The sequence below is a fragment of the Breoghania sp. genome (genome assembly GCF_963674635.1).
Classification (GTDB): domain Bacteria; phylum Pseudomonadota; class Alphaproteobacteria; order Rhizobiales; family Stappiaceae; genus Breoghania.
This window is the reverse complement of the sequence record NZ_OY771475.1, coordinates 2,979,514-3,037,184: the sequence shown is the minus strand read 5'-3', so window position 1 is coordinate 3,037,184 and position 57,671 is coordinate 2,979,514. Positions and strand designations below refer to the sequence as shown.

General features: G+C 63.6%; 47 protein-coding genes (2 of these 47 only partly in view). 38 read left to right on the top strand and 9 right to left on the bottom strand.

Annotation, left to right across the window (positions count from 1 at the left end):
- From zwf to xylB, 9 genes are all read left to right on the top strand, one after another.
- On the top strand, positions 1-916 hold the 3' portion of the coding sequence (zwf, locus tag ABGM93_RS13225) for a glucose-6-phosphate dehydrogenase (protein WP_319772337.1). Its footprint begins 548 nt before the window's first position; 916 of the gene's 1,464 nt are visible here — the last part of the coding sequence; the start codon falls outside the window, past its left edge; the stop codon is at positions 914-916.
- The gene (pgl, locus tag ABGM93_RS13220) at positions 913-1,596 is read left to right on the top strand and encodes a 6-phosphogluconolactonase (RefSeq protein ID WP_321500132.1); all 684 of its coding nucleotides are present in this window, start codon (positions 913-915) and stop codon (positions 1,594-1,596) included. The genes zwf and pgl overlap by 4 nt, the downstream gene beginning before the upstream one ends.
- A gap of 59 nt (positions 1,597-1,655) precedes the next feature.
- Complete coding sequence (gene edd, locus ABGM93_RS13215) at positions 1,656-3,461, top strand: phosphogluconate dehydratase (protein ID WP_321500130.1); 1,806 nt, start codon at positions 1,656-1,658, stop codon at positions 3,459-3,461.
- Positions 3,462-3,935: 474 nt separating this feature from the next.
- Positions 3,936-5,249, top strand: coding sequence for a sugar ABC transporter substrate-binding protein (locus ABGM93_RS13210; protein WP_321500125.1), 1,314 nt, complete (start codon positions 3,936-3,938; stop codon positions 5,247-5,249).
- A 234-nt stretch (positions 5,250-5,483) separates the two neighbouring features.
- A complete protein-coding gene (locus tag ABGM93_RS13205; RefSeq protein ID WP_321334746.1) occupies positions 5,484-6,356 on the top strand; it encodes a sugar ABC transporter permease in 873 nt (290 codons plus the stop codon).
- Positions 6,357-6,358: 2 nt separating this feature from the next.
- A complete protein-coding gene (locus tag ABGM93_RS13200) occupies positions 6,359-7,189 on the top strand; it encodes a carbohydrate ABC transporter permease (RefSeq protein ID WP_319772342.1) in 831 nt (276 codons plus the stop codon).
- Between the two features lie 12 nt (positions 7,190-7,201).
- Entirely contained in the window at positions 7,202-8,212 is a 1,011-nt protein-coding gene (locus tag ABGM93_RS13195; RefSeq protein ID WP_321500124.1) for an ABC transporter ATP-binding protein, read from the top strand.
- Between the two features lie 86 nt (positions 8,213-8,298).
- On the top strand, positions 8,299-9,774 hold the full coding sequence (locus tag ABGM93_RS13190) for a mannitol dehydrogenase family protein (RefSeq protein ID WP_321500122.1): 1,476 nt from the start codon (positions 8,299-8,301) through the stop codon (positions 9,772-9,774).
- Between the two features lie 37 nt (positions 9,775-9,811).
- Positions 9,812-11,257, top strand: a complete 1,446-nt coding sequence (gene xylB, locus ABGM93_RS13185) for a xylulokinase (RefSeq protein WP_321500120.1) — start codon at positions 9,812-9,814, stop codon at positions 11,255-11,257.
- A 9-nt stretch (positions 11,258-11,266) separates the two neighbouring features.
- On the opposite strand, the gene ABGM93_RS13180 is transcribed toward xylB, so the two are convergent.
- Positions 11,267-11,755, bottom strand: coding sequence for a MarR family transcriptional regulator (locus tag ABGM93_RS13180; protein ID WP_321500118.1), 489 nt, complete (start codon positions 11,753-11,755; stop codon positions 11,267-11,269).
- 188 nt (positions 11,756-11,943) lie between these two features.
- Here ABGM93_RS13180 and hmgA point away from each other — a divergent pair, with 188 nt between their 5' ends.
- The gene (gene hmgA / locus ABGM93_RS13175; RefSeq protein WP_321505887.1) at positions 11,944-13,236 is read left to right on the top strand and encodes a homogentisate 1,2-dioxygenase; all 1,293 of its coding nucleotides are present in this window, start codon (positions 11,944-11,946) and stop codon (positions 13,234-13,236) included.
- A 70-nt stretch (positions 13,237-13,306) separates the two neighbouring features.
- Here the strand turns inward: hmgA and ABGM93_RS13170 are convergent, their stop codons facing one another.
- Positions 13,307-13,762 (bottom strand): hypothetical protein, encoded by a 456-nt coding sequence (locus ABGM93_RS13170; protein ID WP_321500116.1) that lies wholly within the window; start codon positions 13,760-13,762, stop codon positions 13,307-13,309.
- 159 nt (positions 13,763-13,921) lie between these two features.
- Positions 13,922-14,869: a tyrosine recombinase XerC gene (locus ABGM93_RS13165; RefSeq protein WP_321334758.1), complete on the bottom strand. Its 948-nt coding sequence runs from the start codon at positions 14,867-14,869 to the stop codon at positions 13,922-13,924.
- Between the two features lie 451 nt (positions 14,870-15,320).
- Between ABGM93_RS13165 and ABGM93_RS13160 the strand changes: the two genes are divergently transcribed.
- Positions 15,321-15,869 carry a MarR family transcriptional regulator gene (locus ABGM93_RS13160; protein WP_321500114.1) on the top strand — a complete coding sequence of 183 codons (549 nt, stop codon included), beginning with the start codon at positions 15,321-15,323 and terminating at the stop codon, positions 15,867-15,869.
- Between the two features lie 131 nt (positions 15,870-16,000).
- Here the strand turns inward: ABGM93_RS13160 and fsa are convergent, their stop codons facing one another.
- A complete protein-coding gene (gene fsa / locus ABGM93_RS13155; protein ID WP_319772350.1) occupies positions 16,001-16,657 on the bottom strand; it encodes a fructose-6-phosphate aldolase in 657 nt (218 codons plus the stop codon).
- A gap of 109 nt (positions 16,658-16,766) precedes the next feature.
- Between fsa and ABGM93_RS13150 the strand changes: the two genes are divergently transcribed.
- The 7 genes from ABGM93_RS13150 (at position 16,767) to ABGM93_RS13120 (ending at position 30,225) form a co-directional block, all read left to right on the top strand.
- Positions 16,767-18,998, top strand: coding sequence for a primosomal protein N' (locus ABGM93_RS13150; RefSeq protein ID WP_321500111.1), 2,232 nt, complete (start codon positions 16,767-16,769; stop codon positions 18,996-18,998).
- A gap of 262 nt (positions 18,999-19,260) precedes the next feature.
- Positions 19,261-19,821: a F0F1 ATP synthase subunit delta gene (locus ABGM93_RS13145; RefSeq protein WP_321500109.1), complete on the top strand. Its 561-nt coding sequence runs from the start codon at positions 19,261-19,263 to the stop codon at positions 19,819-19,821.
- Positions 19,821-21,353 carry a F0F1 ATP synthase subunit alpha gene (gene atpA / locus ABGM93_RS13140; RefSeq protein ID WP_321500107.1) on the top strand — a complete coding sequence of 511 codons (1,533 nt, stop codon included), beginning with the start codon at positions 19,821-19,823 and terminating at the stop codon, positions 21,351-21,353. The genes ABGM93_RS13145 and atpA overlap by 1 nt, the downstream gene beginning before the upstream one ends.
- Positions 21,354-21,383: 30 nt before the next feature.
- The gene (locus tag ABGM93_RS13135; RefSeq protein ID WP_321500105.1) at positions 21,384-22,271 is read left to right on the top strand and encodes a F0F1 ATP synthase subunit gamma; all 888 of its coding nucleotides are present in this window, start codon (positions 21,384-21,386) and stop codon (positions 22,269-22,271) included.
- 25 nt (positions 22,272-22,296) lie between these two features.
- Positions 22,297-23,721 (top strand): F0F1 ATP synthase subunit beta, encoded by a 1,425-nt coding sequence (gene atpD, locus ABGM93_RS13130; protein ID WP_321500103.1) that lies wholly within the window; start codon positions 22,297-22,299, stop codon positions 23,719-23,721.
- A gap of 77 nt (positions 23,722-23,798) precedes the next feature.
- Positions 23,799-24,206 carry a F0F1 ATP synthase subunit epsilon gene (locus tag ABGM93_RS13125; protein WP_321500101.1) on the top strand — a complete coding sequence of 136 codons (408 nt, stop codon included), beginning with the start codon at positions 23,799-23,801 and terminating at the stop codon, positions 24,204-24,206.
- Positions 24,207-24,813: 607 nt separating this feature from the next.
- Positions 24,814-30,225, top strand: coding sequence for an autotransporter outer membrane beta-barrel domain-containing protein (locus tag ABGM93_RS13120; RefSeq protein WP_321500099.1), 5,412 nt, complete (start codon positions 24,814-24,816; stop codon positions 30,223-30,225).
- A 415-nt stretch (positions 30,226-30,640) separates the two neighbouring features.
- On the opposite strand, the gene ABGM93_RS13115 is transcribed toward ABGM93_RS13120, so the two are convergent.
- From ABGM93_RS13115 to rpsO, 3 genes are all read right to left on the bottom strand, one after another.
- Entirely contained in the window at positions 30,641-31,540 is a 900-nt protein-coding gene (locus ABGM93_RS13115; protein ID WP_321500097.1) for a D-alanyl-D-alanine carboxypeptidase family protein, read from the bottom strand.
- Positions 31,541-31,687: 147 nt separating this feature from the next.
- The gene (gene pnp, locus ABGM93_RS13110; RefSeq protein ID WP_321500095.1) at positions 31,688-33,805 is read right to left on the bottom strand and encodes a polyribonucleotide nucleotidyltransferase; all 2,118 of its coding nucleotides are present in this window, start codon (positions 33,803-33,805) and stop codon (positions 31,688-31,690) included.
- Between the two features lie 445 nt (positions 33,806-34,250).
- The gene (rpsO, locus tag ABGM93_RS13105) at positions 34,251-34,520 is read right to left on the bottom strand and encodes a 30S ribosomal protein S15 (protein WP_321500093.1); all 270 of its coding nucleotides are present in this window, start codon (positions 34,518-34,520) and stop codon (positions 34,251-34,253) included.
- 692 nt (positions 34,521-35,212) lie between these two features.
- Between rpsO and ABGM93_RS13100 the strand changes: the two genes are divergently transcribed.
- The 7 genes from ABGM93_RS13100 to msrA all read left to right on the top strand — a co-directional run bounded on the left by ABGM93_RS13100 (position 35,213) and on the right by msrA (position 41,390).
- Positions 35,213-35,908 carry a sulfate transporter family protein gene (locus ABGM93_RS13100; protein ID WP_321500091.1) on the top strand — a complete coding sequence of 232 codons (696 nt, stop codon included), beginning with the start codon at positions 35,213-35,215 and terminating at the stop codon, positions 35,906-35,908.
- Between the two features lie 238 nt (positions 35,909-36,146).
- Positions 36,147-36,545, top strand: coding sequence for a succinate dehydrogenase, cytochrome b556 subunit (gene sdhC / locus ABGM93_RS13095; RefSeq protein ID WP_321500089.1), 399 nt, complete (start codon positions 36,147-36,149; stop codon positions 36,543-36,545).
- Between the two features lie 18 nt (positions 36,546-36,563).
- Positions 36,564-36,944 carry a succinate dehydrogenase, hydrophobic membrane anchor protein gene (sdhD, locus tag ABGM93_RS13090; RefSeq protein ID WP_321500087.1) on the top strand — a complete coding sequence of 127 codons (381 nt, stop codon included), beginning with the start codon at positions 36,564-36,566 and terminating at the stop codon, positions 36,942-36,944.
- A 3-nt stretch (positions 36,945-36,947) separates the two neighbouring features.
- Entirely contained in the window at positions 36,948-38,807 is a 1,860-nt protein-coding gene (gene sdhA, locus ABGM93_RS13085; protein ID WP_321500086.1) for a succinate dehydrogenase flavoprotein subunit, read from the top strand.
- 16 nt (positions 38,808-38,823) lie between these two features.
- Positions 38,824-39,687: an FkbM family methyltransferase gene (locus ABGM93_RS13080; protein ID WP_321500085.1), complete on the top strand. Its 864-nt coding sequence runs from the start codon at positions 38,824-38,826 to the stop codon at positions 39,685-39,687.
- A 41-nt stretch (positions 39,688-39,728) separates the two neighbouring features.
- Positions 39,729-40,508 (top strand): succinate dehydrogenase iron-sulfur subunit, encoded by a 780-nt coding sequence (locus ABGM93_RS13075; protein ID WP_321500083.1) that lies wholly within the window; start codon positions 39,729-39,731, stop codon positions 40,506-40,508.
- A 204-nt stretch (positions 40,509-40,712) separates the two neighbouring features.
- Entirely contained in the window at positions 40,713-41,390 is a 678-nt protein-coding gene (msrA, locus tag ABGM93_RS13070; RefSeq protein WP_321500081.1) for a peptide-methionine (S)-S-oxide reductase MsrA, read from the top strand.
- A 46-nt stretch (positions 41,391-41,436) separates the two neighbouring features.
- Here msrA and ABGM93_RS13065 read toward each other — a convergent pair whose 3' ends face one another.
- A complete protein-coding gene (locus ABGM93_RS13065) occupies positions 41,437-42,195 on the bottom strand; it encodes a MipA/OmpV family protein (protein ID WP_321500079.1) in 759 nt (252 codons plus the stop codon).
- 277 nt (positions 42,196-42,472) lie between these two features.
- On the bottom strand, positions 42,473-42,904 hold the full coding sequence (locus ABGM93_RS13060) for a low molecular weight phosphatase family protein (protein WP_321500077.1): 432 nt from the start codon (positions 42,902-42,904) through the stop codon (positions 42,473-42,475).
- Between the two features lie 371 nt (positions 42,905-43,275).
- Between ABGM93_RS13060 and ABGM93_RS13055 the strand changes: the two genes are divergently transcribed.
- From ABGM93_RS13055 to lpdA, 13 genes are all read left to right on the top strand, one after another.
- Positions 43,276-43,944: an AprI/Inh family metalloprotease inhibitor gene (locus ABGM93_RS13055; RefSeq protein ID WP_321500075.1), complete on the top strand. Its 669-nt coding sequence runs from the start codon at positions 43,276-43,278 to the stop codon at positions 43,942-43,944.
- Between the two features lie 187 nt (positions 43,945-44,131).
- A complete protein-coding gene (locus ABGM93_RS13050; RefSeq protein WP_321500073.1) occupies positions 44,132-44,917 on the top strand; it encodes a hypothetical protein in 786 nt (261 codons plus the stop codon).
- Positions 44,918-45,264: 347 nt separating this feature from the next.
- Positions 45,265-45,690 (top strand): carboxymuconolactone decarboxylase family protein, encoded by a 426-nt coding sequence (locus ABGM93_RS13045; protein WP_321500071.1) that lies wholly within the window; start codon positions 45,265-45,267, stop codon positions 45,688-45,690.
- 194 nt (positions 45,691-45,884) lie between these two features.
- Positions 45,885-47,036 (top strand): cell division protein ZapE, encoded by a 1,152-nt coding sequence (gene zapE / locus ABGM93_RS13040; RefSeq protein ID WP_319772373.1) that lies wholly within the window; start codon positions 45,885-45,887, stop codon positions 47,034-47,036.
- Positions 47,037-47,215: 179 nt separating this feature from the next.
- Positions 47,216-48,178: a malate dehydrogenase gene (gene mdh / locus ABGM93_RS13035; protein WP_319772374.1), complete on the top strand. Its 963-nt coding sequence runs from the start codon at positions 47,216-47,218 to the stop codon at positions 48,176-48,178.
- A 161-nt stretch (positions 48,179-48,339) separates the two neighbouring features.
- On the top strand, positions 48,340-49,539 hold the full coding sequence (gene sucC / locus ABGM93_RS13030) for an ADP-forming succinate--CoA ligase subunit beta (protein ID WP_321500068.1): 1,200 nt from the start codon (positions 48,340-48,342) through the stop codon (positions 49,537-49,539).
- Positions 49,539-50,447 carry a succinate--CoA ligase subunit alpha gene (gene sucD / locus ABGM93_RS13025; RefSeq protein ID WP_321500067.1) on the top strand — a complete coding sequence of 303 codons (909 nt, stop codon included), beginning with the start codon at positions 49,539-49,541 and terminating at the stop codon, positions 50,445-50,447. Before sucC ends, sucD begins: the two co-directional genes overlap by 1 nt.
- Positions 50,448-50,790: 343 nt before the next feature.
- Entirely contained in the window at positions 50,791-53,778 is a 2,988-nt protein-coding gene (locus tag ABGM93_RS13020) for a 2-oxoglutarate dehydrogenase E1 component (RefSeq protein ID WP_321500065.1), read from the top strand.
- 93 nt (positions 53,779-53,871) lie between these two features.
- The gene (gene odhB / locus ABGM93_RS13015) at positions 53,872-55,095 is read left to right on the top strand and encodes a 2-oxoglutarate dehydrogenase complex dihydrolipoyllysine-residue succinyltransferase (protein ID WP_321500063.1); all 1,224 of its coding nucleotides are present in this window, start codon (positions 53,872-53,874) and stop codon (positions 55,093-55,095) included.
- A gap of 97 nt (positions 55,096-55,192) precedes the next feature.
- Positions 55,193-55,807: a LysE family translocator gene (locus ABGM93_RS13010; RefSeq protein WP_321500061.1), complete on the top strand. Its 615-nt coding sequence runs from the start codon at positions 55,193-55,195 to the stop codon at positions 55,805-55,807.
- Positions 55,808-55,899: 92 nt separating this feature from the next.
- Positions 55,900-56,307: a hypothetical protein gene (locus tag ABGM93_RS13005; RefSeq protein WP_321500059.1), complete on the top strand. Its 408-nt coding sequence runs from the start codon at positions 55,900-55,902 to the stop codon at positions 56,305-56,307.
- A gap of 92 nt (positions 56,308-56,399) precedes the next feature.
- The gene (locus tag ABGM93_RS13000) at positions 56,400-57,155 is read left to right on the top strand and encodes an SDR family oxidoreductase (RefSeq protein WP_319772382.1); all 756 of its coding nucleotides are present in this window, start codon (positions 56,400-56,402) and stop codon (positions 57,153-57,155) included.
- Between the two features lie 55 nt (positions 57,156-57,210).
- Positions 57,211-57,671 carry the 5' end (the start) of a dihydrolipoyl dehydrogenase gene (lpdA, locus tag ABGM93_RS12995; protein ID WP_321500056.1) on the top strand. 943 nt of this gene lie beyond the right edge of the window, so the window shows 461 of its 1,404 coding nt (coding positions 1-461); the start codon lies at positions 57,211-57,213; the stop codon falls past the right edge of the window.

The window sequence follows — 57,671 nt, the reverse complement described above, 5'->3', positions numbered from 1 at the left end:
CAAGGAGACGGTCCAGAATCTGATGGCGCTGCGTTTCGCCAATGCCTTTTTCGAGCCGCTGTGGAATGCGCGCCATATCGATCATGTCCAGATCACCGTGGCGGAAAAGGTCGGCGTGGAAGGGCGTGGGCCTTACTACGATGGCATGGGCGCCATGCGCGACATGGTGCAGAACCATCTCCTCCAGTTGCTCTGTCTGGTGGCGATGGAGCCGCCTTCGCATTTCGAACCCGATGCGGTGCGCGATGAAAAGCTGAAGGTTCTGCGCGCGCTCGCCCCGCTCACCAACCCGGATGCGCTGGTTCGCGGCCAGTATGGAAACAGCCCCGGATGTCCGTCCTATCTGGAGGATGCGGAGCGCGCGTCCAGCAACACTGAGACCTTCATCGCGCTCAAGGCGGAAGTGGCGAACTGGCGCTGGTCGGGGGTGCCGTTCTATCTGCGCACGGGCAAGCGCATGAAGGCGCGGGTGTCCGAGGTCGCGGTGGTGTTCAAATGTGCGCCGCATTCGATCTTTCCCGCCGCAAGCGGCCGCGCGGCCCAGAACGTGTTGACGCTTCGTCTCCAGCCCGATGAGGCGATCAAGCTTGGCATGACCATCAAGGAACCGGGCCCCGGCGGCATGCGCCTGGCGCCCGCCATCCTCGACATGACCTTCGCCGACAAGCTGGCGGGCTCCAACATGCGGATGCCGGATGCCTATGAGCGGCTGGTGATGGACGTGATCCGGGGTGACCAGACACTCTTCATGCGCGGCGATGAGGTGGAGGCGGCCTGGGCCTGGGTCGATGCGATCACCTCCCGCGTCGACGATGAACCGCCCGCGCTCTATGAGCCGGGTTCCGCGGGCCCGGACGATGCGCTAATGCTGATGCACCGCGACGGTCGCCGCTGGAGGGAGCTTGTGCAGCAATGACCCCGAAAGTCCTCCACTATGTCTCGCGCGATGCGCTTGCCGAAGGGCTCGCCAGCCAGTTGGCCGCCCGGTTGCGGGTGCTGGTGGATGAGCGCGGCGGCGCCCGGATCGCCGTGCCCGGCGGGTCGACCCCCGGCCCGATGCTGGAACGCCTCGGCGCGTCCCGGCTGCCGTGGGAAAAGGTCGTCGTCACGCTGAGCGACGAACGGTGGGTCCCCGACGACAATCCGCGGTCCAACGCAAGGCTGTTGCAGGAAACGCTCCTGAGCGGCGCGGCGGCGCAGGCGCGCTTCGTAACGCTCTATGGCGGACCCGGCGAACCGGAAGAGCGGCTTGGCGCGGTCGGCGAGCGGCTGCTCGCCTCCGCCCTGCCGCTCGATATCGCGGTGCTCGGCATGGGCGTGGATATGCACACGGCCTCGCTCTTTCCCGGCGCAACGGGCCTTGAAGCCGCCCTTGCCGCCGATGCGCCGCCGATCCTTGCAATCCGCACCAAGGAGCAGCCGGAAGCGCGTGTCACGCTGTCGGCCCGCGTTCTGCGCGGGGCGGGCGAGCGTCACATCCTCATCACGGGGGCGGAAAAGATGTCCGCTTACCAAGAGGCGCTGGCAAGTGGCGATCCGCTTGTCGCCCCGGTCTGCGCGGTGCTTGAGGGCGCGACCATCCACTACGCCGAATAGGCCTTGCTGCCGGCAAGGCCGGACCAGACATATCAACCCGACAAACGGGAAGAGATCCGATGGATTCCACGATTTCCACCGTCACGAAGCGCATTCGCGACCGCTCGAAGCAGGCCCGCGCCGCCTATCTGGAACGCTGCCGCCGCGCCGCCGATGCGGGGCCTGCGCGCGCGCATCTGACCTGCGGAAACCTCGCCCATGTCACCGCCGCCTCCGGACCGGACAAGCAGGCGATTGCAGAGGGCTCAAGCGGCAATATCGGGATCATCACCGCCTATAACGACATGCTGTCGGCCCATCAGCCCTTCGCGCGGTTTCCCGATCTCATCAAGCAAGCGGCACGTGCGGAAGGCGGCACGGCGCAGGTCGCAGGCGGGGTGCCCGCCATGTGCGATGGCGTCACGCAAGGGCAGCCCGGCATGGAATTGTCGCTTTTCTCGCGTGACGTGATCGCGCTTGCGGCCGGTGTGGCGCTTTCGCACAATTGCTTCGACGCGGCGATCTATCTGGGTGTCTGCGACAAGATCGTGCCGGGCCTGGTCATGGCGGCGGCGACCTTCGGCCATATCCCGGCAATCTTCGCGCCCGCCGGGCCGATGACCAGCGGCCTGCCCAATGACGAGAAGGCGAAGGTTCGCCAACGGTATGCGGCGGGCGAAATTGGGCGCGACGAATTGCTGAAGGCGGAGATGGCGAGCTATCACGGGCCCGGCACCTGCACCTTCTACGGCACGGCCAATTCCAACCAGATGCTGATGGAATTCATGGGGCTGCACCTGCCGGGGGCAAGCTTCGTCAATCCCGATACGCCCCTGCGTGATGCGCTGACGGCCGCAGCCGCTCGCCGTGCGCTGGCGATCACCGGGCGCGGCAACGCCTTCACGCCCGTTTGCGACGTGTTGGACGAACGCGCTTTCGTCAACGGCCTCGTCGGGCTCAACGCCACCGGCGGCTCCACCAATCTGGTGCTGCATCTTGTGGCCATGGCGCGGGCGGCGGGCATTCATCTGGACTGGCAGGACATGGCGGACATCTCCTCCGTCACCCCGCTCATGGCGCGCGTCTATCCCAACGGACTGGCGGATGTGAACCATTTCAACGCCGCAGGCGGGCTCGGTTACATGATCGGCGAATTGCTGGAGGCAGGGCTGCTGCACGAGGATGTGCGCACCGTGGCGGGCGACGGGCTGTCTCTCTACACGCGCGAGCCGAAATTGCGCGATGGCGAGATCGTGTGGGACGAAGGGGCCTCGGCAAGCGGCAACGCTGCGATCCTGCGGCCCGTCTCCGATCCTTTCCAACCCAATGGCGGCCTGCGCCAGCTGTCCGGAAATCTCGGTCGCGCGGTTATCAAGACATCTGCCGTGAAGCCGGAAAACCACGTGGTGGAGGCGCCGGTGCGGATCTTCCACGATCAGGAAGAGGTCAAGGCCGCTTTCAAGGCGGGCGAATTCGACCGCGACATGGTGGTGGTGGTGCGCTTTCAGGGGCCCAAGGCCAATGGCATGCCGGAGCTTCATTCCCTGACGCCCGCTCTCGGGGTCACGCTCGACCGGGGTCACAAGGTGGCGCTGGTGACCGACGGGCGCATGTCGGGCGCGTCCGGAAAGGTGCCCGCGGCCATTCACGTGAGCCCGGAAGCCGCCGACGGCGGGCCCCTCGCGCGGTTGAAGGACGGCGATGTGGTTCGTCTCGATGCTCAGGCGGGCACGCTTGAGGTACTGGTCGATGCCGCGCAATTCGCAGCCCGCGAACCGGCGCGGCCGGATCTCTCCGCCAATGCGCATGGCATCGGGCGGGAACTGTTTGCGGCCTTCCGCGAGGCGGTCGGCCCGGCGGAAAGCGGAGCGGCGGTCGTCGTCTGACGGCGACTTCCCCCGGCCGCACTCAAGGCTCAGGCAACGCGTTTGTGAAAGGCACGGCGCGCGCAATCCGTGACAGGCCTTCCGGCCCGGCCGCTCTGCGGTCGCGCGGGAAAGGGCGGCTCTTGGAATATGTGCCGTTTCCCTCGCAGCGAGACCGGGTGTGCGTCTAATAGAAAATCAATGTGATTTAATTATAGACAAGCCCATTTCCCTTCTTCATAGTTCCCCTACGTAAGATTGCTTGCGATGGAGGATCGCGAGCGTCGACCGGTCGTGAGGCCTCAGATCCGGGCCCGGCTGTCTGGCCGCCCGGCGGGCCGCATTGCCAGAGACAGGTTTGGGGCACCGGGCCGCGGGTTCGTTGCAACGCCGAAGAAACAAACTGGCCGCAGGGCCGGAAACAGAGGGTCGAAACAATCGGTTTGACGATTGAACCGGCCAAGCGGCGCCCAAGCCGCGGAATGGGAGGAAAACATGACCTGCAAGCCTTGGCTCCTCGGGGCCGTCAGCGCCTGTGCGTTCGCCTTTGCCGCGCATGGCGAAACGATCACGGTCGCCACCGTGAACAATGGCGACATGATCCGCATGCAAAAGCTCGCCGACGCTTTCACCTCGGCGCATCCCGGTATCGAGCTGGAATGGGTGACGCTTGAGGAAAACGTCCTGCGCCAGCGCGTGACCACCGACATCGCCACCGATGGCGGGCAGTACGATGTGCTGACCATCGGCAATTACGAGGTGCCGATCTGGGGCAAGCAGGGTTGGCTTCTGGCGCTGGACAACATGCCCGACGGCTATGACGCGGGCGATCTCCTGCCCGCCATCGCAGGCGGACTGACGGTCGACGGCAAGCTCTATGCCGCCCCCTTCTACGGCGAATCGGCGATGGTGATGTATCGCACCGATCTGGCGGAAAAGGCCGGGATCACCATGCCCGCCCAGCCCACATGGGCCGACATCATGGGCGCGGCGAAAGCGATGACCGACCGCGACAAGGAGATTTACGGCATCTGTCTGCGCGGCAAGGCGGGCTGGGGTGAAAACATGGCGTTTCTCACCGCCATGGCCAATTCCTATGGCGCACGCTGGTTCGACATGGACTGGAAGCCGCAGCTTGACAGCCCCGAATGGAAGGCGGCGCTGGGCGATTATCTCGACATGATGAGCAATTACGGCCCGCCGGGTGCGTCCTCCAATGGTTTCAACGAAAATCTCGCGCTCTTTCAGCAGGGCAAGTGCGGCATGTGGATCGACGCCACCGTCGCCGCTTCCTTCGTGACCAACAAGACCGATTCGGAGGTCGCCGACAGCGTCGGCTTCGCCCAGTTCCCCAACAAGGCGGGCGTGGACAATCACGGCAACTGGCTGTGGTCCTGGAACCTCGCCATTCCGGCCTCCTCCAAGAAAGCGGACGCGGCCAAGGCCTTTGTCGCCTGGGCAACCTCCAAGGCCTATACGGACCTCGTGGCCAAGGAAGAGGGCTGGGCCGCCGCCCCTCCGGGCACGCGCACCTCGCTCTATGAGAACCCCGCGTACCAGGAGGCCGCGCCCTTCGCGAAGATGACGCTCGACACGATCAATTCCGTCGATACGACCCACCCGTCCGTGCAGGAGGTTCCCTATACCGGCGGGCAATTCGTCTCCATTCCGGAATTCCAGGGCATCGGCACGGCGGTGGGGCAGCTTTTCTCAGCCGCTCTTGCCGGGAACATGGACGCCGGTCAGGCGGTTCAGGCGGCGACCGCGCTGGTCGAGCGCGAAATGACCAAGGCCGGCTACATCAAATAGCCGCCCGAGCTGAAGGGCGTCGCCTCGGGCGGAGCTGGCCGGCAGTTGTCGTTGTGGCTACGTCGTGACCGGACATGCCTGCCCTGAGCGGCGCCCGCCTTTCAAGCGCCCTCAGGTCCAGCCCGGCGACACCCTTGCGCGCCCCCGACGATCCTGTTGCGCCCCGAAATGTTCTGTTGCGCCCCGAAATTTCTGGAGCGCCCCAAGGTTTCTGTAGCGATGGAGCAACCGACCATGGCGACAACCCATTCCCGCGCCGCCGCCCGGCTGATGATCTCTCCGGCCGTTCTCCTGCTGCTGGGCTGGATGATCGTGCCGTTGTCGATGACGGTCTATTTCTCCTTCCTGCACTACAACCTGCTCATTCCGGGCGCCCATGATTTCATCGGGCTGGCCAACTACACCTACTTCCTGAGCGATCCCGCCTTCTTCGCCGCGCTCATCAACACGCTTCTGCTGGTGGGCGGGGTGCTGGCGATCACCATCGTGGGTGGGGTTCTTCTGGCGATCCTGCTCGATCAGCCCATGTGGGGGCAGGGCATCGTGCGCATTCTGGTGATCGCGCCCTTCTTCGTCATGCCGACCGTCAGCGCGCTGGTGTGGAAGAATATGTTCATGAACCCGGTCAACGGGCTCTTCGCCAACCTCGCCAAGGGGCTGGGGCTTCAGCCCTTCGATTTTCTGGGTCAGGCCCCGCTCGCCTCCATCATCGCCATGGTGGCTTGGCAGTGGCTGCCCTTTGCGACCCTCATCCTGCTGACGGCGCTCCAGTCGCTTGATCGCGAACAGCTTGAGGCCGCGGAGATGGACGGCGCGGGGCCCTTTGCGACCTTCTTCCACATCACCCTGCCGCATCTGGCGCGCGCCATTACCGTGGTGGTGCTGATCCAGACGATCTTCCTGCTGTCGGTCTTTGCCGAGATCCTCGTCACCACCAATGGCGGGCCGGGCTATGCGACCACCAACATCACCTATCTCGTCTACGCCCAGTCGCTCTTGCAGTTCGATGTGGGCGGCGGCTCCGCAGGCGGCATCGTGGCCGTCATCCTCGCCAACATCGTCGCGATCTTCCTGATGCGGATGATCGGGCGGAACCTGGACATCTGACCATGGCCCGCGCGACCCCGAAACGCCGCAAGGCGATCATGACCCTGCTGGCTTGGGCGGTGGGGTTCCTGATCTTCTTCCCGATCCTGTGGACGGTGCTGACCAGCTTCAAGACCGAAGCCGAGGCCATCGCCTCCCCGCCCTCCTTCATCGGGTTTCACTGGACGCTCGAAAATTACACGGAAGTGCAGGCGCGCTCGAACTACTTCCGCCACTTCATCAATTCGGTGGCGATCTCGCTGGGCTCCACGCTTCTGGGCCTCGCGATCGCGGTGCCCGCCGCCTGGTCCATGGCATTCGTTCCCGGCAAACGCACCAAGGACGTGCTGATGTGGATGCTGTCGACCAAGATGCTGCCGCCGGTCGGCGTTCTGATCCCGATCTACCTGATCTTTCGCAATCTGGGCCTGCTGGACACGCTCCCCGGCCTCATCGTGGTGCTGATGCTGATCAACCTGCCGATCATCATCTGGATGCTCTTCACCTATTTCCGCGAGATACCCGGCGAAATCCTGGAAGCAGCGCGCATGGACGGGGCGGGCCTCAAGGCCGAGATTCTCTATGTCCTGACACCCATGGCGGTGCCGGGCATCGCCTCCACGCTGCTGCTCAACATCATTCTGGCGTGGAACGAGGCGTTCTGGACACTGAACCTGACAGCGGCCAAGGCGGCGCCGCTGACGGCCTTCATCGCCAGCTATTCCAGCCCGGAGGGCCTGTTCTACGCCAAGCTCTCCGCCGCCTCGACCATGGCGATTGCGCCCATTCTGATCATGGGCTGGTTCAGCCAGAAGCAACTGGTGCGCGGGCTGACTTTCGGCGCCGTGAAATAGGGGGAGAGGCAAGTGGGCAAGATCGTTCTCGACCGGGTCACCAAGTCATTCGGCCATGTGGAGGTCATACCGCCGCTGGACCTGCAGATCGATGATGGCGAGTTCGTCGTCTTTGTCGGCCCGTCAGGCTGCGGAAAATCCACCTTGCTGCGCCTGATCGCGGGGCTTGAGGACGTGACCTCGGGCGAAATCCGCATTGATGGCAAGGATGCGACGGAAACCCCGCCCGCCGCGCGCGGGCTCGCCATGGTGTTCCAGTCCTATGCGCTCTATCCGCACATGTCGGTCAGGAAGAACATCGCCTTTCCGCTCAAGATGGCGGGCATGGCGAAGGACCGGATCGACGAGAAGGTGATGAATGCGGCGAAGGTCCTGAATCTCTCCGACTATCTCGACCGGCGTCCGGGCCAGCTGTCCGGTGGCCAGCGCCAGCGAGTCGCCATCGGGCGCGCCATCGTGCGCGAACCGGCGGCCTTTCTGTTCGACGAGCCGCTTTCCAATCTCGATGCGGCGCTGCGCGTGAACATGCGGCTGGAGATTTCCGAGCTGCACAACACGCTCGCCACCACGATGATCTATGTGACCCACGACCAGGTAGAAGCCATGACCATGGCCGACAAGATCGTGGTGCTGAACCAGGGGCGGGTGGAGCAGGTGGGATCGCCGCTCGACCTCTACACCGCGCCACGCAATCTCTTCGTCGCGGGCTTCATCGGGTCGCCGCGCATGAATTTCATCGAAGGCCCGGCGGCCGCGGCCCACAAGGCGAGCACCATCGGCATCCGCCCCGAACACCTCACCGTCTCGCAGGAGAGCGGCCAGTGGGAAGGGCGGGTAAGCGTTGCGGAGCATCTGGGTTCCGACACCTTTCTTCACGTGCAGACGGTGGATCAGGGCACGCTGACGGCGCGCGTGGACGGCGAGTTTCCGGTGCGCCATGGGGCCCGCGTCTGGCTGAGCCCGCAGGAGACCAAACTGCACCGCTTCGACGGGAACGGCCTCGCCATGCGCGAGAACGGGTGACGGTTCGCGTTTTGGGACGCTTCGACCTTGTCCGTCAGCCTACATGCCTCAGGCAAGCCGACCTCGCACGATCAGGACACGCAATCATGACCATCAGGCTTTCCGCCGCCACGCTTCCCTCCCTATCCGAAACGGTCCCCGTGCCGCGCTACACGCGCGGCGATCTCAGCGCAGGCATCCTGCATTTCGGTGTCGGAAACTTCCACCGCGCCCATCAGGCGGTCTATCTCGATGCGCTCTTCTCGACGGGCCGCGATCACGATTGGGCGATTGTCGGCGCGGGCGTGATGGCGGGCGATATCGGCATGCGCGAGGCGCTCGCCTCGCAGGACTGGCTGACCACCGTGGTGGATCAATCCGCCGAGGTCAGCCACGCCCATGTCACCGGCGCGATGATCGACATGCTGCCGATCGCGGACACGAAGGCCATCATCGAAAGGCTGGCGGATCCGGCGATCCGCATCGTCTCGCTGACGGTGACCGAGGGCGGCTATTTCGTCGATGCGCGCGGCCATTTCGATCCCGCCCATCCGGCGATTGCGGCGGATGGCAGGAGCCCGAGCGCGCCGAACACGGTTTTCGGGCTCATCGCCGCCGGACTGCAACGGCGCAAGGCGGCGGGGCTGGAACCCTTCACGGTCATGTCCTGCGACAACATTCCCCATAACGGCGTTGTGGCGCGTGAGGCGGTTTCCGGCGTGGCGGGGCTGTGGGATGCGGAATTCGGCGCCTGGATCGCGCAAAACGTCGCCTTTCCCAATGGCATGGTCGACCGCATCACCCCGGCAACGGGTGAACGCGAGCGCGCGCTCCTGAAACGCGATTTCGGCATCGAGGATGCGTGGCCGGTCTTCTGCGAGGATTTCTGTCAGTGGGTGCTGGAGGACACGTTCCCCGCAGGCCGTCCCGCACTTGAGGCGGTCGGTGTCCAGTTCGTGAGGGATGTGACGCCGTTTGAAATCATGAAGATCCGCATCCTCAATGGTGGCCATGCCGTCATCGCCTATCCGGCGGGTCTGCTCGATATCCATTTCGTCCACGAGGCGATGGCGCATCCGCTGATCGCCGCCTTTCTGGACAAGATCGAGCGCGAGGAGATCATCCCCGTGGTCCCGCCCGTGCCCGAGACGGATCTCAACTGGTATTTCGGCGAGATCAAGCGCCGCTTCGCCAACCCCAAGATCGGCGACACGGTGCGGCGTCTCTGTCTCGACGGGTCCAACCGGCAGCCGAAATTCATCGTCACGACGATTGCCGATCGGCTGAAAGCGGGCGCGGACGTGACCGGTCTTGCGCTGGAATCAGCGCTTTGGTGCCGCTATTGCGCAGGCACCACGGAAAGCGGCAAGGTGATCGAGCCCAACGACCCGAACTGGGACCGGCTCGTGCCGATTGCGCTGAAGGCGCAGGACGAGCCCGGCGTCTGGCTGGAGCAGGACGCGGTCTATGGCGAGGTGGCGAGAAGCGAGGCTTTCCGTGCCCGCTTCGCCCATGCGCTGAAGGCGCTTTGGGCCGACGGCACGGAAGCTGTCCTGACACGCTATCTGGCGGGCACGCTCTAGGTTCAGGCGCGTTTGGCTCAAGACAGGAACACGGCCCATGTATCTCGGCATCGATCTCGGCACCTCCGGCGTCAAGGCGCTGCTGATCGATGGCGCGGGCGAGGTGGTGGGCACAGCCACGGCGCCGCTCACCCTTTCAAGGCCGCATCCCGGCTGGTCGGAACAGGATCCTGCCGACTGGGTGGTTGCGGCCTATGCCGCGCTCGATGCCCTGAAACAGGATCATGCACGAGACCTCGCCACGGTGAAGGGCATCGGTCTTTCCGGCCAGATGCACGGCGCGACGCTGATCGACGAGGCTGACGAGCCGTTGCGCCCGGCGATCCTGTGGAATGACACCCGCGCGCATGCGGAAGCGGCAAGGCTTGATGCCGATCCGCGCTTTCGAGAGATATCCGGCAATATCGTCTTTCCCGGTTTCACCGCGCCGAAGCTCCTGTGGGTGCGGGCCAGCGAGCGCGAGATTTTCGACCACACCGTGAAAGTTCTGCTGCCCAAGGACTATCTCCGTCTCTGGCTGACGGGCGAGCATGTGTCTGACATGTCGGATGCCTCGGGAACGAGCTGGTTTGATGTGGGCGCGCGGGGCTGGTCGCCCGATCTGCTGGACGCGTGCCATATGCGGCTCGACCAGATGCCGGCCCTGGTGGAGGGGAACGCGGTCTCGGGCGAGCTACGCGCCGAGCTGGCCGCGCGCTGGGGCATGACGGGACCTGTCGTGGTGGCGGGCGGTGGCGGCGACAACGCGGCCTCCGCCATCGGAACGGGCACGATCTCCGCAGGCGCGGCCTTCGTTTCGCTCGGCACCTCCGGTGTGCTCTTTGCGGCGAATGAGAGCTATCTTCCGAACCCGGAAAGCGCGGTTCACACCTTCTGTCACGCCTTGCCGGATCGCTGGCATCAGATGGGGGTGATCCTGTCTGCGGCCTCCGCGCTGACCTGGTACGCCACCATCGCCGAGAGCACACCCGCGGCCCTCATGGAGGAACTGGGCGATTCCCTGGAGCCTCCCGGCCCGGTGACCTTCCTGCCCTATCTTTCCGGAGAGCGCACGCCGCACAACGACGCCGATATCCGCGCCGCCTTTATCGGGCTTTCCCATGAGACGGATCGGGCCAGCCTGACGCGCGCGGTCATTGACGGCGTGGCCTTCGCGCTGCGCGATTGTCAGGAGGCGCTGGGGGCGGCGGGAACCGCGCTTTCTTCCGTCATGGCCGTTGGCGGCGGTTCGCGCGCGCACCTGTGGCTTGAGGCCATCGCCACGGCCCTCGGCCTGCCGGTGGAGGTCCCGGGGCAGGGGGAGACGGGGGCTGCGCTCGGGGCGGCCCGTCTGGGACTTCTGGCGGCAACGGGCGCGGACCCTGTCGAGATCTGCCGTCCGCCAAAGGTTGAGCGGGTCGTGGAGCCGGTCGCCAATCTGCGCGCCGCCTACGAGGATGCCTATGGTCGCTATGGTGCGCTCTACCGGGCGCTCAAGGGCTGAGCCTGGTTCTCAAAACCCTGCAAGCCGGCCCAGGCAGCGGCGCAGCACGGCCTGCTCCTGCGTCGTGAACTGCCCCATCAGGTCCGCATCATGGGCCTGCGCATGGGCAGACAGATCGGCATAGGCGCGCCGTCCGGCGGCCGACAGCTCCAGCCGTTCCAGACGGCGGTCGTTTTCAAGCTGCGTGCGGGTGAGAAAGCGCCGCGCCTCAAGGGCGGAGACCGCGCGGGAGATCTTGGTCTTGTGCATGCGGGTGCGCATGCCGATGGCCTTGGCCGTCATCGGCCCATAGCGGCCCAGATGGAACAGAACCCGCCATTCCGTGCGCAGCATTCCATACCGCGCCTTGTAAATGCGCTGGAAGGAAAGCCCCGCCTGTTCCGCGGCCTGATTGAGCAGGTAGGGCAGAAAATCCTTCAGATCGAAATCCGTCGCCTCGTCCGCGCGATCCTCGTCGAGTTCGCGAAGGGATGCGCGACGCGCCGTGCGTGGCTGCATGGAGGGTCCCGTCTTGTTAGTTACATTTACAACCAATACATCATCACGTAACGGAAATTGCAGGTGTTGCCAAGCACGCCGATCGTATGAATGCGGATGGAACGAGCCCGAGGGGAAAGGTCATGAACGAGCTTTTGACGGCAGCCACGGCCAAGGCGCAGCAAGGCGCGACGACCAAGGCGTCCTACATGCCGGGCTTCGGCAATGATTTCGAGACCGAGGCTCTGCCCGGCGCCCTGCCGCAGGGCCAGAACAGCCCGCAGAAATGCAATTACGGGCTATATGCCGAACAGCTTTCCGGCACCGCCTTCACCGCGCCGCGCGGGCAGAACGAGCGCACATGGTGCTATCGCATCCGTCCGTCCGTGAAGCATACGGGGCGGTTCATGAAGCGCGACGTGCCCTACTGGAAAAGCGCGCCCAATGTCGATCCGGACATCATCAGTCTGGGCCAGTATCGCTGGGATCCGGTGCCGATCACCGATGAGGCCACCACCTGGATCACCGGCATGCGCACCATGACGACGGCCGGTGACGTCAACACGCAGGTCGGCATGGCCGCCCACATCTATCTCGTCACCCGCTCCATGGAGGACGAGTATTTCTTTTCCGCCGATTCAGAACTGCTCGTCGTGCCCCAGCAGGGCCGCCTGCGCTTTGCCACCGAACTCGGCGTGATCGATCTCGCCCCGCAGGAAATCGCCATCCTGCCGCGCGGGCTGGTCTACCGGGTGGAGGTGCTGGAAGGCCCCGCGCGCGGGTTCGTCTGCGAGAATTACGGCCAGAAATTCGATCTGCCGGGCCGTGGCCCCATCGGGGCCAACTGCATGGCCAACCCGCGTGACTTCAAGACGCCTGTCGCCGCGTTCGAGGACCGCGAGGTGCCGTCGCGCGTGGTGGTGAAATGGTGCGGGGCCTTTCATGAAACCGAGATCCCGCACTCGCCGCTCGATGTGGTCGCCTGGCATGGCAACTACGCGCCCTGCAAATACGATCTCACGACCTACTCGCCCGTCGGCGCGATCCTCTTCGATCACCCCGACCCCTCCATCTTCACGGTGCTGACCGCCCCATCCGGCGTGCCGGGCACGGCCAATATCGATTTCGTGCTGTTCAGGGAACGCTGGATGGTGGCCGAACATTCCTTCCGCCCGCCCTGGTATCACAAGAACATCATGAGCGAGCTGATGGGCAACATCTACGGCGTCTATGACGCCAAGCCGCACGGCTTCGTGCCGGGCGGCATGTCGCTCCACAACATGATGCTGCCGCACGGGCCGGACCGCGACGCCTTCGAAGGCGCGTCCAACGGGGACCTGAAGCCGATGAAGCTCGACCACACAATGAGCTTCATGTTCGAGACGCGCTTTCCCCAGCACCTCACGGCTTTCGCCGCCAACGAAGCGCCACTTCAGGACAATTACATCGAGTGCTGGGACAGTCTGGAAAAGAAATTCGACGGCACACCCGGCGAAAAGTGATCGCCGGGCCGGATCTTTCAGAAGAGCCAGATCGCTTGGAAAGTCTGGCCGATTTGGCTTTGCGGGCCGCTCAGTCCTCGCGTCTCAGACGGAAGCTGGCATTCTCGTCCTGCCTGCGGGCGTTGTGATAATCGTTGCTGACATAGATGATGGCGTTGTCGCCAGCCACCTGCATCTCGACGACCCGATGGGCGGAAAAGGTGGAGAAGTAAGCAACGAAGCGGCTCCCTTCCACACGGCCTCTCGTCCAGCCCCACGTGCAGTCGCGCGGGGAGCATTTCGTCTTGACCCGGACACGGTGGAGAAGCTGGCCGTCTTCGCAATGCGACTGGATCTCCACCCGACTGACATCGCCGGGGCGCGCCTTGCGATTGACCCAGTTGCCGGTGGCTTCGATGAAACACGCGATGGTTTCCGCCCGTGCCGCGACCGGCAACAGGCTCTGGCTGACAGCCAACATGCCGATGCCTGCCATCACGCAGGCCATGAGCACATGAACCGACCGCGTTACCGGAGTCCCTTTCATGGTGTCCTCCTTCGTGGCGCGTCGCCAGGATGGCAACGATTCACATTAGGATAAACTGTCGAGGTTTACGCAAACGTTACGATTGGGAATGAGCGCCATTCTGGCTGTCCCGATGCGGTTCCGTGCCTCCTGTTCCGGCTTGGCGCGCCATTTTTAGCCTCAAGCGCGCGGGTGCGCCTTGCGATAGGTCGTGAGCAGTCGCTCCATGTCGACACCGGTATAGACCTGTGTCGTCGACAGGCTGGCATGGCCCAAGAGTTCCTGGATCGTTCTAAGGTCTCCGCCCCCCGCCAGCAGATGCGTGGCGAAGGAATGGCGCAGCGCATGCGGTGTCGCGGTATCCGGCAAGCCGAGCGCGCCGCGCAGGCGCTGCATGGCGAGCTGGATGATGCGTGCCTTCAACGGCCCCCCGCGCGCACCGCGAAACAGTGCCATCTCTTCGTCGATGACAAAGGGACACAGCGCCAGATAGTCCGCGATGGCTTCGCCGACGACCGGCAGAACCGGCACGACCCGTTCCTTGCCGCCCTTGCCCATGATGCGCATGGCGCGGGTCTCAGCCGTCGGCGCCTCGCCCCGTGTCAGGCCCAACGCCTCCGAAATGCGAAGTCCACACCCATAAAGCAACGTGAGGACGGCGGCGTCGCGGGCCGCGATCCAGGGCTCCTGCGAAACGGACTCTTCCGCATCAACCACGCGGGCCGCATCCACTGTGGTCAGTGGCTTGGGCAGGGTGCGCGGTTGGCGCGGCGCGCGCACCGCCCTCACGGCCGCGGCATTGGCAAGCCCTTTCCGTTCCAGATAGCCCAGAAAGGAACGCAGGCCCGCAAGTCCGCGCGCCAGGGTGCGTGTGCCCGCGCCCTCACGCCGCCTGCGTGCAAAGAAGGCGCGGATATCGGCCGGGCTCAATGCGCTGATGGCCTCCGGCCCTGGCGCACCGCCCAGATGCAGCGTCAGGAAAGAGAGAAACTGGCTGACATCGCGTTCATAGGCGGTCAGCGTCTTGTCGGCGAGCCGCCGCTCCCCGCCCAGATGATCGAGCCAGTCCGTCACCAGCCGCATCAGCGCCGGTTCGGCGATCACAAGAGGGGCATCGGTCTGGCTCATGGGCGAAAGCTCTGGAAAGCGGCGAGGTCAGGACGACTCACATCTGCAGGAAGGCTCGCAAAGCCGGGGCGGCTGTGCAAGCGGTGAACACGCAAGACACCCGATCTCGCAATATTTCCGGAGGGATCGGAAGAGGATCTTGCCGTGTTGGTCGAGGCGACTTTTCGGGGATCTTGCGGCAACCATTGGCTTTTATACAGATGGTCATGTCAGCGGGGGCAAACCGGCGAGATCGACAGGGTGTCGCATAGTATTCGTCGGGTCCAGTATCTAGGCTTTCATCGACACCCTTGTGGCAAGTGGTCGGACGGACAGGCTTGCATGGGGACGCATCGGTTCAGGACGGACCGTCTGTCGGCGGAAATGCGTTAGTTGCGCTCTTCATTTTGACAGAGATCACCTCACGGTTCGCCGCGGCGACGTAACTGGTTCGGCAAAAAGGGTATGAAATATGACTGACCAGATCGTCCCCGAGCCCGAACCTGGCCGCAGCTCTCGCGAGGCGGGCTATTGTGAAGCGATTGTCAGGATCGAGCCGGAGATTGCCTTTCTGGTGCGCATGCTTGATGTCGTCTACCGCCGCCGCGGCTATCCCATGCAGCGGGCCCACTACCTGCTCATGTTGCGGCTTCTGGAAGGCCCGCGCACCAGCGGCGAGCTTGCGATGGAACTGGTGCTCGACCATTCCACCGTCACCCGCCAGATTTCGGCCGTGGAGAAATGCGGCTTTGTCAGGCGGCGTGTGAACCCCGATGACGGCCGCAGCGCGCTTTTCGAGGCGACGGACCTCGGTGTCGCCCAATGCGCCCTCATGCGCCGCCTGCGGCTTGAACGGCTCACCATCATGCTTGGTGACTGGGAGCCGGAAGAGCGTCGTCGTTTTGCCGATTACGTCTCCCGTTTGAACAAGGCACTGCTGGCGATGGACAATGCCGGTGCATTCAGCATGGAAAACTATGGCGAACCGTGCGGGCAGTATAGCGACCCTTGCGGGTACTAATGGGCCCCAAAAGAAAAGGCCGGCCGGCCCTTGAGGACCGACCGGCCTGTTTCACGATCCATGGCAGCAAGAGCGCCGATGTGTCAGCGCGCTGCATCTTGCCGAAAACCGGATGCCTGGAGACTGGGTGGCTAGAGAATGGTGTCGCCGGTCTTCGCCCAGTCGGCGAGGAACTGCTCAAGCCCCTTGTCAGTCAGCATGTGCTTGGCCAGTCCCTTGAGAACGGCAGGCGGGATGGTGGCGACATCGGCGCCAATGAGGGCAGCCTGCTTCACGTGATCGGCGCTGCGGATGGAGGCGGCGAGAATCTCGGTGTCGAGATTTTCGTAATTGTCGTAGATGGCGCGGATCTCGCGGATCAGTTCCATGCCGTCGACGCCCAGGTCGTCGAGACGGCCGATGAAGGGCGAGACGAAGGTTGCCCCGGCCTTGGCGGCCAGCAGAGCCTGATTGGCGGAGAAGCACAGCGTGACATTGACCATGTGGCCTTCGCCGGTCAGCACCCGGCAGGCCTTCAGGCCGTCGAGCGTCAGCGGCAGCTTGATCGCGACATTGTCGGCAATCTTGGCCAGCAGGCGGCCTTCCTCGATCATCTTGTCGGCTTCGGTGGCCGTCACCTCGGCGGAGACCGGGCCGTCCACCATTTCACAGATTTCCGCGATCACTTCCTTGAAGGGGCGACCGGCCTTCATGATAAGGGAGGGGTTGGTGGTCACGCCGTCAAGCAGGCCGATCTCGGCAAGTTCGCGGATTTCAGCAACATCGGCTGTGTCGACAAAGAATTTCATGGGTGCGCGGGCTCCTGTTAGGCTAACGGGATATGGACCGGATCCTGTTGGCGGTCCTTGGCGGCCCACCTGGCGGTCATTCGCGCTTCATTTAACGTAGTCGGATGCAATGCGCATCCCGAATCGGCCATTCCCAGAGCCCGGACCGTTGAAAACAGTGCTTTTCGAACCAGACCGTATCGTTCCCGTCCTTGTTCCCGTCGCCGTGGAGGGCCCCTGGTCCTACCGCGTACCCGACGGCATGGACGTGCGTCCGGGCACGGTGGTGGAAGTGCCGGTCGGGCCGCGCAAGCTCATCGGCGCGGTGTGGGACGGCGAGCCGGATACCGAAATCGATCCCAAGCGCCTGCGCAACATTCACCGCACCTTCGATGTGCCGCCGATATCGGATGACATGCGCCGCTTCGTCGACTGGGTCGCGAACTGGACGCTCGCCGCCCCCGGCATGGTTCTGCGCATGGTGTTGAGGGTGCGCGATGCGTTGGAGCCGGAAGCGCCGGTGCGTGGCGTGGCGCGCACGGGCGCGCCGCCCGCCCGCATGACGCCTGCGCGGCAAAAGGTTCTGGCGGCGCTGGAGCGCGTGCCGCTGGGCTGGACCAAGCCGTCACTGGCGGAGGAAGCGGGGGTCAGCACCGGCGTGATCGATGGCCTGGTGGAGGCGGGCACGCTGGCTGTCGTCGATCTGCCGCGCCCGCCGCGCCCGCGTCTCGACGTGGAGCGCCCCGGCCCCGATTTCACCGCCGCGCAGGCCGAGGCCGCGCGTGAATTGCGCAAGGCGGCGGAAGGCGGGTATTCGGTCACCCTCATTGACGGCGTGACCGGCTCCGGCAAGACGGAAGTCTATTTCGAGGCGGTGGCGGAGGTGTTGCGGCGCGGGCACCAGGCGCTGGTCTTGCTGCCGGAAATCGCGCTCACCAACCAGTTTCTCGACCGCTTCGAGGCCCGCTTTGGCGGACGTCCGGTGGAATGGCATTCCGAACTCACCCCGCGCATGCGGGCCCGCACATGGCGCGATGTGGCGTCCGGCGAGGCCCGTGTGGTGGTCGGCGCACGTTCCGCACTCTTCCTTCCCTTTCGCGATCTTGGCCTGATCGTGGTCGACGAGGAACATGATTCGGCCTTCAAGCAGGACGACCGCGTCCCCTATTCGGCGCGCGACATGTCCGTGGTGCGCGGCAATATCGCGGGCTTCCCCGTTCTTCTGTCCTCAGCCACCCCCTCGGTGGAAAGCCGGGTCAATGCGGAAGCCGGACGCTATCGCCGGGTTGTGCTGGAGGAACGCGCGACGGGCGCGGAAATGCCGGTTCTCACCGCCATCGACATGCGCAATGAGGGACCGGAACGCGGAAAATGGCTGGCTCCCAAGCTCGTTTCCGCCATTCGCGATGCGCTGGTCGACAAGGCGCAAAGCCTGCTGTTTCTCAACCGCCGCGGCTATGCGCCGCTCACGCTGTGTCGCCATTGCGGCCACAGGTTCCAGTGCCCGGACTGTTCCGCCTGGCTGGTGGAGCACCGTTTCCGTGGCCGCCTCGTCTGCCATCATTGCGGACATCAGGAGAGAAAGCCCGAGGCGTGCCCTTCCTGTGGCACGGCCGATTCGCTGGTCGCCTGCGGGCCCGGTGTCGAGCGTATCGCGGAGGAAATCGGCGAGATTTTTCCCGAAGCGCGCAGGCTGATCCTGTCTTCCGACAGTTTTTCCTCCGCCGAGACCATGCGCCGCGAACTGAAGCTGGTGGAAGACGGCGAGGTCGACATCGTTGTTGGCACCCAGCTTGTCGCCAAGGGGCACAACTTCCCGTTGATGCGGCTCGTCGGTGTGGTCGATGCGGATCTCGGGCTTGCCAATGGCGATCCGCGCGCAGCCGAGAAAACCTTCCAGCTTCTGGCTCAGGTCACGGGCCGCGCGGGCCGTATCGGTGGGGGCGGTCGCGGCTTCCTGCAGACATATGCGCCGGAGAACCCGGTGCTCCAGGCGTTGCTGTCGGGCGGGCAGGACCGGTTCTATCGCGAGGAAATCGAAGCGCGCAGAAACGCCGGACTTCCGCCCTTTGGCAGGCTTGCCGCGATCATTGTCTCCTCGCCGCACAGGAGCGATGCGGAAGGCTATGCCCGCGCGCTCGTGCGCGCCGCGCCGCTGCAATCCGCACCGATGGTGAATGTGCTCGGGCCGGCGGACGCGCCTCTGGCGCTGGTGCGCGGACGCCACCGTCAGCGGATTCTGGTGCGCGCACCGCGCGGCTTCGACCTGCAATCCTGGCTGCGCGCGTGGCTGAGCGCCGCGCCGCGTGCCACGGGTTCCTTGCGCGTCCAGGTTGACGTCGATCCTCAGAGCTTTCTGTAACGCGTGCTGCGATCCGTCAGGATCCGCGCGGCGCGCGGACACATTTATACGTCTTTGGTCGTGAATCCGCCCGGAACCGGCCTTTGCAACCCACTCGTAATGTTGCGCACCCGGCATCACTATGCTAGGTGAAGCCCGACTTTGACGTTGTCGGTTTCATCTGGATCGGCACTGTCAAAATTAACCCATTAAAATCAGGTTCTTATCCAAGGGGATTTGGCTTGGATAAGCACTTGACGCGCGTCAGCAGAGCACGGACACGGTGACAGACAACCAATCACACGTCTCAGGTGTTGCAAGGCGGTACGCATCTGCCCTTTTTGATCTGGCCAAGGATCAGAAGGCGGTGGAGGCGACGGAAGCCGAGATTGTTGCCCTGGAAACGCTTCTAAGCGACAGCGAAGACCTGATGCGGTTGGTGAAGAGCCCCGCATTTTCCGCCGAGGAGCAAATCCGCGCCATGGGCGCGGTTCTGGAGAAGGCGAAGATTGGGGGGCTGACCGCCAATTTCGTCAAGCTGGTGGCGCATAATCGTCGCCTCTTCGCCCTCCCGGACATGCTTCGCGGCTTTCATGAGCTTGCAGCCGCCGCGCGGGGCGAGGTGACGGCCGATGTCGTCTCCGCCGCCGAGCTTGGCGATGCCAGCGTCGATGCCCTCAAGGCCGCTTTGAAGAAGGCCATGGGCAAGGACGTCAAGATCAATGCAACCGTCGATCCTGCGCTGATCGGCGGACTTATCGTCAAGGTCGGTAGCCGGATGATCGATACGTCCCTGCGGACCCGCTTGAATTCTCTCAAAATCGCGATGAAAGAGGTCGGCTGATGGATATTCGGGCCGCGGAAATCTCCGCCATCCTCAAGGACCAGATCAAGAATTTCGGTCAGGAAGCCGAAGTCTCCGAGGTCGGCCAGGTGCTGTCCGTCGGTGACGGCATTGCCCGAGTCTACGGTCTGGACAACGTGCAGGCCGGCGAGATGGTCGAATTCCCGGGTGGTATCCGGGGAATGGCACTGAACCTTGAGACGGACAATGTGGGTGTCGTTATTTTCGGCGATGACCGCTCGATCAAGGAAGGCGACACGGTCAAGCGGACCGGCGCCATCGTGGACGTGCCGGTCGGCAAGGGCCTTCTCGGCCGCGTCGTCGATGGTCTCGGCAACCCGATCGACGGCAAGGGCCCGATCGAGGCGACCGAGCGCCGCCGCGTCGACGTCAAGGCGCCGGGCATTCTGCCGCGCAAGTCGGTGCATGAGCCGATGTCGACGGGCCTGAAGGCCGTCGATGCGCTCATCCCGGTCGGCCGTGGCCAGCGTGAGCTGATCATCGGTGACCGTCAGACCGGCAAGACCGCCATCCTTCTGGATACCTTCCTCAACCAGAAGCCTCTGAACCAGTCCGATGACGAGCAGACCAAGCTGTACTGCATCTATGTTGCGGTCGGCCAGAAGCGCTCCACCGTCGCGCAGTTCGTGAAGGTGCTGGAAGACCAGGGTGCCCTGGAATATTCGATCGTCATCGCGGCCACCGCGTCCGATCCCGCCCCGATGCAGTACCTGGCTCCGTTTGCCGGCTGCGCCATGGGCGAGTTCTTCCGCGACAACGGCATGCATGCCGTGATCGGATACGACGATCTTTCCAAGCAGGCCGTGGCCTATCGCCAGATGTCCCTGCTGCTCCGTCGTCCGCCGGGACGTGAAGCTTTCCCGGGCGACGTCTTTTACCTGCACTCCCGTCTTCTGGAGCGCTCCGCCAAGCTCAACGAGGATCACGGTTCGGGTTCGCTGACCGCGCTTCCGATCATCGAGACGCAGGCCAACGACGTGTCGGCCTACATCCCGACGAACGTGATCTCGATCACCGACGGCCAGATCTTCCTTGAGACGGATCTGTTCTTCCAGGGTATCCGCCCGGCGGTGAACGTTGGTCTGTCGGTTTCGCGCGTGGGCTCTGCGGCTCAGATCAAGGCGATGAAACAGGTTGCCGGCCCGATCAAGGGCGAGCTTGCGCAGTACCGCGAAATGGCGGCCTTTGCGCAGTTCGGTTCCGACCTCGACGCCACGACCCAGCGCCTGCTGAACCGCGGTGCACGTCTGACCGAGCTGCTGAAGCAGCCGCAGTTCTCGCCGCTCAAGACCGAAGAGCAGGTCGCGGTGATCTACGCGGGTGTGAACGGCTATCTCGACAAGATCGACGTCAGCCAGGTTGGTGCATTCGAGCAGGGGCTTCTCACGTACCTGCGCGCCGATCAGAAGGCGCTCCTGGATGAAATCTGGGAGAAGAAGGCGCTGAACGACGAGCTGACCGCCAAGCTGAAGGCAGCCATCGACCACTTCGCGAAGAACTTCGCAGCATAGTAACCGCACGGACCGGGAGCAGGAACGCCTATGGCGTCACTCAAGGACCTCAGAAACCGTATCGCCTCCGTCAAGGCGACGCAGAAGATCACCAAGGCCATGCAGATGGTGGCCGCGGCGAAGCTGCGTCGTGCCCAGGAGGCGGCGGAAGCCGCGCGGCCCTATGCAGAGCGCATGGACGCCGTGCTTGCCAATCTGGCCGCCGCATTCAGCGGCAGTCAGGATGCGCCGAAGCTGATGACCGGCTCGGGCAAGGACGACGTTCATCTCCTGGTGGTCGCCACGGCGGACCGCGGACTTTGCGGCGGCTTCAACAACTCGATTGTGAAGCTCGCCAAGGAGCACGTGCTGCGCCTTCAGGCCAAGGGCAAGAAGGTCAAGATCCTCTGCGTCGGCAAGAAGGGATTTGACATCCTGCGTCGCGACTACGGGGAACTGGTGATCGACACGATCGAGTTGCGCGACGTCAAGAATATCGGGTTCAACCACGCGGCCGAAATCGGCGAACGTCTGATGAAGATGTTCGAAGATGGCGAGATCGACGTCTGCACCCTGTTCTATGCCGAGTTCCAGTCGGTGATCGCACAGATCCCGACCGCCCAGCAGATCATTCCGGTCTCCGTGCCGGAAGAGAGCGAAGCGGATCAGGGCGGTGTGAGCGCCGAGCTCTACGAGTACGAACCGGGTGAAGCGGAGCTTCTTGAGGCGCTTCTTCCGCGCAACGTTTCCGTGCAGGTCTTCCGGGCTCTGCTGGAAAACGCTGCCTCCGAACAAGGCGCGCGCATGTCCGCCATGGACAATGCGACGCGCAATGCCGGTGAAATGATCGACAAGCTGACGCTCAAGTACAACCGCCAGCGTCAGGCCCAGATCACCACCGAGCTGATTGAAATCATTGCGGGCGCGGAAGCGCTCTGACCGGATTTGAGACGAGGAACTCGTGATGGCTGACAAAAAGGTCGGAAAAGTCACCCAGGTCATCGGCGCCGTCGTCGATGTCCGATTCGACGACCAGCTGCCGGAAATCCTGAACGCCCTGGAAACGGATAACCAGGGCGTGCGACTGGTGCTCGAAGTTGCCCAGCATCTTGGTGAGAACACCGTGCGCACGATCGCCATGGACTCCACCGAGGGCCTGGTGCGTGGCCAGGAAGTCACCGACACCGGCGGGTCGATCGCGATCCCGGTTGGCGACGGAACGCTTGGCCGCATCATGAACGTCATCGGCGAGCCGGTGGACGAGGCAGGCGAAATCAAGGCCGATACCAAGCGCGGTATTCACCAGCCGGCTCCGGAATACGTGGAACAGTCCACCGAAGCCGAGATCCTGGTCACCGGCATCAAGGTCGTGGACCTGCTGGCGCCTTACGCCAAGGGCGGCAAGATCGGCCTGTTCGGCGGCGCCGGCGTGGGCAAGACCGTTCTGATCATGGAACTGATCAACAACGTCGCCAAGGCGCACGGCGGTTATTCGGTGTTCGCCGGTGTTGGCGAGCGGACCCGTGAAGGCAACGACCTTTACTGGGAAATGATCGAGTCCGGCGTGAACAAGGAAGGCGGCGGGGAAGGCTCCAAGGCCGCTCTCGTCTACGGCCAGATGAACGAGCCCCCGGGAGCGCGCGCCCGCGTTGCCCTGTCGGGTCTGACGGTGGCCGAACACTTCCGCGATCAGGGGCAGGACGTGTTGTTCTTCGTGGACAACATCTTCCGCTTCACCCAGGCCGGTTCCGAAGTGTCGGCGCTTCTGGGTCGTATCCCTTCGGCGGTGGGCTATCAGCCGACGCTGGCCACCGACATGGGCGCGATGCAGGAACGCATCACCACCACCAACAAGGGGTCGATCACCTCCGTGCAGGCCGTCTACGTGCCCGCCGATGACTTGACCGACCCGGCTCCGGCCTCCACCTTCGCCCACTTGGACGCGACGACGGTTCTCAACCGCGCCATCGCCGAAAAGGGCATCTACCCGGCCGTGGACCCGCTGGACTCCACCTCGCGCATGCTCGACCCGCGCATCATCGGCGACGACCACTACGCGGTCGCCCGTCAGGTGCAGGAGATCCTCCAGCGCTACAAGGCGCTGCAGGACATCATCGCGATCCTGGGCATGGACGAACTGTCGGAAGACGACAAGCTGACGGTTGCCCGCGCCCGCAAGATCGAGCGCTTCCTGTCGCAGCCCTTCTTCGTGGCCGAGGTCTTCACCGGTTCGCCGGGCAAGCTCGTCGCGCTCGAAGACACCATCAAGGGCTTCAAGGGCCTTTGCGCCGGTGACTACGACCACCTTCCCGAGGCCGCCTTCTATATGGTCGGCTCCATCGAGGAAGCGATGGAAAAGGCGCAGAAGCTGGCCGCCGAGGCTGCCTGATCATCTGATCGGCACCGATTTGAGCGCCGGAGCGGCTTCACGCTCCGGCGGAATTTCAGGAACGAACGAGGCAGCCAATGGCGGAACCGTTTCAGTTCGAGCTCGTCTCGCCGGAACGCCTGCTTATTTCAGAACCGGTGAATGAGGTGATCGTGCCGGGCAGCGAAGGCGACTTCGGTGTCCTGAAGGATCATGCGCCATTCATGTCGACGATCCGCCCGGGCTTCATCATCGTGAAGCACGCGGACGGCAATGTCAGCAAGCTCTATGTCGTCGGCGGCTTTGCCGACGTCAACGCCAAGGGCCTCACGGTGCTGGCGGAAGCTGCGACCCCGATCGCGGATATCAGCGCTGAGGACGTCGCCAGCAAGATCCGCGACGCCGAAGAGGATTACGCGGACGCGACGGATCCGGTAAAGCGCCAGGCCGCAGCCGACAGGCTGAACGATCTGAAAAATCTGCAGGATGCGCTCGCGGCCCTGTAGCCGCGGCAGACGGACGGCACCGGTCGACCGGTGCCGCGACGCTGGAAATCAGGAGCCCTGTCGGTCCGCCGACAGGGCTCTTTTTGTCTGCGCCCTCGAAGAGCCCCACACAATCTCCGCCGCCCCGTGCGGCCTGAAGGAGGAGGCCCTGCCTGTCCGGCGCCTGATGGTCGAAAGGGGCGCGGTTGTTCTGGGGTGGCGGCAGTCGCCAACTTGTTCGGGCGGGGGAACTTCTTGGCCTGCATGTTTTACTAGTCGTGTAATATAAGTATTTAAAATACAATAGCCGGAATATTTGGCCCGAATTTCAGTCAAAACCCGACGAAAATGTGGCAGAAGCGCAACTCTACTCGGAATAGTCGCGGCGCGGTCAGCAGCTCGCTTGACGCTGTGGCTCACCCTACGGGACATTGCGGTAATCCGTGCGCACGCCCGTGAGTCTCGATTGGTATTGGCGATCGGTAGCTGAGTGTGTGATGCGCATGACTGCACGCGTCAAGGCGACGGCACTTCACTCTGGCAATTTTCGCCAACCCTTGGGCGGCGGCTCACCGACCGCCGGAACGTGTTGACGCCCGCTTTGTGACCTGTACCGGAAGGACTGTGAATGATCGGGGCCAAACGCATCCTTGCTGCTCTTGTCTTGGTGATGGGAGCTATGGTTGCAACCGCACATACGGCGACCGCGCAGCCGACCTTTTCGGCATCATTCTCGCCTTCGGCCGTTGCGGAAAACGGCCAATCGACGCTGATCTTCACGATCACGAACGGCAGCGGTACGCCCGTCACCGCAATGACCTTTTCGAACACGCTGCCAGCGGGGCTGACGCTGGCGGCCGACCCGCAGGAAAGCACCACCTGTACCAACGCGACGATCAACGTCACCGGCCCCGACAGTTTCACCTTCGAGGGGGATGGCTCCGGCGGAGGCGCGAGTGTTGCGGCTTCATCGTCTTGCACGGTTTCGGTTGTGGTCCAGGCGGGAACCCCCGGTAGCTACAACAATACATCCGGTAATCTGACCACATCGGCTGGCGCATCGGGCACAGCCGCCGCGACCTTGACCGTGGATGCCGTGCGCCTCCAGCTCGCAATGGCGTTTTCTCCAGCCACCACCACTGTCGGCGGGACGTCGCGCCTGATTTATACGATCACGAATCCCACCGCCGACGTTGTCACAGGCATTTCCTTATCCAACACCCTGCCAAACGGGCTAGAGGTCGCTACACCTTCAGGCGTCACGACGACCTGCGGCGGGTCTGGCCCGACCGCGGCGGAGGGCGGCTCATCCGTAAGCCTGGCGGGTAGTTTCTTCGCCGGTGCCGGCTCCTGTACCGTTGAGGTGACTGTAAAGGCAACAAATGCCGGCAGCTTCTACAATTCCGCGACCCTGACCTCTTCTCAGGGCTCCTCCGGCTCGGCCGCCGCCGTCCTGAGCGTTCCCGCTCCCACGGGCGCGCTGACCATGGTCAAGCAGTTCAACCGCGCGAGCGTCGCCCCGGGCGCCGAGCTCGAAGTCACCTACCGGATCAACAACACCGACGGATCATCCGCCGCGACGGGGATTGCCTTCACCGATGATTTCGACGCCGCCCTCAGCGGTCTGGCCGCGACATCGCTGCCCGCCTCGGATGTCTGCGGACCGGGGTCTCAGCTCACCGGAAGCTCCACGCTCTCCTTGTCCGGCGGCAATCTGGGCGCACGCAGCTTTTGCGAATTCACAGTGACCGTCGCCGTACCCGCCGGGGCGCCGGATGGGACCGTCACCAGCACGACGAGCAGCCTATCCGGCACTGTCGCAGGCTCTGGTGTAACAGGGGACCCGGCCTCCGCCTCCGTTTCGGTCATCACAACCACGCCGGTCATGACCAAGTCGTTCACCGATGATCCTGTTTCGGGGGGCGGCACGGTCACGCTCCAATACGAAATCGCCAACCCGAGCTCCACAACGGCACTGGCGAACATCGGATTTACCGACAGTCTCGGCGACATGGCGAATGCGAGCGTTTCGGCAGGGACCGGAACGGATCTGTGCGGCGCGGGATCGTTGCTCTATATGCAGTCAATCTCCGGTGTTGACACTCTTATCCTCTCGGGCGGGAATATCCCGGCATCCGGCTCCTGTACCCTCACCTTGACGTTGGCGATACCGGAAAACACCGCTTCCGGCGACTACCTCTCGACCTCCAGCCAGGTGACCAGTGACAGCGGAACAGGCGCACCTGCGTCCGATACCTTGACGATTTCCCCCCCGGCGCTGGACGTTTCGCTGGTCAAGACCTTCCTCGACGACCCCGTCCTGCCCGGCGCCACGGTGACGCTGGAGTTCACGCTCACCAATAACGACGAGGCGAACGGGCTGACGAGCCTTTCCTTCTCCGACGATCTTGACGCGATGCTGAGTGGCGCCGTGGCCACCGGACTGCCTGTGAGCAACGTTTGTGGCACGGGTTCAACCCTCACGGGCACGAGCGTGATCAGCCTGTCGGGCGGTGTTCTTGCCGCCGATGCGGAATGTACGTTCCAGATCGACGTTCAAGTGCCCGGTGGCGCCACGGATGGCACCTATCCCAACACCACATCCGACGTCAGCGGAGATTCCGGGGCGGGTGTCGTGTCGGTACCCGGCTCGGCCGCGTCCGACAATCTCGTCGTCAGCAGCGCCATCGCGGTGACCGGTGTTCAGAGCTTTACCGACGATCCGGTCTTCCCCGGCGCGGATGTGACGCTGCAATACACGCTGACCAATCCCAACCCGTCCAATGACGCAACCGGGATCGCCTTTTCCGCGAACATGAATTCTCTGGGATTGCCCAGCCCCGGGCTCGCCCTGTCCGGCTCCCTGCCCAGCGATCCGTGCGGCACGGGATCCGCGCTATCCCTGTCGGGCGGCACAACGGGCAATCTGATCCTGACCGGTGGCAACATCCTCGCGGCGCAATCCTGCACCTTTTCCATAGCCTTCACGGTCCCGGCAAGCGCGGGGGCCGGCACCTACAACAGCAATTCGTCCTTTATCACGTCCACCGTCGGCGGTGTCGGGCAGACCTCGAATTCGGTCATGAGCGACACGCTCACCGTGGCGTCCCCCTTCGACAACATCGCCTTCTCCACGAGCTTCACCGATGATCCGGTGGAGTCGGGCGGCACGGTTACGCTTCAGTTCGTGCTCGACAACACCGTCAATACGGTCGCCATAGACAGCGCGAGCTTCACCGATGATTTGAGCCAGCTGGGCTTCGCCGCCACTGCGACAGCGGATTCGGGAAGCTGCGCCGGAGGCGGAACATGGTCGGTGTCGGGCACGACCAACCTCTCCGCAACCGTCTCCAATCTGCCCGCGGGCCAGTCCTGTACGTTTTCCGTCGCGGTCGCGATCCCGGGCGGCGCGAATCCGGGTATCCAGACCAACACCACCAGCAACGTTGCCGTGACCATCGGTGCTGCGTCCGGCTCCGTCCCCGCCGCCAGTGACACGCTGACCGTCACGCCGACCACAGTGACCCTGCAAAAGAGCTTTTCCGGCGATCCGGTCGCCCCCGGCGGCACCTTTCAGGTGACCTACACCATTCTGAGTCCTTCCGGCGGCGGTGCGCTGAGCGATATCCGCTTCACCGATGACTACGACGCTGCCCTTGCAGGCCTCGCCACGACCGGTACCCTGCCCAGCGATCCGTGCGGCACGGGATCGGCCCTGAGCGGCACCTCCGTGCTCCAGCTGACCGGCGGCGCGCTCGCCCCGGCCGCCACCTGCCAGTTCACGGTCACTCTCGCGGTGCCCGCCAACGCGCCGCCGCAGACCTACAGCAGCACGAGCAGCGACCTCTTCGAGACCAGCGCGGTGATCGCCCCCGCCGTGACCGATACGTTCCAGGTCAGCAACCCGGCGGAAAACGTGAACTTCACCCTGCAGTTCACCGATGATCCCATTCCCGCTGGCGGCATCGTGACCGCGCGTTACGCGATCACCAATCCGGATGCGAGCGCCTCGGTTACCGGGATCACCTTCGAGCACAACCTCGCAGCGGTCATTTCCGGCGCGACCTATACGCTCCAAAGCAACAGTTGTTCCGGATCAATCTCCGCGCCCACAGCCGGCACGATCCGGCTGAACAACGCCACGTTGACACCGGGTGCCACTTGCGCGGTCGTGGCGGAAGTCAGTGTGCCGCTCGCCACGACTGCGGCGTCATACACGATGACCACCGGCACGATGACCGCCGCGGTCAACGGTGTTTCGACCAATGTCGGCACCGCGTCCGATACGCTGACCGTCGGCAACCAGCCGCAGTTCACCGTGACGAGCGGCGACTTCAACACCAGCGGTGCGGTCGGCGGGCCTTTCACCGGCACGATGGACTATGTCGTGACGAACACCGGCGCCTTCCCGCTCAGCTACACGGTTGCCGCAAGCCAGACCTTCATCGGCCTGTCCGCGACCTCGGGCACCATCGCTGCCGGTTCGACGGCAACGGTGACGGTTTCCATCACCAGCGTGGCGAACGGGTTCACGGCGAGTGCGACGCCTTATAGCGGCACGGTCACTTTCACCAATGTCAGTGCCTCCGGACCTCCGACCGAGGTGCGCAACGTCAATCTGACAGTCCAGAATCAAGGCTCGGTCACCGTTTCGGTGAACACCGCCGGCGGGGATGGCACCTTCGCCTTCACTTCCTCCGATTCAAACCTCAATGGACTGTCGATCACCACCACCAACGGGGCGGGCACAGCGGCAGCCGTTGCGGTGATTGTCGGGTCCCACACCCTGACCCTGCCCACCAGCGGCATGCCGGATGGCTTCGGGCTGGCGAGCATCTCGTGCACCGAGACCGGCGGCACGACGAACACGTCGGTGAATGTCGGATCGGGCACGGTCAGTCTTCAGGTGGAGGCGAGCGAGACCATCTCTTGCGTCTTTTCCACGGCCAATTCCCGCGGGCGCACGACGGAAGTGATCAACCGCTTCCTGCACAAGCGCGTGGACATGATCCTGTCCAATGAGCCCGGCCAGAACCGCCGGATCGACCGTCTGAAGAACCGCTTCGGTGGCGGGGCCAGCGGCACGGGCACGCCTTTCGATGTGACGGCGGCACAAAGCGCGGGCGGTGGTGTCGCCATGGCCTTCGAAAGCTCCGTCTCGCAGATCCGGGCGGCTTACGCGGCCGAGGATGCCGCCAAGCGCGCCATGATCGCCACCTCCGGCGTTTTCGCCAACAACCCCTCCGGCCTGCCGCCCGAGCAGACCCTGTGGGATGTCTGGTTCCGCGGCTCCTTCACATGGTTTGAGGACAATAGCGGCGGCACAGACAGCGACGGCGTTTTCGCGATCTTCCATGCCGGTGCCGACTATCTGGTGACGGATCGCGTTCTCGTCGGCGCACTGTTCCAGCTCGATTATCTCGATCAGGATTTCACCGAGCTGGGGGCGAGCGCCAATGGTGTCGGCTGGATGGCCGGTCCCTATGCGACGCTGCGCCTGACCGACAACCTGTATTTCGACACCCGCGCTGCCTGGGGCACGTCGGCGAACGAAATCAGCCCGTTCAACACCTATACCGACGACTTCACCACCACCCGTTGGCTGGTGCGTGCCGGGCTGATCGGTGACTGGAGCTTCGGGGCCTGGAACGTCCGTCCCTCCGCCAATGTCGCCTATATGCAGGAAACGCAGGAAGGCTATACCGACAGTCTGAGTGTCTATATCCCCGAGCAGACCGTCGGCGTCGGCCAGTTCGATTTCGGACCGGAAGTCTCCTACACCTATCAGACGCCGAACGGCTTCTTCGTGGCGCCGCGCGCCAAGCTCACCGGCATCTGGAACTTCAAGCGCGACACCTATGGCTCCACCGCGACGACCTCGGCAGCGGGCGTGGAAATGCGCGCCAAGGCCGAACTCGGCGTTAATGTGCGCATGCCCTCTGGTGTGCGTCTGGAAGCCAATGGCAGCTATGACGGCATCGGTGCTGAGGACTACAACGCCATGACCGGCGAGCTGAAGCTCACTGTTCCGCTGAACTGAGGGGGCGGGGGCAACGCCTTCGGGCCGTTGTCCGGCCCAGCGTTTTTGCGCTGCAGCCGGATATGCGACGTTGAAACTGAAGCTGGAACTGAAACTGAAGCTGAAAATGAAAAGGGGCGTCCGGCCATATGCAGGGCGCCCCTTTTTCATGCGCACAGCGCTTTATCCAGGGGGGGGGCGCCGGCGGCTTCGCGGAAAGCCGCCGATCCTTCGAGACGTGGTCTTGCGACCGCTCCTCAGGAGAACGGTGTGCTTGCGGTGGGCATCCCGGGGAGCCATCGACACGGGAACTTCATCCTGAGGAGCCCGCCTTGGTGGGTGTCTCGAAGGATGGGCTCCACGGTGTGGCTCCATGCTCGGTTGGCCCCGGCAAACCTCTCCGTTCAAATCGACAGCTGACGACAACCGCTGCGCTCTAGCGTCGGGTGCCCTCGCCCCTGTGAGGCTGCGGGCGGGGGAGCGGAACATGTCCCTTGATGTCGCGCAGGCGCAGGTCCGGCGGGGTGCCGGGCGCGGGCGCGGGCAGGTGCGCCTCGATCATCGCGGCCATGGTCTTGTCGCGCTCCTCGGCACTGTCCGCCCCGATGATGACCCCGATAAGCCGCGTGTTGCCGCGCTTGGCGGAGGTCACCACGCTGTAACCGGAAGCGCTGGTATAGCCGGTCTTCATTCCATCGACGGCGGGCACCCGGTTCATGACGAAGTTGTGCCCGCGCAGCTTCATGCCGCGAAAGACGATGTATTTCTGCGAAAACAAGGGGAACTGGTCGGGAAAGTCGCGCATCAGCGCCAGTGCCAGCGTCGCCATGTCCCGCGCGGTCGTCAGGTGTTTCGGATCGGTCAGGCCTGTCGGATTGAGGAAAGTCGTGCTGGTCATGCCCAGACGTCGCGCAGTCGCGGTCATTGTCCTGGCAAAGGTCTGAACATCCCCGCCCAGATGCTCGGCCATCGCCACCGCGGCATCATTGGCGGAGATCACGATCATCCCATTCACCGCTTCGCGCACGGTGATGGTCTTGCCAGCCCCGATGGCGAATTTGTAGGGCGGCATGCTTTCCGCATTGGCCGACAAGGTGATGCGGTCGTTCCAGTGCAGCCGCCCGTCGCGCAGCGCCTCGAAGGTGAGGTAGAGCGTCATCAGCTTGGTGAGGGAGGCGGGCTGGCGCAGCGTATCGACGCTGTCCGCCGTGATCAGCTTGTTCCGGCCGACATCGAAGAGCAGGCGGGCGGGGGCAGCGAGAACGGGCGAGGCGAGAAGCACAAGGGCGAGCGCAACACTCAAGGCTCGACCGACAAGAACGGTTGGGCGCATCATTTATCCATCACAGACGCGGGCGGAAGAAAGGGGCGGGGCGGTATCAGAATCGCAACCGTGACCCTGGAGCCGAAAAGGTTCAAGAAAAAGGCCGGAGCATCGCTGCCCCGGCCTTGTCGTCATTCAAGCAATGGGAAAGGCCACGGCCTAGGCGTCCTGCTTGATTTCCTCGCCGGTCTCCTGGTCGACGACCTTCATGGAGAGGCGAACCTTGCCGCGGTCGTCGAAGCCCATGAGCTTGACCTTGACCTTGTCGCCTTCCTTGACGACGTCGGTCGTCTTGGCGACCTTGTGCGGGGCGAGCTGGGAAATGTGGACCAGGCCGTCCTTGGCACCGAAGAAGTTGACGAAGGCGCCGAAATCGACCGTCTTCACAACCGTGCCGTCATAGATCATGCCCACTTCCGGCTCGGCCGCGATGGAGTTGATCCAGTTGATGGCGGCCTGAATGGCCTTGCCGTCGGAGGAGGCGACCTTGATGGTGCCGTCGTCGGCAATGTCGATCTTCGCGCCGGTCTTTTCCACGATCTCGCGGATGACCTTGCCGCCCGAGCCGATCACTTCACGGATCTTGTCGACCGCGATCTTGATCACCTCGATGCGCGGGGCGAATTCGCCGAGCTCGGTGCGGGCTTCACCCAGCGCCTTGCCCATCTCGTTGAGGATGTGCAGGCGGCCTTCCTGGGCTTGGCCCAGCGCAACCTTCATGATCTCCTCGGTGATACCGGCGATCTTGATGTCCATCTGGAGCGCGGTAACGCCCTCAGAGGTACCCGCCACCTTGAAGTCCATGTCGCCGAGGTGATCCTCGTCGCCGAGAATGTCGGAGAGCACTGCAAACTTCTCGCCTTCGAGCACGAGGCCCATGGCGATGCCGGCCACCGGACGGGTCAGCGGAACGCCCGCATCCATCAGCGACAGCGAGGTGCCGCAGACGGTCGCCATGGAGGACGAACCGTTGGATTCGGTGATTTCGGACACCACGCGCAGCGTGTAGGGGAAGTCGTGATGGGCCGGAAGCATCGGACGCACCGCGCGCCATGCCAGCTTGCCGTGGCCGATCTCGCGGCGTCCCGGGGAGCCCATGCGGCCCGTCTCGCCCACGGAGTAGGGCGGGAAGTTGTAGTGCAGCATGAAGCGTTCTTTGTAGGTGCCGGTCAGGGCATCGACGAACTGCTCATCGTCACCGGTGCCGAGCGTCGCCACCACGAGACCCTGGGTCTCGCCGCGGGTGAAGAGCGCGGAACCGTGGGCGCGCGGCAGGATGCCGACCTCGGACTCGATCGCACGAACCGTGTTCAGCGAACGCCCGTCGATACGGGCCCCTTCGTTGAGGATGCGGCCGCGAACGATGGAGGCCTCAAGCTTCTTGAACAGGTCGGACACGACATTCTTGTCCGGCGCGTTCTCGTCGCCTTCCACGATCAGGCCGGCCATGACCTTGTCCTTGGACGCAGCGACCGCGTTCTGACGCTCGACCTTGTCGGCGATCAGGAAGGCGGTGGACAGATCGGCTTCAGCGATTTCCTTGACCTTGGCGTAGAGCTCGTCATGGGACGGCGCGATATGCTCGCGCGGCTCCTTGGCGGCCTTTTCGGCCAGGCGGATGATCGCGTCGATGACCGGCTGGAATTCGCGGTGACCGAACATGACCGCGCCGAGCATGACTTCTTCGCTCAGCTCCTGGGCTTCCGATTCCACCATCAGAACGGCATCGGCCGTACCGGCGACCACGAGGTCGAGCTTGCTCTCCGGCAGGTCGTCGATCATCGGGTTGAGGACGTACTCGCCGTCAATGTAGCCGACGCGCGCGCCGCCGATCGGGCCCATGAAGGGCACGCCGGAAAGCGTCAGCGCAGCCGAGGCCGCGACCATCGCGAGAATGTCCGGGTTGTTCTCCAGGTCGTGGCTCAGCACGGTGATGATGACCTGGGTGTCGTTCTTGTAGCCTTCCGCAAAGAGCGGGCGGATCGGGCGGTCGATCAGGCGGGAGACGAGGGTTTCGTTCTCCGAGGGGCGGCCTTCACGTTTGAAGAAGCCACCGGGGATCTTGCCGGCGGCGAACGCCTTTTCCTGATAGTTCACGGTCAGCGGGAAGAAATCGAAACCCGGCTTCGGCTGGCGGGCGGAGACAACGGTGGCCAGCACCTTGCTCTCGCCATACGTCGCCATGACGGCGCCGTCGGCCTGACGGGCAACCTTGCCCGTCTCCAGGATGAGCGGGCGTCCGCCCCACTCGATTTCTTCGCGTTGGATATCAAACATATGGTTTGTCCTTTCCAGGGTCCCGGTCGGGAACGGTTCCCGAGGGCGGCCCTGTCATCGTCCGGTGCTGCGCGGTGCATTCCGCGCGGCCTGCCGGTCGTTTTCCTCTCGTATCCGGTCCGGCATGCCATAGGGCATCTGTCCGGGCCGGGATGTCGCTGAGAGCCATGGGCAAGACGGCAAGAAGCTTTTCTCGCGCAACAGGCGGGTGAAAAGCATCCGGCGATCTCGCCCCATGGCTCGTAGTCGGGAGCCCGGGTTAGGGGAGCCTCCCGGTGCGGGGCTTGCCTGTTGGGCTGCCGCGCGAAAGAAGGAGCCCCCGATCCGGGAACTCCGTTTGCTGGGGGCCAAAAGCCGGGGCGGCGAAAGATGCGCGCCGCGCCAAAGTCAGGCCCCTAAACGACCGCAGCGGACCCGCGGGCCCGCTGCCTGTTGCCGTGCAGCCTTAGCGGCGCAGGCCGAGACGCTGGATGAGGCTCTGATAGCGCTCCACATCCTTGCCCTTGACGTAGTCAAGCAGGTGACGACGCTGGCTGACCATCTTCAGCAGACCACGACGGGAGTGATTGTCCTTCGCGTGGGTCTTGAAGTGCTCGGTCAGGTTGGTGATGCGCTCGGAAAGGACCGCGACCTGCACTTCGGCAGAACCGGTATCGCCTTCCTTGGTCGCATATTCCTTGATCAGTTCCTGCTTGCGCTCAGGGGTGATCGACATCGTGTGTCCTTTTTCAATCGTTGCGAAACGCGCGCCCGGTTTTCTTGTCCGTGCCCAGACGTTTCAGGTTTTGCTCGCACGCCGTACGACGGGGTGTTCGCCCCAGACGCCCTGACGTGTTGTGCGGTTCGGCCTCAGGCCTGTGCCGGGATGTCGTCCAGCACGGTCTGAAAGCTTGGTCTGACGTCATGGCAAGGGTTGAAGCCATGGTCAGGGCAAGGAAGATGCACGAAAAGCCCCGAAAAGGTGAACCTTCACGGGACAAGCAACCTTCCGGCCTGCCGCTTTTTCTCCGTCGCCGGGTTTGCAAGGCCCGCCGCGATTGCGGCAAGCCGGATGCACGTCGGCGCCCGGTTTTCGCATCGAGACTGCTCCAGTCCCGAATGCGCGCGGAATATGACCGACAAGCGCGCAGATTTCCAGCGTTTTATTCAATGATCTTTGCCTGCCTGTCCCTACGGGCAAATCGCAAGGCGCGGCGGGCGGTGTGCTGGCGCCAATCGTCGGGTCTTGCGAGGCGATCGCGAAGCTGGCGCGCGAAATCTCCCGCACCTGTGCGCGAATGCGGCCGCACGAAAGCCGCGGGGCGCGCCGATATGGCCTGCGAGCGGCCATGGCTTGTGTCGCGTCGCCTTGCTCCCTATGTGAGCGGTCCACACCCCGAACCGTTCCGCAGATCAACAAGGCCCGCGATGCTATCTCTTGCCATACGCAGCTTTGCGCAAGTCCTCTCGCCTCCTTTCCGCGTCATCCTGTGGAAGTCGCTCGGCATCACCGTGGCGCTGCTTGCCGTGGTGTGGTTCGCCATCGAATGGGCCATTGGCCACTTTGTCGATCTGTCCGCCTATCCGTGGGCGCAGACCACGCTGAGCATCGTGACGGGGCTGGGCGCGTTCATAGGTCTGGGCTTCCTGATCGCCCCGGTCGCGGCGGTTTTCATCGCGCTGTTCCAAGACGAGATCGCCGAAAAGGTGGAGGCTGCCGACTATCCCGAAGACCGACCGGGAACGGCCATGCCGCTCGTGCCCTCTCTCATCCTGTCGCTCAAGTTCCTGGGCGTCGTCCTTCTGGGCAATCTTTTCGCTTTGCTGCTGCTATTGGTGCCCGGCATCAACATTGTCGCCTTCTTCCTGGTGAACGGCTACCTGATCGGACGTGAGTATTTCGAGTTCGCCGCGATGAGATTCGCCCCGCCGCCCGACGCCCGGCTTCTTCGCAAGGCGCATGGCGGGCAGGTGTTTCTCGCAGGCCTGGTGATTGCGGGTGTCCTGGCGATTCCCATCGTGAACCTTCTGGCCCCGATTTTCGGCACCGTTTTCATGGTTCATCTGCACAAGAGGGCAGCTGGCAGGATTGCCAGGCGGTCCGCGAACGCCCTGCGCCGGTGATCGCGGCGGCGGCTTTTGCACATGGGCGGTAGCTGGCTGCGCCGCCGCGCCAGCCCCCGGGATCCGGCGTCTTGACAACGCGACGGCACTTTGTGGAATGGCGAAAACGCGGCTTCCGTTTGGCAAAATTTTGCCACAGCGAAACGCAGCCTTTGACGTAGGCGAATGATAAGGCTAGAACGACCAGCGAAATAATCCTGTGTTTGCTTACCATTACGTAAGCGGAAAGGATCGTTGTATGTCGCAGTCCGACGTCAAGGCCGCCCGGCCGCTTTCGCCACATCTCCAAGTCTACAAGCTCATCTTGACGATGTTTGTGTCAGGATTGCATCGAATCACCGGTGTATGTCTCTATCTCGGCATGTTCTTCGTCGCATGGTGGCTGGTCGCCGTGGCCTCCGGCCCGGCCTATTACGACTTTGCCATGGGCATTTTCGGCTCGATCATCGGGTATCTGGCCCTGATCGGGTTCACCTGGTCGCTGATCCTGCACACCCTCGGCGGCCTTCGCCACTTCCTGTGGGATACCGGTCGTGGCCTGGGCCCGGGAACTCGCGACAAGCTCGCGCTTGCCAGCCTTGTCGGCTCGATCGTCCTCACCCTTCTGGTGTGGATCATCGTTTTCGCCGTCGCCTGACAATCAAGGACCCAGCTCATGAGAATGCGTACCCCCCTCAGCACGGTCCGCGGGCTCGGTTCCGCCCGCGAAGGCACCCGTCATTTCTGGCTTTCCCGCGTGACCGGCGTTGCCGCCGTGCCGCTCAGCATCTTCTTTGTCGTTTTGCTGATCGTGATGCGCGGCGCCGACTATGAAACCGCGGTTGCGATCCTCGGCTCGCCGCTGGTCGCCATCCTCATGGTGCTCACCATCTTCACGGTGATCTATCACATGATGATTGGTGTTCAGGTCATCATCGAGGATTACGTTCCCGGCCAGATGGCAAAGGTCATCTGGCTGATGGGCAACATCTTCTTCTGCTCGTTCATCGGCGTTGCGTCGGTGTTCGCGCTCCTCAAGATCAGTATCGGGGGCTGAGCCATGTCCGCTAGCACTTCCAGCGCGCCGGCCGCCGGTGGCCGCGCCTATAATTTTGTTGATCACCACCATGACGTCGTGGTGGTCGGCGCGGGCGGCGCGGGTCTTCGTGCGACCCTTGGCATGGCCGAACAGGGCCTGAGGACGGCCTGTATCTCCAAGGTCTTCCCGACCCGCTCGCACACGGTTGCGGCCCAGGGCGGCATCGCCGCCTCCCTCGTCAACATGACGCCGGACAACTGGCACTGGCACATGTATGACACGGTGAAGGGCTCCGACTGGCTCGGTGACACCGATGCCATGGAATATCTCGCCCGCGAGGCCCCGGCTGCGATCTACGAGCTGGAGCATTACGGCGTGCCCTTCTCGCGCAACGAGGAAGGCAAGATCTACCAGCGCCCCTTTGGCGGCCACATGCAGAATTTCGGTGACGGCCCCCCGGTGCAGCGCACCTGCGCGGTGGCCGACCGTACCGGCCACGCCATCCTGCACACGCTCTACGGCCAGTCGCTGAAGAACAACGCGGAATTCTACATCGAGTATTTCGCCCTCGACCTGATCATGTCCGATGACGGCGTGTGTCAGGGCGTCGTGGCCTGGGATCTCGACACCGGCACCATGCACCGCTTCAACGCGAAGATGGTGGTTCTGGCGACCGGCGGTTACGGCCGCTCCTACTTCTCCTGCACCTCCGCCCACACCTGCACCGGCGACGGTGGCGGCATGGTCGCGCGTGCGGGCCTGCCGCTTCAGGACATGGAATTCGTGCAGTTCCATCCCACTGGCATCTATGGCGCGGGCTGCCTGATCACCGAAGGCGCGCGCGGCGAGGGTGGCTATCTGACCAATTCCGAGGGCGAGCGCTTCATGGAGCGCTATGCGCCGTCGGCCAAGGATCTGGCCTCGCGCGATGTCGTTTCGCGCTGCATGACCATCGAGATCCGAGAAGGTCGCGGTGTCGGTCCGAAGAAGGACCACATCTATCTCCACCTCGACCACCTCGATCCCGCCCTGCTGCATGAGCGGCTCCCGGGTATCTCCGAATCGGCCAAGATTTTCGCCGGTGTGGACCTCACCAAGGAGCCGATCCCGGTTCTGCCGACGGTCCACTACAACATGGGCGGCATTCCGACCAACTATTGGGGCGAAGTGCAGCGTGGCGAGGGGATCGGTCCCGACAATGTCCAGCCGGGCCTGATGGCCGTCGGCGAAGCGGCTTGCGCCAGCGTTCACGGTGCGAACCGTCTTGGCTCCAATTCGCTGACCGACCTTGTGGTCTTCGGCCGCGCGGCCGCGATCCGTGCCGGTCAGGTCATCGATCCCAGGGAGCCGGTGCCCACGGCCAATGCGGCGTCGGTCGAAAAGATCATGGATCGGTTCGACCGTCTGCGTCACGCCAGCGGCTCCCAGCCCACGGCGGTGCTGCGCGAGAAGATGCAGCGCATCATGCAGGAAGACGCCGCGGTGTTCCGCACCCAGGAAAGCCTGGAGCAGGGCTGCCAGCGCATGTCCGCCCTGTGGAAGGAAATGCCGGACGTGAAGGTCACCGACAAGTCGCTGATCTGGAACTCCGACCTGGTGGAGACGCTGGAATACGAAAACCTGATGGCCAATGCCATCACCACCGTCTATTCCGCCGAGGCCCGCAAGGAATCGCGCGGCGCGCATGCCCGCGAAGATTACAAGGACGGTCCGTTCGACGGTCGCGACGACGAGAACTGGCGCAAGCACTCCATCGCTTGGGTGAATGAGGCCGGTGACGTCAAGCTCGGCTATCGTCCGGTCGTCACCGAACCGCTGACCAAGCCGGAAGACGGCGGCATCGACCCGAAGAAGATCGCACCCAAGGCGCGTGTCTACTGAGGGAATTGCCTGCGAAATGCCAAAAGGTCGCTCGATCGACACCGTGTCGCCCTACGGATCCCATCCGGCGGGCGGCCTCGTAAGAGCGGCCTGGAGGCTGATCGACGGCGGTGGGTTCCATGCCACGTTGCGCCGCAAGGCGGGCGGGGCCATAGCGTGGCTCTTTTCGGGGCCCTATGATGTGGAAGCGGGAGGTCTGAAGTTCCGCCTCTATCCGGGCGAGAACTATGACGACCGCAAGATTGTGGCGCGTGCGCGCCTGCCTGAGCAGGCCGAGCACGCGCTGATCGGCAAGTGGCTGCGCCCCGGCGTGGAATTTGTCGATATCGGCGCCAATGTCGGCACCTATTCCCTCTTCGCCGCAAGCCGGGGGGCACGGGTGTTGGCGATCGAGGCGTCCGCGGCCACGGCAGCGAAGCTTGCCTTCAACATTGCCGCCAACGAGACCCTGGAAGGGTTCGGCGGGGTTAAGGTGATGCTGACGGCGGTGGGCGAGGAAGAAGGCCGACTGACCTTGTGGACGTCGGCGCGAAATTGGGGCTTCGCCACGCTCGCGGGCGATGTCGCCGAAGGCGAAGCGGGCAAATGGCAGACGCAGGACGTGCCCGTCCGGCTTCTTGCCGACGTTCTGGGCGAGGCCGGGATCGGCCGCGCCGACGTGATGAAAATCGATGTGGAGGGCTTCGAGGACCGGGTGCTGATGCCCTATCTCGAAGCGAGCCCGCGCGGCGTCTGGCCGCGCGTGGTGCTGATGGAAACGAATTGCAGTGCGGCCTGGAAACGGGACCCGCGCGAAACCCTGACGGCACATGGCTATGTGGTCGAAGGCGAGACGGAGGACAATGTCCTTCTCGTGGACCGCACCGACCATGCAACCTGAGACGGCGGGCCCTGGCGCCCGGATCAAGCGGAGCAAATAACGTGGTTCAGTTTACGCTTCCCCGCAACTCGACGGTCAAGACCGGCAAGGTTTGGGAAAAGCCCGCCGGTGCAACCAATTTGCGCGAGTACAAGATCTACCGCTGGAGCCCGGATGACGACAACAATCCGTCGCTCGACACCTATTTCGTCGATATGGACGATTGCGGTCCGATGGTGCTCGACGGTCTGATCTATATCAAGAACAAGATCGACCCGACGCTGACCTTCCGCCGCTCCTGCCGCGAAGGCGTTTGCGGGTCCTGCGCGATGAACATCGACGGGACCAACACGCTGGCCTGCACCAAGGGCATGGACGAGGTGAAGGGCGCGATCAAGATCTATCCGCTGCCGCACATGCCGGTGGTGAAGGATCTCGTCCCGGACATGAACCTGTTCTATTCGCAGCATCGGTTCATCGAACCCTGGCTCAAGACGGTATCGCCGACGCCGCAGACCGAATGGCTGCAGAGTGTGGAAGACCGCTCCAAGCTCGACGGCCTCTACGAGTGCATCCTGTGCGCCTGCTGCTCCACCTCCTGCCCGAGCTACTGGTGGAATGGCGACCGTTACCTCGGCCCGGCCATCCTGCTGCAGGCCTATCGCTGGCTGATCGACAGCCGCGACGAGGCGACCGGCGAGCGCCTGGATCAGCTGGAAGACCCTTTCCGCCTCTATCGCTGCCACACCATCCTGAACTGCTCGCAGGCCTGCCCGAAGGGACTGAACCCGGCGCAGGCCATTGCCGAGATCAAGAAGATGATGCTGGAACGCGTATTCTAGCCGCCGGATATCGGTGTGCGAATGACAGGAAGGGCTGCCCCGTGGGGCGGCCCTTTTTCTTTGTCCGGGGGCGTTGTCGTCCGGCCCGAGGCCGCCGCGCCCGCCTCACGCGCCTTCACCTTCGCGCGAATGACGCGAGCGTGACTTAACGAAGGCGGCCCTTCGCCCTATGTCGGGGGAAAGTCCCGATCGGAGGAGATCCACATGCGCTTTCAGGCCCGTCCCTTGCGCAGCACGTTGGTTGCCGCAGCTCTCACCTTGACATTCTGTGCCGCTCTCGCCCTCACGGCTGCCCCCGTCAAAGCCGACACCGCGCTTTTCGCCGGTGGCTGCTTCTGGTGCGTGGAATCCGACATGGACCAGGTGGAGGGGGTCACCGCCACCGTTTCCGGCTATGCGGGCGGTACGAGCGAAAACCCGACCTATGGCGATTACAGCAAGAGCGGGCATCGCGAGGTCGTCGAGATCACCTACGATCCGGCGAAGGTCTCCTATGCGGAGCTGGTCGACATCTTCCTGCATTCGGTCGATGTGACCGACGCAGGCGGCCAGTTCTGCGACCGGGGGCGCTCCTATTCCACCGCGATCTATGCCTTGAACGAAGAGCAGGCGCGTGACGCCGCGGCAGTCAAGGCGAAGGCGGAAAAGGCACTGGGGTCAACCATCGTCACGCCCGTTGAAGGGGCTGCGAAATTCTGGCCCGCGGAGGACTACCACCAGGACTACTATCTCTCAGACAAGCGCACCCTCACGCGCTTCGGCTACATCACCCGCGCCGATGCCTACAAGAATTATCGCAAGGCCTGTGGGCGCGATGCCACGGTGCGCGCCGTGTGGGGCAAGAGCGCATACAAGGGCATTGCCGGTCATGAAGGTTCATGACCGGTCGTCTTATTGTCGAGATGAGGTTGATTGAAAGCGGGGCGGCCTACTTGCCGTCGACGTTGAACGAGAAGCGGTAGGTCACGCCGATCCCGGCGGTGAACTGGTTCGCGCTGCCGGACCGCTTCACGATGGGGCTGTCGGCGGCGTCGCCCAAAAGGCGGCGATAGCCCGCATCGGCATAGAGCATGACGTCCTGCGTGGCCTCATATTCCAGCTGCAGCTGCACCCCGACGTCCTGAATGCCGCTTTCGGCCTTGAAGGCGGAGAACTTGCCGCCCGAGGCGACGGCTTCGGAGGGGGTGACGCCGAAATAGGTCGACATGTATTCGGAATCGGCGAAAGTGAGCCGCGGGCCGAACTTGACCAGCAACCTGTCGGAGGGTCGCGCCAGCGCATCCACGCCAACCTCGCCGACGACCCCGTGATGCCCGTTGAAGCCACGGCGCACTTCCGCGAAGGCTTCCACCCAGTCGCCCTTGTAGCGCACGCCGCCGCCAAGCTCGATGGCCCAGTCCACCTTTTTGAGGCCGGTCAGCTCCGCCTCGTCGCGTTCCCCGACGAATTTCGCGGTCGGATAGATCGCAAGGCCAGCGTCCTCACGGTAATCGGAAACCTTGCCAAGCACCGGCAGCACCAGAAAGCGCAGTTTGACGATGGGGGTGGGGGAGAGCATGTAGCTGTCCGCGCCGGGATATTGCGGGGCCATACGTCCGCCCACGCCAAGCTCGAAGATGATATCCGTGCCGGGTTCCGGCCCGGTGGGCTCGGCCAGAGCCGGCACCGTCACAAACGATGCCGCCATTGCGGCTGCGAGGCCAAATCCGAGATATCCGCGAGAAAGAGCATTCCCCATTGCGCCGTTCATCCTGAGCATGTTGGGACCATCAAACTGCCCGCACAATAGGTCAGCCCGGTTAACAAGCAAAACCGGATTCAACCGATCCGGCGCTTTGCAACCGGGTAACATGCTGCCGCGCGCGTGTTTTCGGCTTCGGGTTGCGCAAAGGTCACAGCCGGAACCCTTGCGCGAAGGGTCGCGCTGCAAACCGGCGGCATATCGAAGGCGCCGCGAGGCGCCATCAGGCGCACAAGGGGCGGCTGTCGGGGGCTTCCGCCGCAAGAAACTGGGAGACGGCAGTGCGAATCGCCTCGTAGAGGGCCGGCACCGAAAGGGCATGGGCGCGATCGCGACAGGCGAGCCGCCAGTGGCGGCGCTCGGCCCCATTGCACCAGTCGGGCGCATTTTGGGGAAATGCGACCCCGAGCGCGATGATCATGTCGGGCACCGGCGCATGGGGCATGGCGAAGAGCTGCCAGGATTTCGGTTGCAGCAGAGCGGTCGCATGCCCGCGCCCGCGCAGATGACGCTCCACGCCGGGATGGATCTGTCCCGCCGGGGTTTCGGATGCGGAGAAGGCGCGAAATGTCCCGCGGGCCTCGCGGTTCAGACAGACTTCCGCCATCGGACCAAGTATGGCGTTATCAGGACACAGAAAAAGCACGTTGCTCACGGGGGGACCTCCGGGTCGGGGGGATCGGTGTCGTCCTCTGCGTGAGCCCAATAGCGGTGCTTTCCAACATCCGTGTGACGGCACACGCAGAGAGCGAAGAAACGCACAAATCGCGAAAAAGATGCAGGCGCTGTTGCGCGGGACGGGCCGGGTCTGGCATCTGAAAAAACGAACCGGTTTGGCAGCGGGAGCGGTGTTGGTCTGCCCTGGCCTGCGCGGTCACCACATTTCCCCCGTATTGCGGTGCAAGGAGGACGGTGCGTTGCCTGTGCTCGCAACAGGCGAGCGTTGCACCGATGCCGCGGTTTCACGGTTCACGGGTGGGCATCGGGCGGGTAGATTGATCAAAACGGATCAAGGAACGAATCGGTATGAAGAAGGCGGCATCCATCGCTGCAATGCTGTGTCTGGGAGCCCTGGCGGCTGGTTGTACGCGTTTTGATTACGGGCGTTCTCCGTCGCCGGCCGTAAGCGCTCCGCGCCAGCCCGTCTCCGAAGGCGGGGGGCTGCAGCCGCTGGTGGTTGCCCCCGATCAGGGCCAGCCCTCCTATGGACAGCCCGGTTACGGGCAGCCGGGCTATGGAAATGGCGGCTATGCGAATGGCGGCTATGGCAACGGAACCTATCCGCAAGGCACCGTCATCGGCCCTGACGGTCAGCCGGTCAGCCAGCCGGGCGCGCAGGGCACGGACGTGGCCGCTGCCACGCCGCAGGGCGGAGCGACGTCCAACCAGTCGGCACCGCCTGCCGGAGCGCCGCAGATCGGCCGGACCGAGCTTCTCGGCGGCTGGACAATCTCGGCGGGCGGAAATTCCTGCAAGCTCTTCATGAACCTCACGAAGTGGAGCGGTGGCTACCGCGCCAACACGCAAGGTTGCGGTGGTCCTCCGCTTGGCGCGATCGCTGCGTGGGATCTGAACGGCGCGCAGGTCATCTTGAAGGATAGCAACGGCGTCCAGCTCGCCACGCTCTACAAGAGCGGCAACGAACGCTATGACGGGCGCACCGGCGCGGGCTATCCGATCTCGGTCTCTCGCTAAACATCTCCTATCCGAATTTTGGGCCCGGGGCTCCTTATTGGAGCTCCGGGTTTATTATTATCTTGCCTGATGTAATATACTCTGACGTCATTGCCCTTTAGTCGATCTGGCTATTCTCATTTTAAAACTGTCTGGACCCGTCCGTAAGGAAATGTAACCATACGGCATTTGGGGGAAAATATTTAACATGGCGAAATATGATCCATTGAAGTTGCACCTTGCCCAGTTGCCGGATTTCGAATGGACGGCGGGCTTCGATGAAATCGAGCGGATCCTCGGAGGCGCTCTGCCGGCCAGTGCCACGGCCCATCGCACCTGGTGGGCGAATTCCGGCGGCCTGCTGGTGCATCAGGAAGCGTGGTTGACCGCCGGGTGGCGCGTTCGGCAGGTTGATATTTCCCGCCGTCAGGTGACGTTCCAGCGCGCGCGTCTGGGCGCCGCGCTTGCGCGAAGTGGCGAGCGTTCGGGCAAGGACAAACAGCCGACGCCGGCGCGCGCCAATGGCGGCTTGCCAGCCTCGTTGCGCAAGGCGCTGGAAACCAGCCGGAAGCCGCTGAACCTGTCGGCCCGCATCGACTGGTCGGAAATCGGGTCGGCCCGCCGCAACGGTTCGGGCTGGCATTTGCCGGAAGCAGGACATGTGCCCGCATTGTGCCGGTTCCACATTTTCAATGGTGACGATCATCGGGTTCTGGTGGTCATCACCCGTGATCTGGATGCCTTCCTGCGGGCCGCGGAGGCCGGCGGAAAGGCTGCTGCCAAGGTTGAACAGGCGAGCGAAGTGGCGGAGGCCATGGCGTCCGCCGATCATGTGGTGGTGGATGCCGCCACGCCGGGGCAGGCATGGATCCTCGTTGACGGGCGCGGCCACAAGGCCGATCTCGGTGATGACGGCGAGCGCTGGTTCGTGGCCTGGGCGGCAGCCGTCGGCAATCGGCAGACAGGGCTCGAAGCGGAACTGATCGCAAGCTGAAGCCTGGCCGATGCCTGGACCGGGCATCGGCGCGTCCCCCACCTTCCTTCCGCTCTCCATGCGCGCTCCCAACCGGGGCTTGCGCCTTTTTCCCCGCGCGCAGCGATGCGACCGCTGGCCTGACCTGGCTGGCCGCCGCCCCGGACCTTCATCGGCTTGCTGGTGTTCTCCGGGGCACGGCGACGCGGTGGCCTTGTCGGATTTCCCGTGATCGGAAAGGCTGGATGAGCGGTCCGCATGTGTGCTGGTCACGGGCGCGCGCAGGGTTGTACGCTCTGGTGAGGTTTTCGGGATGTAACCCGGGTCAAACGGCCAGCCCGAAGATCGCTCAAAAGGGAGGTAGCCGGATGAGCCTTGTTCCTGTGCTCGATGACGACGAGATGTGCGCTGAAGCCCGTGCTGTCATCGATGATATCCGCGCCACGCGCCAGACCGATTTCATCAACAATTTCTGGCGTGTGCTTGCCAATGATCCGGTCGCTCTCCGGCGGACATGGGAAAGTCTGCGCGAGGTGATGGGCCCTGGCACGATCGATCCGCTGACCAAGGAGATGATCTATGTGGCCGTCTCCATCGCCAACAACTGCGAGTACTGCATCCGCTCGCACACGGCGGCGGCCCGCAAGCGCGGCATGAGCGATGCGCAACTGATGGAGCTTCAGTCCGTCGTTGCCATGGCCAGCGAAACAAATCGTCTGGCGGTGGGGCTTCAGGTGCCGGTTGACGCGGCATTCCTGGGTGCCCGCTCTGCCCCTGCGTCGTCAGACGATTAGCGGGCAAAGGGGCTCTCTTGGCCCAAAAAAGATGGAAAGCCCATGAAACCTCTCGCCTTTCGCGCGCTTGTCAATAAGCGGCGCAAGGTTTATCGCTGCATTAGACTGCGACCTTTCGTCCGCCGGTAATGTCTCTTTCGGCGGGCGCCAGGGCGCCCTCCGCCCTCCGTGCTTCAAGTCTGGAAGCTATGCCAATGTCTGCTCCCGAAACGCCGACGCCCAGCGTCCGCGAACGTTACGAGGCGATGGTCTCTGCCGGGGAGTTGTCCCCCGATCCCGCCCAGCGCGAGATTGTCAGCCGCCTCGACGCCCTCAATGAAAGCCTGTCCCGCCGTCCGGAGACGAAGCTGTCCCCGCTGGGCTGGCTCTTCGGCAAGAAACAACCTGCCGAGACCCTGAAGGGGCTCTATGTCTGGGGATCTGTCGGGCGCGGCAAGACCATGCTGATGGATCTCTTCTTCGAACGTGCCAATGTCAAACGCAAACGGCGGGCACATTTTCATGAGTTCATGAGCGATGCCCACGAGCGCATCCATGCCGCGCGTCAGAAGATCAAGGCGGGCGTTCTCAAGGGGCCGGATCCGATTGCGCCGGTGGCCGACGCCCTGGCCAAGGAAACCGAGCTTCTCTGTTTCGATGAATTCTCCGTGACCGATATCGCCGACGCCATGCTGCTCGGACGGCTTTTCGAGAAGCTCTTCGATGCCGGCGTCGTGGTGGTTGCCACCTCCAATGTCGATCCAGACGATCTCTACAAGGACGGCCTCAATCGCGGCCACTTTCTGCCCTTCATCAAGCTCTTGAAAACCCACGTGGATGTCTTCAATCTCGATAGCCCGACCGACTATCGGCTGGAGAAGCTGGCGGGCACGCCTGTCTATCTTTCGCCGCTCGGAGAGGCCGCGGATGCGGAGATGGAGCGTATCTGGCAGGCGCTGACGCAAGGGACGAAGGCGCGCGCGGACAGGCTGGAAGTGAAGGGCCGATGGATCGAGGTTCCGCAAACGGCATGTGGGGTGGCGCGCTTCACTTTCGCCGACCTTTGCGCCCGCCCCTACTCCGCCGCCGATTACCTGCGTGTCGCCAATGCCTTCCATACGGTCATGCTGGAACATGTACCCGTCATGCAGCAGAACAGGCGCAATGAAGCCAAGCGTTTCATCAACCTGATCGACGCGCTTTACGATCATCGCATCAAGTTGGTGGTCTCCGCGGAGGCCGAGCCGGACCAGCTTTATCTGGGCACAAGCGGGACGGAGAAGTTCGAATTCGATCGAACGATTTCCCGTCTGACGGAAATGCGTTCCGAAGAGTATCTGGAGGACGCAAAGGAAGGAATTGATTGAGTTTCGGGCCGGAAATCCGTGTGGGAGCCGAAAAAGGGACTGACCTACGGATATTTTACCCCGTACAATTGTCGAAGCTTGGTCCGGGCGGTTGCGCCGCGCGGGCAAAGAGAGTATCGACACCGCGACCATATGACCTATGGCCGTAGCTGACGTTTACGTAAAGGGAAACCAACAGCATGGCGCGAAATAAGATCGCACTCGTAGGGTCGGGCCAGATCGGTGGCACGCTCGCACATCTCGCAGGTTTGAAGGAACTCGGCGACGTCGTCATGTTCGACATCGCTGAAGGCGTCCCGCAGGGCAAAGCGCTGGACATTGCGGAATCGTCGCCCGTCGACGGTTTTGACGTGAAGCTGGCCGGCACGAATACCTACGAGGCCCTGGAGGGCTCGGATGTCGTGATCGTGACCGCCGGTGTTCCCCGCAAGCCCGGCATGAGCCGCGATGATCTCCTTGAGATCAACCTGAAGGTCATGGAGCAGGTGGGCGCGGGCCTCAAGAAGTATTGCCCGAACGCTTTCGTCATCTGCATCACCAACCCGCTCGACGCCATGGTCTGGGCGCTGCAGAAGTTCTCCGGCCTGCCCGCCAACAAGGTGGTCGGCATGGCGGGCGTTCTCGACAGCTCGCGCTTCCGTCACTTCCTTGCCGATGAATTCGATGTCTCCGTCAAGGACGTCACCGCCTTCGTGCTCGGCGGCCACGGCGACACCATGGTTCCGCTGACCCGCTATTCCACGGTCGCCGGCATTCCGCTGCCCGATCTGGTCAAGATGGGCTGGTGCACGCAGGAGCGTCTCGACGAGATCGTCCAGCGCACCCGTGACGGTGGTGCGGAGATCGTTTCGCTTCTCAAGACCGGCTCCGCCTTCTACGCGCCCGCGGCCTCCGCGATCGCCATGGCCGAGAGCTATCTCTATGACAAGAAGCGCGTGATGCCCTGCGCGGCGCATCTGGATGGCCAATATGGCCTGTCCGACACCTATGTCGGCGTCCCGACCGTGATCGGCGCCGGGGGCATCGAACGGATCATCGAGATCGACCTGAACGCCGACGAAAAGGCGAATTTCGAAAAGTCCGTCGCCGCTGTCGACGGTCTGGTCCAAGCCTGCAAGAAGATCCAGCCTGCGCTGGCGTGATTGGGCGAGGGGGGCAACGGCTCCCCTTTGTCATTTTGAAGGTGCGCGATCGGGAGGAAGACAACCGGATCGCGCATCTGCTGAGAATGGCGCATGACCCCCGGCCCGATGCCGGACCATGCGCAGGATCCTGAAACGAGAGATCTCTCGAGGGAGTCGTCATGAACATCCACGAGTACCAGGCCAAGGCGCTGCTGAAGGAATTCGGTGCCCCTGTCGCCTCTGGTGTGCCCATTTTCTCCGCCGACGAGGCCGAAGCCGCAGCCAAGCAGCTTCCCGGCCCGCTTTACGTGGTCAAGTCGCAGATTCATGCGGGCGGCCGCGGCAAGGGCAAGTTCAAGGAACTGGGCCCCGACAGCAAGGGCGGCGTCCGCCTTGCCAAGACCATCGAGGAGGTGGTCGCCAACGCCAAGGAAATGCTTGGCAACACGCTCGTGACACAGCAGACCGGCGCTGCCGGCAAGGTCGTCAACCGCCTCTATATCGAGGATGGTGCCGACATCGATCGCGAACTGTACCTCTCCCTGCTCGTTGACCGCACCGTCGGCCAGGTCGCCTTTGTGGCCTCCACGGAAGGTGGCATGGACATCGAGGAAGTCGCGGCCCACACGCCGGAAAAGATCCTCACCCTGCCGATCGACCCGGATGCGGGCGTGACGGCGGAAGCCGCCGGCAAGGTCTGCGACGCGCTGAAGCTTGAGGGCGCGGCGCGCGAAGACGGGCTGAAGCTCTTCCCGATCCTCTACAAGGCCTTCACCGAGAAGGACATGAGCCTTCTGGAGATCAACCCGCTGATCGTCATGACGGACGGTCACCTGCGCGTCCTCGACGCCAAGGTCTCCTTCGACGGCAACGCGCTCTTCCGCCACGACGACGTGATGGCTCTGCGCGACAAGTCGGAAGAAGACGAGAAGGAAATCGAGGCCTCCAAGTTCGACCTCGCCTATGTGGCGCTCGATGGCGACATCGGCTGCATGGTGAACGGTGCGGGCCTTGCGATGGCCACCATGGACATCATCAAGCTCTACGGCTCCGAGCCTGCGAACTTCCTCGATGTCGGCGGCGGCGCCTCCAAGGAGAAGGTCACCGCGGCCTTCAAGATCATCACCGCCGACCCGAACGTGAAGGGCATTCTGGTCAACATCTTCGGCGGCATCATGCGTTGCGACGTCATCGCCGAGGGCGTGGTCGCGGCCGTGAAGGACGTCGGACTTCAGGTGCCGCTGGTCGTGCGCCTCGAAGGCACGAATGTCGAGCTCGGCAAGAAGATCATCAACGAGAGCGGTCTCAACGTGATCGCCGCCGATGACCTCGACGATGCCGCGCAGAAGATCGTCAAGGCCGTGAAGGAGGGCAAGTAATGTCCATTCTCGTCAACAGAGACACCAAGGTCATTGTTCAGGGCCTGACCGGCAAGACCGGCACGTTCCACACCGAGCAGGCGCTCGCCTATTACGGCACCAAGATGGTTGCCGGCGTTCACCCCAAGAAGGGTGGCGAGACCTGGACGTCCGGTCTCGACGGCGCGGCCGAGCTGCCGATCTTCACCACCGTCGGTGATGCCAAGGAAGCGACCGGCGCCGATGCCTCCGTGATCTACGTCCCGCCCGCAGGGGCCGGTGCTGCGATCATCGAAGCGATCGACGCGGAAATTCCGCTCATCATCTGCATCACGGAAGGCATTCCGGTGATGGACATGGTCAAGGTGAAGGCCAAGCTCGACAAGTCCAAGTCGCGCCTGATCGGCCCGAACTGCCCGGGCGTTCTGACGCCAGAAGAGTGCAAGATCGGCATCATGCCGGGCTCCATCTTCAAGAAGGGTTCTGTCGGCATCGTCTCGCGCTCCGGCACGCTGACCTATGAAGCCGTGTTCCAGACGTCCAATGCCGGTCTCGGCCAGACGACGGCTGTCGGCATCGGCGGTGACCCGGTCAAGGGCACCGAGTTCATTGACATGCTGGAAATGTTCCTCGCCGACGATGCGACGGAGTCCATCATCATGATCGGTGAAATCGGCGGTTCGGCCGAAGAGGAAGCCGCCCAGTTCATTGCCGATGAGGCCAAGAAGGGCCGCAGGAAGCCGATGGCCGGCTTCATCGCGGGCCGCACGGCGCCTCCGGGCCGCACCATGGGCCATGCCGGTGCGGTGATCTCCGGCGGCAAGGGCGGCGCGGAAGACAAGATCGCGGCGATGGAAGCTGCAGGCATCAAGGTCTCGCCGTCTCCCGCCAAGCTCGGCGAGACGCTGGTTGAGGTCCTGAAGGGCTGATGAATGATCCGACCGGCGGCGGATGCCGCCGCCGGTTACGCGCCTGCCTCATGCAAGGTGCTGACGGTATTGTGACTGCCTGGTATGCAGACAATCCCTTAAGTGCTTGCTTGACGAGGGCTTCCGGAGTTAGACGGACGCCCTTTACGGTATGATGATGCGGCAATATGGCGCATACTGACGACGAGCTGATGAAGCACTGACGAAGAGAGGGCGGCCTTTGCGGGCCGCGCTCACACATCATCGGGGACGGTTGCCGTCCTCACACTGGCCACAAGGCGCGGCTGGAACGTCGCGCCGTCATGAGCGGGGCGGAGGTCAATACCCTTCGCTGACAGACACAATGGCACGGCAGGACGCGAACGAAGCATTCGCACTGACGTCGTTCCTTTACGGCGCGAACGCAGCCTATATCGAAGACCTCTATGCGCAATATCAGGAAAATCCGGCTTCGCTGGATGTGGTATGGCGTGATTTCTTCGACAAGCTGAAGGACGAGCCCGCGGACGTCGTCAAACAGGCGCGCGGCGCAAGCTGGAAACGGCCCGACTGGCCGATGACGCCCAATAGCGAACTTGTGGCGGCACTCGACGGCAACTGGGCCGCGCTTGAGCCGAAGATCGCGGAAAAGATCAAGGACAAGGCTGCCGCCAAGGGCGCGCCCATGTCGGAAGCGCTGGTCCAGCAGGCGACCCGCGATTCCGTGCGCGCGCTGATGATGATCCGCGCCTATCGCATGCGCGGCCATCTGCAGGCCGACCTCGATCCCTTGAAGCTTGAGCCGATGAAGGATCACGTCGAGCTGCATCCGGGCACCTATGGCTTTGCGGAGGCCGACTGGGACCGTCCGATCTTCATCGATCACGTTCTGGGGCTGGAATTCGCCACCATCCGCGAGATGCTGGCGATCCTCAAGCGCACCTATTGCTCCACGCTGGCCGTGGAGTTCATGCACATCTCCGATCCGGCTGAAAAGGCCTGGATTCAGGAGCGCATCGAAGGCCCGGACAAGCAGATCACCTTCACCAAGGAAGGCAAGAAGGCCATCCTCAACAAGCTGGTTGAGGCGGAGGGCTTCGAGAAGTTCCTTGATGTCAAATACACCGGCACCAAGCGTTTCGGTCTGGACGGTGGCGAGGCGCTTCTGCCCGCGCTGGAACAGATCATCAAGCGCGGCGGTCAGCTGGGCCTGAAGGAAATCGTTCTCGGCATGGCTCACCGCGGCCGTCTGAACGTTCTCTCCCAGGTGATGGGCAAGCCGCTTCGCGCCATCTTCCACGAGTTCAAGGGCGGGTCCTACGCGCCCGACGACGTGGAAGGCTCCGGCGACGTGAAGTACCACCTCGGCGCATCGTCCGACCGCGAGTTCGACGGCAACAAGGTGCACCTCTCGCTCACCGCGAACCCCTCGCATCTGGAAATCGTCAACCCGGTGGTGCTGGGCAAGGCCCGCGCCAAGCAGGACCAGCACTCCGTCAAGGATGGGCATTGGGTGGAGACGGTTGACGTCGACCGCTCCAAGGTCCTGCCGCTGCTGCTGCACGGCGATGCCGCCTTTGCCGGTCAGGGCGTCGTGGCCGAATGTTTCGGCCTGTCGGCCCTTCGCGGTCACCGCACCGGCGGTTCGATCCACTTCATCATCAACAACCAGATCGGCTTCACGACGAACCCGCGTTTCTCGCGCTCGTCGCCATACCCCTCCGACGTCGCCAAGATGATCGAGGCGCCGATCTTCCACGTGAACGGCGATGACCCGGAAGCCGTGGTCTATGCGGCCAAGGTCGCGACGGAATTCCGTCAGGCCTTCGGCAAGCCGGTCGTCATCGACATGTTCTGCTATCGCCGCTTCGGCCACAATGAGGGCGACGAACCCGCCTTCACCCAGCCGATCATGTATCGCGAGATCCGTCAGCATCCGACCACGCTGCAGATCTATGCCGACAAGCTCATCGGCGAGGGTGTGGTCACCGCCGACGAGGTCGAGGCGCTGCGCGCTGAATGGCGGGCCCGCAACGACGAAGAGTTCGAAGCCGGCCAGGCCTACAAGCCCAACAAGGCGGACTGGCTCGACGGCAAGTGGGCGGGCCTGAAGCAGGCCGCCAGCAGCGAGGACCCGCGCCGCGGCCAGACCGGCCTGAGCGATGCCACGCTGCGCGATCTCGGCACGAAGCTCTCCACGATCCCTGACGATTTCAATGCCCATCGCACCATCCGGCGCTTCATGTCGAACCGCGCCAAGATGATCGAGACGGGCGAGAACATCGACTGGGCGACCGCCGAGGCGCTGGCCTTCGGATCCCTTCTGAAGGAAGGCCACAAGGTGCGCCTGTCCGGTCAGGACGTGGAGCGCGGCACCTTCTCGCAGCGCCATTCCGTGCTCTACGATCAGGAGACGGAAGCCCGCTACATCCCGCTCGCCAATGTGAGCGAGGATCAGGAGCGCTACGAGGTCATCAACTCGATGCTGTCGGAAGAGGCGGTGCTTGGCTTCGAATATGGCTACACGCTGGCCGAGCCCAACGCCCTGACGCTCTGGGAAGCGCAGTTCGGCGATTTCGCCAACGGCGCGCAGGTGATCTTCGACCAGTTCCTGTCGTCGGGCGAACGCAAGTGGCTGCGCATGTCGGGTCTCGTCTGTCTGCTGCCGCATGGCTATGAGGGGCAGGGTCCCGAGCACTCCTCGGCCCGTCTGGAGCGCTATCTCCAGATGTGCGCGGAAGACAACATGCAGGTTGCCTATTGCTCCACGCCGGCCAACTACTTCCACATTCTGCGTCGGCAGCTGAAGCGCGATTTCCGCAAGCCGCTGATCCTGATGACGCCGAAGTCGCTGCTGCGCCACAAGCGCTGCGTCTCGCGGCTTTCGGAACTGGCCGACGACACCTCGTTCCACCGCATCCTGTGGGATGACGCGGATATGGGGCTGGATACGACGCCGAAGCTCGTCGCCGACGACAAGATCCGGCGCGTGGTGATGTGCACGGGCAAGGTCTATTACGATCTGCTGGAAGAGCGCGAGAAACGCGGCATCGACGATGTCTATCTGCTGCGCGTCGAGCAGCTCTATCCCTTCCCGACAAAGGCGCTGGCCCAGGAGCTCACCCGCTTCAAGAATGCGGACATGGTCTGGTGTCAGGAAGAGCCGAAGAACATGGGCTCGTGGACGCATGTCCAGCCCTATCTGGAATGGGCTCTGGCGCAGATCGAGGCCAAGACCGAGCGTCCGCGTTATGTCGGCCGCCCGGCAGCGGCAGCGACCGCCACGGGCCTCATGTCCAAGCACATGGCGCAGCTCCGCGCCTTCCTCGACGAAGCTTTCGCCGAGAGCTGATCTTGAGGCGGCGAGCGCGCGTCGCGCCCGCCGCTTCCCGCCATATCGACCGTAAAACCGCAGCATGGCTGCTAAGCGAAGAGACGAAATAACATGGCAACGGAAATCCGCGTGCCCACCCTGGGCGAATCCGTGACCGAAGCCACCATCGCGCAGTGGTTCAAGAAGCCCGGCGAGGCCGTCGCCGTCGATGAGCCGCTCGTCGAGCTGGAAACAGACAAGGTGACGATCGAAGTGCCGGCCCCGGCTGCGGGCACGATCGAGAGCATTCTGGTCGCCGAAGGCGAAACCGTTGAGGTCGGCGCCCTGCTCGGCACGCTGGCCGAAGGCGCAGGTGCCTCGGCTGCCCCCGCCGCTTCCGCCCCGGCGCCTGCCGCGTCTGCTCCGGCCCCGGCTTCCGAGGCTCCGGCGTCTGCCGCGAAGGCCGGATCCGACATGCCGCCTGCTCCTTCCGCCCAGAAGATGATGGCGGAAAAGGGCGTCTCCGCTTCCGACGTTGAAGGCTCCGGCAAGCGTGGCCAGATCCTGAAGGGCGACGTGATGGCGGCCATGGAAAAGACCTCCGCCGCTCCGGCTCCGGCAGCTGCTGCGCGTGGTCCTGTGGCTGTCGAGGATGAAGCGCGCGAAGAGCGCGTGCGCATGACCAAGCTGCGCCAGACCATCGCGCGCCGCCTGAAGGACGCGCAGAACACGGCCGCCATGCTCACCACCTACAATGAGGTGGACATGGGCCCGATCATGGATCTGCGGAAGACCTACAAGGATCTCTTCGAGAAGAAGCACGGCGTGAAGCTCGGCTTCATGGGCTTCTTCACCAAGGCCGTGTGCCATGCGCTGAAGGAGATCCCCGCGGTCAATGCCGAGATCGACGGCACCGACCTCATCTACAAGAACTTCTGCAACATCGGCGTGGCGGTCGGCACCGACAAGGGCCTTGTCGTTCCGGTCGTGCGCGATGCGGACCAGATGTCCATTGCCGAGATCGAAAAGAAGATCGCCGAATTCGGTCGCAAGGCCCGTGACGGCAAGCTCGGCATCGACGAGATGCAGGGCGGCACCTTCACCATCTCCAACGGCGGTGTCTACGGCTCGCTGATGTCCTCGCCGATCCTGAACGCGCCGCAGTCGGGCATTCTCGGCATGCACAAGATCCAGGAACGCCCGATGGTGGTGAACGGCCAGATCGTGGCGCGTCCGATGATGTATCTGGCGCTGTCCTACGATCACCGCGTGGTCGACGGCAAGGAAGCGGTGACCTTCCTCGTGCGCATCAAGGAAAGCCTGGAAGACGTCCAGCGCCTCGTGCTGGACCTCTAGCACCGTCAAGACGAAACAGGCCGCCGCCCCGACGGGGCGGCGGTTTTTCCAAAACCCGGCAGGTGAGCCCTCAGGGGCAGGGGCAGGGAGCAGGGAAATGAACCTGGAATTCCTGATGACCGCACTGGTTGTGGTGCTGCTTCCGGGCACCGGTGTCGTCTATACCGTGGCCGTCGGTCTCTCCGGCGGGCGTCTTGCGGCCATTGCGGCTGCAACCGGCTGCACATTCGGTATCGTTCCTGCCATTGCCGCCTCGGTCCTCGGGCTTTCCGCCCTGATGCATGCAGGCGCGCTCGCCTATCAGATCATCCGCTTCGCCGGTGTCGCCTATCTTCTCTATCTGGCCTGGCAGACGCTGCGCAATTCGGGCCCCATTGCCCTGCTGGACGCTGACCGGCCGCAGAAATCCTTCTTCGCCATCGCGCGAACGGGCTGCCTGATCAACGTACTGAACCCCAAGCTCACGGTGTTTTTCCTCGCCTTTCTGCCCCAATTCGTTGCCCCGGGCCAAGGCGCGGTCACAGCGCAGATGCTGGCCATGGGGGCGGTGTTCATGGCCATGACCTTTGTGGTCTTCGTGCTCTACGGGGCCTTCGCCGCCCATGTCGGGGCGGTGGTTCTCAAGAGCGAGGCCGTGGTGAAATGGATGCACCGCATGGTGGCGCTGGCCTTTGCCGGTTTCGGTCTGCGACTGGCGCTGTCCTCAAGGTAGATCACGGCACTGGACCTTCAGGAAAGGGCAATCGGATGATGGCTAGGCAAAGCGTTCGGTTCGAGCTGACAGGTGGCGTGAGGCCGGTGGGCTTGGTTTGCGCAATCTGGCTTGTCATGGCCGCCCTTGTTCCCGGTTCCGCGCGGGCTGCCGATCCCAACGCGATCATGGGCGGAGGCCCTCAGGTGTCCCCGCCTGCGCCAGCGGAAACCTCAAGCGCCCTTGCACGCCTTGCCGGGACCTACACTGCCGAAGGTCGCAACGCCGACGGTTCGCGCTATACCGGCTCGGTTGCCATCCGCATCGAGGGCGCGCGCGCCAGGTTTCGCTGGGATATCGCCGGACAGGTCTACACGGGCACGGGCCTTCTTGCGGGCAATGTTCTGACTGTTGACTGGGGACAGGCCGATCCGGTGATCTATATAGTCAACGACGACGGCACGCTGAGCGGGACCTGGGACCGCGGGCGTGCCTCGGAAAAGCTGATCCCGCGGCGCTGAGGCGCGAAGGGAGTGGTGCTGCCGGGAATGAGGAAACCAATGCCACGAAAGCTGACCTGCCGGAGCGAGGCGAACAGATGCGAGGTGCGCCCATGAGCGCGCCCGTCATGCTGGTCACCGGCGGCTCGCGCGGCATCGGGGCTGCGACGGCGCATCTGGCGGCTCAGGCCGGATACCGTGTCGTCGTCAATTACGCCGCCAATTCGGCTGCCGCCGATATGGTGGTCGGCGATATCATCGCCGATGGCGGGCAGGCCTTCGCCATCGGGGCCGACGTCTCCGACGAGGAGGCCGTGTTGGCGATGTTCGAGCAGATCGATGTCCGCTATGGCCGCCTCGATGGGCTGGTCAACAATGCGGGCGTGGTCGACGATGCCGAGCGGCTGGAAGACATGTCGATGGATCGTCTGCGCCGGATGTTCGAGATCAATGTCTTCGGCACCATGTTGTGCGCACGTGAGGCGGTGAAGCGCATGTCGAGTGCTCATGGTGGGCGCGGCGGCACGATCGTGAACCTGTCATCCGCGTCGGTGACGCTCGGATCGCCGTCGCAATTCATCGACTATGCGTCGTCCAAAGGCGCGGTGGAGACCTTCACCATGGCGCTTGCCAAGGAAGTGGTGGGGGAGAAAATCAGGGTGAATGCCGTCAGACCCGGCATCATCGATACGGAAATTCATGCCAGCGGCGGCGACCCGGACCGGGTGGCGCGGCTTGGCTCCTCACTGCCGATGGGGCGCGCGGGAACCGCAGAAGAAGTGGCAAGCGCGATCATCTGGCTGTCGAGCGATGTTTCGTCCTACACGACGGGCGCGGTTGTGGATGTATCCGGCGGCCGCGCCGTGTGAATGCTCAAGACCCGGTGTGAAGGCCGGGTGGAAATCAACCTGACAAGAGGCTCCGATGTCCTACGATCTCTGCATTATCGGCTCCGGCCCCGGTGGTTATGTGTGTGCGGTGAAGGCCGCGCAGCTCGGCCTGAAGGTGGCTGTTGTCGAGAAACGCGCAACCTATGGCGGCACCTGCCTGAATATTGGATGTATCCCGTCCAAGGCGCTGCTGCACACATCGGAGCTGTTTGAGGAAGCGAGCCACGCCTTTGAAGGCTTCGGCATCAAGGTCGGCAAGCCCAAGCTCGACCTGCCCACCATGATGAAGCACAAGCAGGACGTGATCGATTCCAACACCGGCGGCGTGACCTTCCTGTTCAAGAAGAACAAGATCGACGCCATCCAGGGCACCGGCAAGATTGCCGCTCCCGGCAAGGTGGAAGTCACCGGCGAAGACGGCTCCACCCAGACGCTGGAAGCGAAGAACATCGTCATCGCCACCGGCTCCGACGTCGCGCCGCTGCCGGGCATCGA

What these genes read in the sequence shown, in the direction of transcription:
- ABGM93_RS13125 (WP_321500101.1), top strand. Translation starts at nt 23,799, where the DNA reads ATGGCGGAACCGTTTCAGTTCGAGCTCGTCTCGCCGGAACGCCTGCTT.
- hmgA (WP_321505887.1), top strand. Translation starts at nt 11,944, where the DNA reads ATGCCGGGCTTCGGCAATGATTTCGAGACCGAGGCTCTGCCCGGCGCC.
- xylB (WP_321500120.1), top strand. Translation starts at nt 9,812, where the DNA reads ATGTATCTCGGCATCGATCTCGGCACCTCCGGCGTCAAGGCGCTGCTG.
- ABGM93_RS13050 (WP_321500073.1), top strand. Translation starts at nt 44,132, where the DNA reads ATGGCGAAATATGATCCATTGAAGTTGCACCTTGCCCAGTTGCCGGAT.
- edd (WP_321500130.1), top strand. Translation starts at nt 1,656, where the DNA reads ATGGATTCCACGATTTCCACCGTCACGAAGCGCATTCGCGACCGCTCG.
- msrA (WP_321500081.1), top strand. Translation starts at nt 40,713, where the DNA reads ATGCGCTTTCAGGCCCGTCCCTTGCGCAGCACGTTGGTTGCCGCAGCT.
- atpD (WP_321500103.1), top strand. Translation starts at nt 22,297, where the DNA reads ATGGCTGACAAAAAGGTCGGAAAAGTCACCCAGGTCATCGGCGCCGTC.
- ABGM93_RS13100 (WP_321500091.1), top strand. Translation starts at nt 35,213, where the DNA reads ATGCTATCTCTTGCCATACGCAGCTTTGCGCAAGTCCTCTCGCCTCCT.
- sdhA (WP_321500086.1), top strand. Translation starts at nt 36,948, where the DNA reads ATGTCCGCTAGCACTTCCAGCGCGCCGGCCGCCGGTGGCCGCGCCTAT.
- ABGM93_RS13000 (WP_319772382.1), top strand. Translation starts at nt 56,400, where the DNA reads ATGAGCGCGCCCGTCATGCTGGTCACCGGCGGCTCGCGCGGCATCGGG.
- ABGM93_RS13165 (WP_321334758.1), bottom strand. Translation starts at nt 14,869, where the DNA reads ATGAGCCAGACCGATGCCCCTCTTGTGATCGCCGAACCGGCGCTGATG.
- sdhD (WP_321500087.1), top strand. Translation starts at nt 36,564, where the DNA reads ATGAGAATGCGTACCCCCCTCAGCACGGTCCGCGGGCTCGGTTCCGCC.
- ABGM93_RS13200 (WP_319772342.1), top strand. Translation starts at nt 6,359, where the DNA reads ATGGCCCGCGCGACCCCGAAACGCCGCAAGGCGATCATGACCCTGCTG.
- rpsO (WP_321500093.1), bottom strand. Translation starts at nt 34,520, where the DNA reads ATGTCGATCACCCCTGAGCGCAAGCAGGAACTGATCAAGGAATATGCG.
- zapE (WP_319772373.1), top strand. Translation starts at nt 45,885, where the DNA reads ATGTCTGCTCCCGAAACGCCGACGCCCAGCGTCCGCGAACGTTACGAG.
- odhB (WP_321500063.1), top strand. Translation starts at nt 53,872, where the DNA reads ATGGCAACGGAAATCCGCGTGCCCACCCTGGGCGAATCCGTGACCGAA.
- ABGM93_RS13120 (WP_321500099.1), top strand. Translation starts at nt 24,814, where the DNA reads ATGATCGGGGCCAAACGCATCCTTGCTGCTCTTGTCTTGGTGATGGGA.
- ABGM93_RS13135 (WP_321500105.1), top strand. Translation starts at nt 21,384, where the DNA reads ATGGCGTCACTCAAGGACCTCAGAAACCGTATCGCCTCCGTCAAGGCG.
- mdh (WP_319772374.1), top strand. Translation starts at nt 47,216, where the DNA reads ATGGCGCGAAATAAGATCGCACTCGTAGGGTCGGGCCAGATCGGTGGC.
- ABGM93_RS13210 (WP_321500125.1), top strand. Translation starts at nt 3,936, where the DNA reads ATGACCTGCAAGCCTTGGCTCCTCGGGGCCGTCAGCGCCTGTGCGTTC.
- ABGM93_RS13115 (WP_321500097.1), bottom strand. Translation starts at nt 31,540, where the DNA reads ATGATGCGCCCAACCGTTCTTGTCGGTCGAGCCTTGAGTGTTGCGCTC.
- ABGM93_RS13055 (WP_321500075.1), top strand. Translation starts at nt 43,276, where the DNA reads ATGAAGAAGGCGGCATCCATCGCTGCAATGCTGTGTCTGGGAGCCCTG.
- ABGM93_RS13150 (WP_321500111.1), top strand. Translation starts at nt 16,767, where the DNA reads ATGCGCATCCCGAATCGGCCATTCCCAGAGCCCGGACCGTTGAAAACA.
- ABGM93_RS13170 (WP_321500116.1), bottom strand. Translation starts at nt 13,762, where the DNA reads ATGAAAGGGACTCCGGTAACGCGGTCGGTTCATGTGCTCATGGCCTGC.
- ABGM93_RS13180 (WP_321500118.1), bottom strand. Translation starts at nt 11,755, where the DNA reads ATGCAGCCACGCACGGCGCGTCGCGCATCCCTTCGCGAACTCGACGAG.
- pgl (WP_321500132.1), top strand. Translation starts at nt 913, where the DNA reads ATGACCCCGAAAGTCCTCCACTATGTCTCGCGCGATGCGCTTGCCGAA.
- atpA (WP_321500107.1), top strand. Translation starts at nt 19,821, where the DNA reads ATGGATATTCGGGCCGCGGAAATCTCCGCCATCCTCAAGGACCAGATC.
- sdhC (WP_321500089.1), top strand. Translation starts at nt 36,147, where the DNA reads ATGTCGCAGTCCGACGTCAAGGCCGCCCGGCCGCTTTCGCCACATCTC.
- ABGM93_RS13020 (WP_321500065.1), top strand. Translation starts at nt 50,791, where the DNA reads ATGGCACGGCAGGACGCGAACGAAGCATTCGCACTGACGTCGTTCCTT.
- fsa (WP_319772350.1), bottom strand. Translation starts at nt 16,657, where the DNA reads ATGAAATTCTTTGTCGACACAGCCGATGTTGCTGAAATCCGCGAACTT.
- sucC (WP_321500068.1), top strand. Translation starts at nt 48,340, where the DNA reads ATGAACATCCACGAGTACCAGGCCAAGGCGCTGCTGAAGGAATTCGGT.
- pnp (WP_321500095.1), bottom strand. Translation starts at nt 33,805, where the DNA reads ATGTTTGATATCCAACGCGAAGAAATCGAGTGGGGCGGACGCCCGCTC.
- ABGM93_RS13045 (WP_321500071.1), top strand. Translation starts at nt 45,265, where the DNA reads ATGAGCCTTGTTCCTGTGCTCGATGACGACGAGATGTGCGCTGAAGCC.
- sucD (WP_321500067.1), top strand. Translation starts at nt 49,539, where the DNA reads ATGTCCATTCTCGTCAACAGAGACACCAAGGTCATTGTTCAGGGCCTG.
- ABGM93_RS13065 (WP_321500079.1), bottom strand. Translation starts at nt 42,195, where the DNA reads ATGGCGGCATCGTTTGTGACGGTGCCGGCTCTGGCCGAGCCCACCGGG.
- ABGM93_RS13010 (WP_321500061.1), top strand. Translation starts at nt 55,193, where the DNA reads ATGAACCTGGAATTCCTGATGACCGCACTGGTTGTGGTGCTGCTTCCG.
- ABGM93_RS13080 (WP_321500085.1), top strand. Translation starts at nt 38,824, where the DNA reads ATGCCAAAAGGTCGCTCGATCGACACCGTGTCGCCCTACGGATCCCAT.
- ABGM93_RS13190 (WP_321500122.1), top strand. Translation starts at nt 8,299, where the DNA reads ATGACCATCAGGCTTTCCGCCGCCACGCTTCCCTCCCTATCCGAAACG.
- ABGM93_RS13205 (WP_321334746.1), top strand. Translation starts at nt 5,484, where the DNA reads ATGGCGACAACCCATTCCCGCGCCGCCGCCCGGCTGATGATCTCTCCG.
- ABGM93_RS13160 (WP_321500114.1), top strand. Translation starts at nt 15,321, where the DNA reads ATGACTGACCAGATCGTCCCCGAGCCCGAACCTGGCCGCAGCTCTCGC.